The sequence below is a fragment of the Paucilactobacillus kaifaensis genome, assembly GCF_005405145.1.
In the GTDB taxonomy this organism is placed as follows: Bacteria; Bacillota; Bacilli; order Lactobacillales; family Lactobacillaceae; genus Paucilactobacillus; species Paucilactobacillus kaifaensis.
On the sequence record NZ_BJDM01000001.1, the window covers coordinates 115344 to 173014 of the forward strand.

Genomic DNA, 57671 nt, shown 5'->3' on the forward strand with positions numbered 1-57671 from the left:
TTTTGGTCATACATAACAGTTCAATAGCAGCGGTAGCCACATCAATCATTAGCGCCCAATATAAATTAAAGTTGGCTAAAATCAAACCACCAATCATCGGTGAAAGTAATGTCGATAATGACATTAAAGTTTGATTGATACCATTAATTCGGGTTAATTCGTTTTCTGGCACCAATTGCGGATAGGCTGAGCTCACCGCCGGTTGTTGAATTCCCTGACCAATTGAGCGTAATGCCGCAAATAGCATCAGCAACCACAATGAACGTAGCCCCACGCCCCACATAACCGCAAGACCCAAAGTTAGTAGTGCAATTGATCCGTCAGCTCCCATGATCAGCCATTTTCGCGAGTAGCGATCTGCCCACGTCCCACCAATTAAACTAATTAAAATCTGTGGCAACAATGTACTAACTGTAGCCATTGCTAGCCACAATCCCGAATTAGTTGTTAAACTAATATACCAAGTTATCGCATACCCAGTAACCATGGTACCAAATAGTGAAATATTTTGACTCGCTAAAAATAAATAACCTTGTTTTTGCCAATGTTGTTCCATAAGTAAAACTCCTTTTTACCTCAGCGGAGTCATTGACAGCGCTGGGAAATTAATTTTGGGGTTGCTTGGTGGTTTTAACAACAAAAATTTTTGCCATCATAATTCTCCTTTGCATGACTAACATTGAATTAGTCGTTTACTATCCAATACAATACATAATTTAGTTAAAGAGGGCAACTTTTAAATATTTTGAATGGTTAAAAAGATACTTTTCTTGACCTATATCCGGCTTATAGTAATATGAACAAGCGTATTAGATTGAGAGGAGTAACTAACAATGGATTTACAATTAAATAATAAGACAGCTCTCATAACAGGCTCAACCAAAGGGATTGGTAAAGCAATTGCCATACAAATGGCTCGTGAAGGGGCCAATATCATTATTAACGGTCGCAGCAAAGAGGCCGTTGATGCGGTTGTAGCGCAACTCAAAACTGAATTTCCAGATAATCAGTTTTGTTCCGCTGCCTATGATTTAGCTGCTGAAGATCAGGTCGATCAATTAACTAAACAATTTGCCGATATCGATATTTTGGTCAATAACATGGGGATTTTTCAGCCAATGGACTACTACCAAATTGATGATGCGACCTGGCATAAATTTTTCGACACTAACGTCTTAGCCGGCAACCGGCTCGCCAAATTTTACCTACCTAAAATGATTCACCATGGCTTTGGTCGCATTATCTTTATTGCTAGTGAAGAAGCATTAATGCCCTCGGGTGAAATGGCACAATACAGTATGACTAAAACAATGAATCTTTCATTAGCCAAAAGCTTATCAAAATTGACTAAGGGAACAAATGTGACTGTCAATACAGTCATGCCTGGATCCACTCTGACTGAAGGTGTTCAGTCAATGCTTGATGCCATGTATAAAGATAGTGGTTTTTCACAAGCACAAAGAGAGCAAGATTTCATGAGCAAGCATCGCCCGTTGTCACAAATCCAACGGCTGATTAAGCCAGATGAGATTGGTCGATTTGTCACATTCGTGGCTAGTCCGTTAGCTGGAGCTTTTTCTGGTGAAGCTTTACGTATGGATGGCGGGATGGTTCCGACTATTTTCTAATTTACCGGTTTACTGTTTATTATTAAGCAAAAAAGATGGATGACAAAAAATAAATTTTGTCATCCATCTTTTTGGGCTGTTATGATCTGTTAGCTAATCGTTTTATTTTTATTGACAAAATGTGCTCCGCAAAGCAGTCACCTATGGTATAAGTAAATAAATCCTGTATACGCTAATCGCGTATACAGGATTTATTTACTTATACCACGGTGACTAAACGCTTTGCTACGCACTCTAGATATATTGTACCAACGTCATTAAAATTGGTACCACAACTACGAACAATACTGTACTAGTGGTTACCACATTGGTTGCGTACTCAACATCACCATGCGATTGCCCCGCCAAAATTGGTAAAACTGCTAGACCTGGTGCTGCTGACTGAATAATCAACGTACTTGATTCTAGTGATGGCATGACACTTCCGACATGGCCACTGACTAAAATAACGGTGATCATAATTGCTGGTGCAATAATGAATCGACCCAATAATGCCCAAATTGTGTCTTTATCAAAGTGGATTGATTTCAATCCTGCATCTGATAACACAATTCCAATATAGATCAAAGACATTGGTGTAACAATTCCACCAACCATGCTCAAGGTGGAATCAATCCAGCCTGGTACCGGAATTGCGAGGAGTAAAAATACTAATGCAACTAAGAAACCAAGTAGTGGTGCTGGTAGCAGCTTACGCCAATTGAAAGATTGATCTGAACTTTTTTCTTTAGTGGGATCATCATTTGAAATAAAGAATACCCCGATCGCCCATGTCGAAACAGTGTTCATAACATAGTAAATCAAGAAATACGGCATACTCTTAACACCAAATAATGCAGTGTTCAATGGTAACCCAATAAAAATTGTGTTGGCATTGACGAACATATTAATAAATGTTCCCCGACGGCCAGGTCGAACCCGTAGTAATTTACTCAACAGCCACGCAATTAAATACCCTACCGCGAAACTAATTAATGCGTATAACAAACCGCCAGACAACTCAACTAGTTTGTCACGCGTTAAATACTTCAACACTGAAACAAAAATTGAAGCTGGTAATGCAATGTTCATAATCAAAAACGAAATACTACCCTTAAAATTGTCATCAAACTTATTTTTCTGGCGCAAATAATACCCCAGCGCAATTACCAAAATAATCTCAACAACACTCTCCACCGAAGTGATGAAAGCAGTCATGATAACACTCCTTATCTAACCTTTATTTAATTAATTCATCTGATAATGATGAATATTTTGGTTCCCATTTAATATCAGCAACGGCCTTAGCTGCATCATTTGTTTCAACTCGACTAATTTCTTGCTCAATTGCACTAGCAGCAACTGCCTGAGCTACTGTTTGTGAAAAGTCAGCCAGCTTAGTGACAGGTGGCAATACTGCAGCCCCTGGTTGACTTGCATCGACAATTCCGCCAAGTGAATGTGCAGCCTTTGAAATCATTTCATCATTTAACACAGTTGCTTTAGCAGCTAACGTACCCAAACCAAGACCAGGATAAACCAAAGCATTATTGGCTTGGCCAATTTGGTAGGTTACACCATTATAGTTAACGTCTGGTGCTGGAATTCCCGTTGCTACTAATGCATGACCATCAGTCCATTTAATTAAATCCTCTGCCTTCGCTTCAGCTAACTTAGTTGGATTAGATAGTGGGAAGATAATTGGACGATCCGTATGTGCAGCCATTTCCTTAACAATATCTTCAGTAAACGTTCCTGGTTGAGTTGAGGTTCCCACTAAAATAGTTGGGTGAATGGCCTTAACCACAGCTGCCAAGCTCGTTAATTCATCAGGATGGTCAAATTCTGAACGCTTCCGAGCGAATGGTTTTTGTTCAGGAGTCAATGTTTCATCGTCATCAAATAACATCCCTTGCTTATCAATCATATAAAAATGAGTTCTTGCTTCTGCTTCGCTCATTCCTTGTTCAACCATTTCAGCCATGATTCGTTCCGTAATCCCAGCACCTGCAGTTCCAGCACCAAAACTTAGGTAACGTTGCTCACTTAACTTTTGCTTTGAAATTTGTAAAGCACCTAAAATACCGGCTAAGACAATAATTCCAGTACCTTGTATGTCATCGTTAAATGTAACAATGTCTTTTTGATATTTCTGCAAAATTTTAGCGGCATTATCACGGCCAAAATCCTCAAAGTGTAAGTACATTGCAGGAAATAGTGCTTCAGCATTTTGTACGAATTGATCAACAAACTCAAAGTACTGATCTCCACGAACTCGCTCATGACGATTACCTAAGTATAATGGATCGTCTAACAATGTTTGGTTATTGGTACCAACGTCCAATACAACTGGTAAAACATGACTTGGATCAATCCCAGCGGCAGCAGTATAAACCATTAACTTACCAACCGCAATATCAACTCCATTAGTCCCCCAGTCACCGATACCTAAAATACCTTCAGCATCAGTAACTACGATTAGTTGAATATCACGACCATCAGCTGCATTGATTAATGTTTCTTTCATTGAATCTGGATCATCAATCGACAAAAAGGCAGCAGACTGTGGATCAACGAATAGTTCCGACTAGTTTTCAATCGTATCAGCAATCGTTGGATCATATACGATTGGCATAAATTCAGCTACATGTTGGCTGAACAATTTGTAATACAACACACGGTTAGTATTGAAAATTTCCATCAAAAAAAGGCGTTTTTCAAGATTACTTGGCTTTGTTTGATACTGACCATAAGTTTGTGCAACTTGTTGGTCGAGTGTTTGAATCATCGGTGGAACTAGACCTGCCAAATGAAGGCTCTGTCGTTCTGCCTTTGAAAAAGCTGTTCCTTTATTTAAAAATGGATCGTTTAAAATTTGTGTTGGTTTCATAGATTATTCCTCACTTTCTGAATACAGTGAGCAGTCTAAGCCTTGCGAAAAACTATAGTCAAATCAGTTTGTTATGATAAAATATATTTATATGATAAATTTGAATGGGTTGGTTCGTTCGAGGAACCTAGACGTACGAACTAGCATTATTTATTGTGCTGAAACGTGTTAATTCAACCAGCCTTCTAGGGCTACCCGGTTGAATTAACACTCTAAGATTGGAGTTGCCATGAATTTTCGTGATTTGGAATATTTTGTTCAACTAGTTAAAGACCGGAATTATACTAAGACTGCTCAAGCCTTTAATATCAGTCAGCCAACCATTACATATGCTATTAAACGACTGGAAAACGAGCTCAAAGTCCAGCTATTTATTCGTGACCAATCTCATCATCAACTTGACTTAACGCTTGCTGGCCAAGAATTTAATGACCATGCTCAAAACATTTTACAAGAATTGACAACCGCAAAGGCCGATCTACTAGCGTTAAGCCAACAAAAAATTCGGTTTGGCTTACCACCAATAATTGGCACATATTATTTTCCCCAATTAGCAAAAGTTCTTATTAAGGAAAACATCATGTCCCATCTCCAAACCATAGAAGGTGGTTCCGCTACGCTGCAAGAAAAACTGTCAACCGGCGAACTAGACGTGGCTTTACTGGGTGCAATTTCACCACTAAAACTCAAAAATATTAAAACATTACCACTTGTCAGAACCGACTTTAAAGTGATTGTCAGTCCGGATCACCCTTTAAAAAACAAACAGTCCATTAATTTTGCTGCACTAAAAAACGAATCCTTCATTGCATTAAAAGAAGGATTCGTTCATCCAGCTGCATTTCGACAACTAACTACGGCTAATCATTTTCAACCGCAAATTGTCTATACAACTCCAGATATAAATGTATTAAAAGGCATGGTCCATGAAAATGTTGGTATCAGTCTTCTTAGCGAACTGGCCTTAAACAATGAACAAGAAGTTCATGCTATCGATTTAGCAGATCAAGATCAACCACATTTTGAGATTGTGCTAGCCTACCGGCCCCAGGTTAACCCCTTAATCGACAAACTGATCAATGCTTTGAGTCAGCCTGTAGATCAATTTCCATTTCCTGGGAAATAAAATTTATGCATAGTTCAATTGAAAATTAGTTGCATCATAGAAATGCCATTTATGTGCAAACAAATAGTGGCTGAGTAAGCCCATTATAATTGGTAGCACCAAAAACAACACCGTGATTAAACTAACCGAACCAAAAGTCGGTGCCCCCATGGCATCTAATGCTGCCAACGGGCCAATTAAACCAGAAAAACCAAATCCTGCACTCATTGCAGTTCCTTGAATATTGAATAACGCACCGATGCCACCCAGAATGCCGGCATTGATACTGATTGGAATCATTAATTTTGGCCGCGACATGATATTAGCCATCTGCATCTTAGGAGAACCCAGAAAATGAGCCAACGATGTTCCTACCGAATTAACTTTCCAACCATAGATAGCTAGTGCAAAGCTGGCAGCAACAATCCCTAAATTAGCTGATCCTGCTGCAACGCCATGAATATTAATAGCTGCTGCAATTCCAACAGAAGAAATTGGAGAAATAATCAACAATGCAAAGATAATTCCAAGTAAAATCCCCATAATTATCGGTTGTAAATTAGTCAACTGCATAATTCCAATCCCAAGGATTTGGGTGATTTTACTAACTGGACTCAGTGTCAAACTACCAATTCCACCTGCAATCACCAGCACTAGCATCGGAATCAACAAAATGGTGTAAGCTTTCAACCGTTCACCCAATAATAGAATTAACAAGTACCCAATTAAAATTGTAATCGCAATATTAATCACATCACCTGTGCCGCTAACAACAAATCCATTGGCACCTGGTTTGAAATTCCCCGCTCCCATGACAGCAGCCAGAGAAAGTGATGTTGTTTGAATTGGTGAAAAATGTGCTAGCATTCCGACACAAACGGCACTCACCGCTGGTAACAAAACCATCGCTGCATTTGTCAGCGCCATAACTGAACTGGCAGCTGGAAAAATCGGCACAATCGCCTTCAAAATCTTATTTAGTAACGCACTAGGCACAAGTGCAACAATAATTCCAATCGACAATCCATTTAGGACATTCATAATTACTTCACGACTAGTTGGTTTGGTTGATTTTATGGGTACATTTTGTGTCATTAAGAGTTCTCCTTGCATTTAATAGTTTATGCTGTTTTTTGCTGAACATAGGCTTGAATTCGGCTAACTGCTTTATTTAAATCTTCAGTGCTAGCTGCATAACTAAGTCTAACGTACCCTTCACCTCCAGGTCCAAAAGAAGCCCCTGGAATGACCGCAACTTTTGCTTCTTTAGCTAGTTCATAGCAGAATTTCCAACTATCCTGGGTTAAAGTTGCTGGAATTTTAGCGAACAGATAAAAGGCACCATTAGGACTAGCACATGTAAAACCAGCTTTTGCTAACCCGTCTAATAATAAATCACGTCGTTTACGATATGTTTCGCGCATTTTAGCACCATCATCCATTCCATGTTCAAATGCTTCTTGTGCTGCTACTTGAGCATTTGTGGTAGCCGATGTGATTGCAAATTGGTGCACCTTACCGATTTGAGTAATCACGTCCGCCGGCCCGCACAACAATCCAATTCTCCAGCCAGTCATTGCGTGCGACTTTGATACTCCATTCAACACTAATGTCTGCTCAGGTAGAATTGTTCCCATTGAAGCATGAGTCCCATCATATGTTAGCTCGCTGTAAATTTCATCACTGATGCAAAAAATATCATGTTGGGCAATGACTGCAGCTAGCTTTTCTAAATCTGCCTTTTTGTAGGTAACTCCGGTTGGATTTGTGGGGAAATTAAGAATAACTGCTTTAACAGTATCTTTATTTTCCTCAATTGCAGCGGCCAATTTTTCTGGCGAAAGGATGAACCCATCATCTGAAGTATCGACAAAGATTGGTTTCGCGCCATTCAACATGGTAACTGGAATATAAAGCGGAAAAATTGGCGTAGGAATAATAACTGTGTCGCCAGCGTTTAAAATTGCGGTTAAGGAAGAGTAAATTGCCTCTGTCGCTCCTGTAGTAACTAAAATTTGAGATTCAGGATCATAGTCTAATGCATATTTTTGTTTTAAAAAATTGGCAGCTGCTGTACGTAATCCTAAAATACCACGAGAGTTAGTATAGTGGCTTTCGTTATTTTCAATACTCTTAATTGCTGCCTGTTTCACGTGGTCTGGCGTGTTAAAATCAGGCTCCCCAAGCGTTAATTTGACGATATCTGGAATTTCAGCAATTTCTTGATTAAATTTCAAAATATCAGATGGAGTTAAAGCAGCAACTTCTTTTTTCATACGACCAATCAAACGACTCATTTCTATTCCTCCTAAAATCAGAGTGTTCATTCAACCGGGTAAATGTCGAAAGCTAAGTTAATTAATCATTGTTTGCGAATTTGGCGAATAATGGTTAATTAATTTAGCTCTAGCCATTTGGTTGAATTGACACGTTTCAGCAACAAAGCACTAATCAAACTATATTGATGTTCAACCCAAGTAATACAAGATAAACCGCGATTGAACTTCATACATCCGTGATCAATTAGCACCTAACAACAAAAACCCCTCACAGTCACTTAACATGACTGCAAGGGGTTCATTGGTACTACTTTCCCAGCCCACACAGTCAATTACCGTGATCTGTGCAGCCGGTTTATTTCAACCTAAAAGACTTTCGGCTCCCACAAATCACACATGGAAAAACCGGAAGTAATATCGGCAATTATTCAATTGAGTTTGTGATACTTGAACCATAATTAAAAACTCCTTTGAAATAAATATGCTTTTATCATACCATTTTAATTTTTATAATCAATCCTTAATTTTAAGTTCATTAGCAAAGACGACTATTAATCTATTTACTCCATTTCATGTGGAGCTCCTGCTCACCAGTTTCAGCATCAAATGATTTTGCAATAATCGTAAAATTATTAGCTTGATAAAATTTAATAGCAGCTATATTTTTGACGAATACTCCTAAGTCTAATTCAGAGTGATCCTCTTTTAATGCCATAACAATTGCCTTACCGATGCCACTACACCGATATTTATGCGCAACAAATATCCCCGCAATATAATTACCAACAAGCCCTGTGAATCCAACAATCGCATTGTCTTTTTTAACTATATAAACATTAGCTGATGCAATTTGCGTTCTAACATCATCGACAGCATTTGACCAATATGACGGCTCAATAAAGTCATGGGCTTCCAAATTACTTGTCAGCCAAATCTGCATAATTTGGTTTAATTCTAACTTATTAATGTATTTTAAACGCTTTACTTCCATCATTACTCCTAATTGTCACGATGTTGTTTCACATGAAACAGTGCAATTCATCCCACAATTATTTAATGTTCAGTTACCTTCACAACATAATTATGTTATACTATCTCCCGAAGGTGCCAAATCTTAGCGAACGGAAGACGTTCGTTGCGTGTTTACACGCCGCGCTCTAATACTGAGCGTTTTAACAGCCACTACCGACTACTTAGGTGGCTGTTTTTTTTGTGCCATTAAATCAAACTTTTAAAAATTTGATCCACAATCGCATCCCCTGACCGAAACGTAACATCATTAATATATGGTCGTGGACTAGCAGTCGTAAACCACTGTTTACCCTCCGTTGGAATTCCCCAAACATACAAATGTTGATTAGCTTCACCATCTACAATCAACTGTTGCGTTACAGTATCAACATTCAAAGCACCAGTCTTAAATTCTGTACCATCAGCTAAAACCAATTCGTGTGGTTGTGCTAATTTATCAGCAAGTAAATGCTGCATTAACTGATTTTGACTCTGTTCGACCTTAATAGATGGCAACCGTGCCTCCAATAAATAGTCAGCTGTGTATCGTTGCTCTGGTTTTAACTTTGACCAAGTAACAAATTTAGCTACGTGCTCATCTGTATCAACCATCATTTCTGGTCCTAGTATTTTAACAATTCCAGCTAAAACTAATGCTCGTAGCTCTTCAATTCTAATTTCTGGTGGTCCAACCGCTAAATGTGAGTTTTCATAATTAAATTGACCTAAAAAGTCCTTGCGATAATCATCTGGACTCAAAAGCTGATAATTAACAATTTGCCGTAACACGTCGCGAATATCACGAAAAACTTCTAGTGCTGAGGTTAAAGGACCTGTTTTTGTTCCTTCATTAGCAGCATCTGCATCTCGTTGTAAATAGTCAGCCATTACTTCAGGGTCCGAACTATCACCAATAAACTTAGTGGGATTCATTAATTTTTCCCAATTAAAATAATCGTCACTATCAATCTCAGATTGCAAAACTACCTGGGTTGGATCTGTTGCCAAAGCAAATTGTGTTAAAAATTTCTCAACATTCATTTGTGAATATTTTTGCTGAATTAGTTTTTCGTAATAAACATATTCAACCTCATGATGGGCCATTGTTAAAAAATCTTCTCCAGCAATCCCACCTTTTAATTGAACATCATGAAACCATTTTGGCGTAAAAAAGTGAGCCGTTGCTCGTTCATCATTCTTTTTTTCATTACGTCCTTTGGCTCGCAGTGGCACCCCTAGGCGTGAACCTGCTACAATTTTTGGTTCTCGACCAGAAGCATGATAAACCAATTGACCGGCACTAGCACGTGTAAACTTACCACCACGACCGGTGGTTAACATAGCGACTGCATCAAAAAAGCTTAGTCCGAGTCCTCGAGCAATCATCGTTTGACCCGCTGCCAAGTTTTCAAAATCGTACTCTTGTGGCTGTGTTGGATAAATGTAATTAATCCCAACTTGATTAGCAAACTGGCGTAGTTTAACTTGCTCTGGAGTAGGTTTGTTTTCACAATGTCCTAGCGCCATCACAACATAGTCCGCATGCAGCTCATGATTACTAGTTTGAACTAGGTATTCATTTTCATTCACTCCAGATTGAACCTTAATTGCTTCTTCATACACCATTGATAAAGTGATTTCAGCAATTAAACGGGTTTGTAAATATTCATAAAACCAATTCAAATAAACACCGAATAGTCCCCGTGAGGCATACCCATTGCTCTTCAGATCTGTGATTTCGTTTAGTAACTCTTTTTTTTGTGCAATATTATTTTCTTGAATATATTGCGCTGCTTTGGTTTTGATCCAATCATACAAATTCAATCCAGGTACAATTGGACCGTTGATTTCACTTGTTTGATCAGTGAACATCGTAATTTGGTCCGGGTTAGTATTCATAATTAAGTCGTGTGACTGATTGGGTTGCCACACACGACCGCCCACACCAAATGGATCAACCAGCGTGATGGTTAATTGACCAAATTGATCTGTCTTTTTTTGCCGTTCAATTATTCTTTCCGCTGCCACTAATCCACGTGGCCCCGCTCCGATTAACACAATATCCATAAATATCCTCCAGAAAGTAAATCAATAAGTTCAGTATATTTCTATCAATATGTTTTTGCACGTTTTTAGTTAAAAATGATAGCTATTACTCGTATATTTCGATGAATTTTGATCTCTAAGTAAAGATTTCAGTGTAATCTAAAAATAAGCACACCGTGATTCAAAATACGAATCATGGTGTGCTTATTTTCACGTTACATTTCAACTCCTAAACGGGGGTGATCACAATCTCTTTTATTGATAACTAATCCCACGCTTAAATCTTTTCCAGAAACTTGTATCATCCGTTTGCAACATCAGTCCCTCATAAATTCGACTGATGTACTGAACCATCAAGATAATACTACCAATTAAAATTAACAGTGAAATTGCTACTTCCCAACCATTCACACTTTGATCAATGATCCGTAACGGCATGAAATATGATGAAAAGAATGGAACGTATGACATAATTTTAACGATCATTACATCGGCGTTATTTTGAAATGGAAAAGTCGCAAAAAAGGCAATCATTCCCAAGTAAGTCGCTGGTTGTGCTGCTTTAGTAGCATCCTCTGCCTTAGCAACTAGTGCGCCACTAAAGGCGGATAAGATAGTATATAAAATAACTCCTAAAAATAAAAAGACCAAGTTAATGCTGAGTAAATTAGATAATACTTGGCTAATTAAATCCTGATTACTATTCACAAAACCTTTGGTAAAGGACATATGTTGAGCCACAAGATAGCTACTCCAACCTCCAACTACATAAGCCACTAATTGAGTCAAAATAACCAACAATACTCCTAAAATTTTACCGACAAAATATTTTCCCGCAGTGGTGCTCGAAAATATTATTTTCATAATTTTGGTGCCTTTTTCGGAAGCAATTTCAGTAGCTGTAATTGACGAATACGTAATCAAGATCATATATACCATCACGACCATTATCCAAAACGAAATCAGTCGTGCGATTTTTGCTCGCCCAGTTTTTTTATGAACGATTTCATTGTATTGTGGCTGCTGTTGCAGTGCTTTCGCTTGGTCAGGGCTCAACTTAGCATTGGCGAGATTAAGTTGCTGCTGTTGTTGCACGATAAATGAATTAACTTGATTCTTAATCTGAACTTCAGGTGTTTGCCCACCACGAAAAGTTGCTGATACCCTTGTTGCTGTGGTGTCAAAGATAACATACCCTGTAATTTGATTTTCTGCAACTGCCTTTTTAGCTTCTTTTACCGAATCGACTGATGCTTTTACTTCATCTTTATTTTGCTGAATAAACTGCTTTCTAAGCGCAGAATGTTCTGAAATAACAGCGATTTTATTACTGCTTTCGCCAGAACTATAGTTAATATAGCCTAATCCAAATGACAATACCAAAATCAAAAACGGTGCGATTACAAGTGCCAAGAAACTCCAGGATTTGATTTGCCGCAGAAAAGTTTCTACCGTGATAATCCAAAGTTTACGCATTTGGTTCACCTGCCTTCAACTTAAAAATTTCATCCAATGTAGGTGCTTGTTGACTGAACTCTTCAACATATTTTCCGTTGGTTAACTGTTGAAATAAATCTGGACCAACAGCCGGGTCATCCAGCTTCAGTAAATATCGATGATCAGCCAGTCGTTCAACTGCAGTTACGTGCGCTAATTTAATCAACCGGTCGTAATCCCAACTATTTGTAGTAACAAATAAATGATTCTTACCAAACTGGCTCCGAACATCTTCTATTCGACCACTTAATACCACTCGACCTGCTTTAAGCATAATTAATTGATCACATAATGTTTCAACATTCCCCATATCATGACTAGAAAAAATAATTGCCGTTCCTTGTTTTTTGGCCTCAAAAATCGCTTGTTCTAACAAATCTACGTTAACTGGATCAAGTCCGCTAAATGGTTCGTCCAAAATTAATAGTTTCGGTTGATGAATTAGTGTACATATTAGCTGTATTTTTTGTTGATTTCCTTTCGATAAATCCTTAATCTTGTCAGTCCGTTTCCCCTTAACGGCAAATTTATCCAGCCAGACATCAATTTTTGGCCTGATCTCTTTGGCCGCTTTACCTTTTAGTCGCGCTAAATAAATGATCTGCTGTTCAACAGTCAATTTAGGCATTAAACTACGTTCTTCAGGTAAGTAGCCAATTTCATTAAAAACGGTTTCCGTAATTGGAGCATCATTCCAACTAATCTGACCATCATATTTCAAAAAATTCAAAATGCTATGAAATGAAGTCGACTTCCCAGCACCGTTTTGTCCAATTAGTCCCATAATTTGCCCAGACTGAACACTAAAGCTAACATCATTTAACGCTTGTAAATCCCCAAATTGTTTTGACAAGTGCTTAATTTCTAACATCGTTTTCCTCCCATCCATTGATAACTTCAATGCTTATACTTCCTAATTCTAATCATATCAAATTTAGCCACTAAAAAAAGCTTTCTCGTTAATTGTCAGCGGGTAAGCTTAATCTAAGTTATTTAATTTAGACATCAACATGGTGTTTCAATTGTGGAAAAATATGTTTATCAGACCAGCTCATCATTGCACCTTGCGCAACTAACGCTAAAACTGTTCCATAACCAATTGCCTTTAATTGCCTAGTTGCCATTACTGATACCACGGTAATTAAAATCGGTGGGACATAACTGACCCATTGTCCTAAAATAGCTGAACCACGTAAAAATTTAAACCGAAGAATATATGATAAGTCATCATTAGGGTGCATCAAAATATTTGATCGTTGATAAATTGACACAGCCATCGAGATCACTAAAATCCCAACTGTATCAAGAAAAATTTTAGTTATCAAGCTATAGTGGGGTACGCCCACCCAATTCCAAAATAACGTAATGAAAGAAACAAGGTAACTAAACGGAAATGCATACAGTAGATTGGAAAAAAAACGGCGCCGATCAAAATGACCCAGAATAATTTGATTAGTTATCGTAATGACAATTCCATAAATAAAAAGCGTTGTTCCTAGTGGAATGTGAATCCAATTTGACAGATTAACTGATGAGCCAGTCCAAACAGCACTTCCTAAGTCAGTCGAAATCGTAAGTGCATTCCCAGCAGCATTCATTAAAATCGACAATCCTAAAAAATCCATTCGTTGTTTAAAGTCTTGCATCTTGGCCAAACTGTCATCACTTCCTTTTCTCTGTAAATTTTAGCACTTATAACGAAAAACGTAACGGACAACCTAACCAATCTTTGCTTCAAAGATTCTCGTCTGTGCCGAGATGAGGTGCTGAATCAACTGAAATAGTAGTAAAATCCACCCAAACGCTAAAATAAAACCGATTAATTCAAAGGCAGTTAATGATAGGTATCCCACAAATTGAAATAAAATATCGGTTAATACCAACACCCCGCCAATAATATATGATGTGATTAAAAAATCCCGATTAGCTTGGGGCAATAACCACTTGATTCCCACGATCAGAATAATAATAAAATAAATTAACATTCGGGCAAGCTGATCGTGAAAAATATGAAAAGCGGTATTGTTCGGAAAGGCTCCCACTCCACCAAGATCGACAGCGGCCAACGTTAAAATTACCCGCAAAGTTGTTAACTGCCATGTTCGTGGGTATGCTTCTTGCAGTGAAACAAACAAATAATCAATTAAAGCAATCATAATTAACGCCGAAAAAATCAGTGTTAAGTTAAAACTCCAACTATTGCTGGCTAAGTCAGTACCAAGATAGCTAAGATTATGTTGCCACCACCTTCGTTGACTGTTGGAAGCCATTGAGATGACAACACCACTACTGATAATCGCCATGAATAATGACGTCAACATCAATGGTGAAATCGATTGAGCAGCTAAAATCATTAAATAATTAATTACACTACTAAAAATAAAAAAGATAAATGTAGAGGTTAACTGATCAAAACTAGCTCCAGTAAAAATAAGGCCGAAAACCCAAAAAATACCAAGAAGTGCCAATAACAAAATCAACGCAAATGAAAGTACAATGGTTGGAAAATTTCGCCAGTAAATATTGCGTGAAGTCGAATTAGTGGTACTTTTTCTACTTTTGACAAAGAAAATAATGAACAAGATAGTCCCCGTAATTACCCCTAAAATGATTAATGCGGTCGCAATCGAAGTAGTGCCGACTAGTGGAATTTGAGTTTGTTTTTGATTTAAAAAAAACAAATAAAAACCGATACTTGTAATAAAAGTTGGCACTAGCGACCACCACAAAGATACTCGTTGTGTTATTTCCTCTAGTGGTTGTAACATCACCCCATTATTTCTCACTGTAAATCGAACAGTATCACCATCGTCTAAATGTAATTTATCAACTACCTCTGTTGGTAATTCAACTTTGAGGTTTTTATTCATATTCAGTACGCTCCCAATTAAACTTAATTTACTTCATCCTTATATCTTTGTTGCAGCTTTTTTTCGCTATAGTTGAGTAAGTCTGCAGCTTTAATGTCATAATGCGATCCCAAAACGAGTAATTGATCTAGCGCATCAGCTAATTCTTCCATCAAATTATCGCGCAATTCAGCTTCCGTTAAAGATTGCTCCCCAGGGTGGTCACGACCAATTTCAAGCGATCGTACTGCCCGCGACAACTCACCTATTTCTTCGCTAATAAAGTTAAGTCGAATGAATGGTGATAATTGATACCACCCACGATGACGATAAAAATCAGTTAACCATTGTTGATGTTCGTTGATCTGCATTTGTATCCTCCGAAAATAAGTAATGCGTTTATTATATCGCACTTAACACCGTAAAATTAGGGACAAAAAAACGGCTGGAATTTTCCAACCGTTTTTAGACTTGCTGATTCTTAGATTACGCCTTGCGCCATCATTGCATCAGCTACACGCTTAAATCCTGCAATATTAGCACCAGCTAAGTAATCCTTACCGAGACCATATTCTGCAGCAGCTGTTGCAGATTCTGTAAAAATATTTTGCATAATTGTTTTTAATCGTTGATCAACTTCTTCGAACGTCCAAGACAGTCGTTCGTCGTTTTGACTCATTTCTAGTGCTGAAACAGCAACGCCACCAGCATTCGCTGCCTTAGCAGGTCCTAATAACACATTCGCTTTTTTAAAGACTTCCACCGCTTCTGGTGTACTTGGCATATTTGCACCTGAAGCAACCACTTTAGCACCATTTTGTACCAATCGAGCTGCTCTACCGCCATCGATTTCATTTTGTGTTGCACTTGGAAGAGCAACATCATAATCCACATCAAAGTCCCAAACTGACCCTTCATGATATTCAGCAGTTTCCACTCGCTGTGCATACAATTTAATGCGACCACGCTCAACTTCTTTAATTTGTTGCACAAGTTGGTAATCAATTCCATTGGGATCATAAACGAATCCATCCGAGTCAGAGACTGTTAGGACAGTGGCACCTAATTCAGTTGCTTTTTGAACTGCATAAATAGCAACGTTTCCAGAACCAGATATCTTAACTTTTTTACCCGCTAATTGTTCACCCTGAGCGGCTAACAGTGCCTCGGTATAATATAGTAATCCAAATCCAGTTGCCTGAGTTCTTGCTAAACTACCACCATAGCTGAGTCCTTTACCGGTTAAAACTCCTGCTTGATAACCGTTTAAACGGCGATACTGACCATACATAAACCCAATTTCACGCGCACCCACTCCGATATCACCAGCAGGAACATCCAGATCTGGACCAATGTGTTTTTGCAGTTCGGTCATAAAGCTTTGAGTGAAACGCATAACTTCACCATCGGATTTGCCCTTCGGATCAAAGTCACTACCACCTTTACCACCACCAATTGGTAAACCGGTTAAACTATTTTTGAAAATTTGCTCAAAGCCTAAAAATTTAACGATTGAAAGGTTAACACTTGGATGGAATCGTAAACCACCTTTGTAAGGCCCAATGGCACCATTAAACTGAACCCGAAACCCACGATTTACTTGAACATTGCCAGCATCATCAACCCATGACACTCGAAACTGAAAAGCACGTTCTGGCTCCGTTAATCGTTCAATTAAATTTGCTTTAATATACTCTGGGTGTTTTTCCAACACTGGGGTTAATGTATGGAAAAAATTGTCGACAGCTTCTAAAAATTCTGGTTGTGCGCCATCACGCTCAACAATTTTGGCGCGGACTGTTGCTAAATAAGTTGTTGCTTCTGACATCGGTTCATCAACCTTTCTATGACAAGCATCAAAAAACATTCTTCAAATTATAGCATATTGAAAATAGCAATCGTTCGGTAAACACTAATTACTTTGATTACTAAGTTTAATTTAGTAAATAGTTAATTATATTAAGAAAAGAACACGTTAAATTAGAAAATATCTCATTTAAATTTATGGTTAATATTCATTACTTTAAAAGCACTTTGAGTAAAAATAAAGCAATAAAATTAACCAAATTTTAATTTTAGTGTTTACAAATTAGTTAAACTAAGATATGCTATGAAAATCAAATTATTAGAGGAGTAAATAAATATGACAGTCAACGTTCGAGTCGAAATTATTATTATTTAGCGTGAGTGACAATTTAATTTGTTGCTCGCGCTGATTCGCGAGCAGCGTTGGCTAAAGCCAAGGGTGTTCATCGCTCTTGGCTTTTTATTTATTTTTCGGCAAGGAGGAATAGGATTTCTAAGATTTTTAGTTCGATCAAATACATAGAACAGGAAGTGAATATACCATGGAAACAACTACAGAAGCTTTACAAACGAACAAATCACAATCAATTGAACGTGACCCTATCAAAACAGTCATTTTTGCATCAATGATCGGAACTGCGGTTGAATTTTTTGACTTCTACGCTTATGGAACTGCTGCGGCTACATATTTCCCGAAAGTGTTTTTCCCATCTCTAACCCCAACAATTGCCATTTTACTTAGTTTACTTACATTTGGGGTTGCCTTTGTTGCCCGCCCACTAGGATCATTTATTTTTGGGCACTTTGGTGACAAAATTGGCCGTAAAAAAACATTGGTGGTCTCACTAATTTTAATGGGTGGTTCTACTGTTTTAATTGGATTTCTACCTAGCTTCGAAACAATTGGAATGGCCTCAATTTTACTCTTATGTCTTTGTCGCTTCGTTCAAGGAATTGGTCTTGGTGGCGAATGGTCAGGTGCCGTGTTGGTTGCAACTGAAAATGCACCTGAAAACAAACGTGCACTTTACGGTTCATTCCCAGAGCTGGGTGCACCACTCGGGTTCTTTTTATGTAATGGATTATTTTTCGTCCTAGAATCCTTTTTGACGCCTGCACAAATGGTGAGCTTTGGCTGGAGAATTCCGTTCTTGGCTTCAGCTGTGATGGTTTTCATTGGTTTATGGGTTCGTAAGAGATTACAAGAAACACCATTATTCAGAATGGCCCAAACCGAGGAAAACGTGACTAAGTCACCACTTAAAGAAGTCTTCAAAACTAGCTGGAGACAAATTCTAAAAGGTACGTTCATCGTGGCCGTTTCATACACATTTTTCTTTACACTATCTACTTGGTCACTGACCTTTGCGACAACTAATTTAGGCTTTAGTAATCGTGAATTCTTGCTCCTCTTAATGTCCGCCATCGTGATGTTTGCCGCTGTTATCTTGGGTTCATCCTATCTAGCTGATCGTTGGGGTCGCAAGAAATTACTAATGAGTTCAACTGCTGCTATCGCTGTTTTTTCAGTTGTTTTCCCTTACTTTTTAATGGGGCAACACAATGTTCCTGGGGCCTGTGCGTTCCTATTCATCGGCTTTTTCTTGATGGGATTGGTTTACGGCCCAATCGGAGCCGTATTGCCTGAACTGTTCTCTACTAAAGTACGCTACTCGGGTTCAGCTTTAGCCTATAATTTATCAGCAATCGTTGGGGCCGCATTTGCTCCAACAATCGCCACTTGGTTAGCTGCTAACTGGGGATTGAAGACAGTGGGTCTTTACCTCGGTATTATGGCTGTAGTTTCATTTATTGCCCTTGCGGTAACTCCTGAAACAAAACACATTGATTATACAAAATAATTCCCTCTAAAAAACTGCTTAAAATAAAATTATTTTAAGCAGTTTTTTAGTTTCGCGTGAAACAAAAAAAGCAGGTGCCCACAATTTACTTGCGTAAATTTACCCGCTTGTTTGTTATTCAAATTTTAGATTAAATAATACTATTTATTCTTCGTCGTCATCGTCTTCTTCGGTCAATCCATCCCACGCTTGCTTGCCAAGTACGGCTTGCAAAGTTTGAATTGTATGATTGTTATGCCCACGTAATGCAGTTAAGAATGCTGCCATTGCTGGCCGAGTTTCTTTTTGTGCTAATACGATTGCTCGGTCGATAAACATGTTTTGAGTCGCAAAGTCGTGAACAGTAATATCAACTAATTCTTCAGTTGTTAAATACTTGTTCCGACCGTTTTCTTCTAACATCGAATACTTAACGTATTCCGCCACAGTCGAAGGTGGTAATTCATTCTCATCTAACAATACTCCAGCTAACTGGTCAAATTCATTACGGCCTTGCTCAATCAATTTATCATATACAGGCTTTAATTGTAGTGACTGAATGCCTTTTAAATACCAACGTGTTTGGTGTAGCTTAACGTTATTAATAAGTAAGTTGGATAAAATATGGCCGGTCATCGCTCCTGCAGTTGGTTTGTGATGATCTAAATCTGCCTGTTTTAATTCTGCCTCGTATTGTGTGTCTACATTAGTCATTAATTAAGCCTCCTTAGCTAGTTCTTTTTCTTTAACTTTGTCTACTGAATAACCCAGCTTTTCCACTACGTCTGCTAATTCTTGTGCACTAGTTTTAGTATCATCAAACTCTGCCTTAACCTTGCTAGCATTAAACAGTACCTTAACTTTCTCAACACCATCTTGATGAGCAACCGCATGTTCAATTTTAGTCATACATGATGGGCAAGTAAGTGCTTCTAGTTGTAAAATTGCTCGTTTTGTCATAATTAGTTCCTCCTTTGTGAAACTATCTTTCTTTGATTGTCTTTATTCTACTGAGAATCATGTTTTAAAAACTTGATTCAAATCAAGTTTTACCATCTTTTTTATAATCTTTTTTCATCTCTTAATACTGTTATATTTTTGACAACCATAATACGACAAAAGCCGTAAATACAATGGATGCGCATACCGGTGCACCCCTCAATCAGAAAAAGTTCAAGAACATCTAACTATTAAGTGCGGAAAACCCCACCATAAAACCCGAAATTAATTCTGCTTACTTCATCGCAGGTGTTACCTGTTGTGGTTTTGCTACTTGTGGTGCCTTACCGTATCGAATCAGTCGCATTGCATTAAAGATAACTACCAAGATACTTGCTTCATGGACAAACATCCCACTGGCCATGTAAATAAACCCAGCAATTAATCCAATCAATAAGAAGGCTACCACCCCAATCGCAATGGTGATGTTTTCTTTTGTGTTCAAAACTGTCTTCTTAGCTAAACCATAGGCATGAACCAGCGCTTCAAAACTCGATTGCATTAAAACAACATCAGATGTTTCAATAGCAACATCTGTTCCACTTCCCATTGCAATTCCGATATTGGCAGTGGCAATGGATGGACTATCGTTAATTCCGTCACCAACAAATGCAACGTTACGCCCATCTTGTTGGAATTTTTTAACAAACTCGACCTTTTGTTCCGGCATTAATTCAGCATGAACTTCATCAATTCCAACTTGCTGAGCAACATAGTCTGCTGTCGCTTTATTGTCACCTGTTAACATAACTAAATGTTTGGCACCTTTGTCACGTAATGACTGTAATTGTTCGGCTACTTCTGGGCGAATAATATCAGAAATAGCCACAATCAAATCAACCTTGCCATCAACTGCAATAACCACAACTGAACTGCCAGTAGCTTGTAATTCATCTAAGTCTTTAATTTGTTGATCAGTCATTTTAACTTCATGTGCGCGCATCAACTTATGGTTACCAGCCAAGATTTCATGATTATCGATCTGTGCAATCATTCCTTGACCCTTAACTGTTTGATTATCTTCTACAGCCAAGTTTTTAAACTCGTAAGCTTTAGTATCTGCATAATCAACAATTGCCCGTCCTAATGGATGATCTGATAGACTTTCAACTTTAGCAGTTAGTGCAAAAGTCTTAGCTAGATCTCCACCATAGTTCTTAACAGCTGAAACGGATGTATTTCCCTTAGTTAAAGTTCCCGTTTTATCAAAGACAAAAGTATCAATTTTAGAGAAGGTGTCCATTGCTTCGCCACCCTTAACTAAAATTCCGCGCTTAGCACCGTTACCAATTCCAGCCACATTTGATACAGGAGCACCGATAACCAAAGCACCAGGGCAACCAAGTACTAAGACTGTGATCGCTAACTTAAAATCACGCGAAAAGATAAATACTAGTAATGCAATGATGAGGACAGCTGGTGTGTAGTACTGTGAAAACCGATCGATAAATTTCTCGGCATGCGATTTTGTATCCTGGGCGTCTTCGACTAATTCAATGATCTTAGCAAATGTTGTATCATCACCAACCTTAGTAGCTTCAATCTTTAAATACCCATCACTAAGCATTGTGCCAGAGAAAACATCATCTTTAACCTGCTTACCAACTTCACGTGATTCACCAGTCACAACTGATTCATCTGTGTAACCGTGACCTTCAATAACTTTGCCATCAACCGGAATGGAACCTCCTGTTTTAACTAAGACAATGTCGCCTTCATCAACATCGTCAACATCCACTTCTTCGGTTGTCCCATCATCTTGCACAATCGTGGCAGTTGTTGGCGCCATTTCAGTTAGTGACTTAATTGATTGACGAGTCTTGGCCAATGTCCGCTCTTCAAGATAACTACCAAATAAGAATAGAAAAGTAACAATTGCAGATTCGTTATATTCACCAATGATGAATGCACCGATAACGGCAATGCTGACTAATAATTCAATACTAACGACTTTAACCTTCAACGCCTGATATGCGTGCATCATAATTGGTACAGCTGCGATAACAGAAGCTATTGCTAAAATAATATCGTAGCCCACCACATTTCCCAGGAAATATTTACTGAAGAACCCTGCTACAATTAAAATCGCTGTAATTAATGTAATTTGAGTATTATGATCCTGAATAAATTTTTGAAATTTCATTTTTTTCACTCCTTGTATTATTGTTTGCTTAAACTAACAAAACCAGTTAACAACTTTGATCAGGAGTTGCAGGTTTCTGATTAACTGTCACTATCATAATAGCGATGCTGATATTTGAACTTGATTCAAATCAAGTTTTGCAAATTAATTTATGTAAAAAAAACACCTTCGAGTTTTTTCGAAAGTGTTTTATATCAAAGCTTATTTATTAATCCGTCGATATTGGTCGTCAAAGTAACGACCATTGCGAATATCATCTGGCATCCCTTCATAAGGTGCTTCACTAATGACATCTTCATTATTTCGACCAGCAGCGCCCATATAAGTAATGTTGGCAAACTCCGGCACTACCAATTTAGGATATGTTTCGTACTTCTCACGCGATTCTTCCATGAGAGCAATGTGCTCATTTTGATATGTCACCGTGATTTCTGGATGTTCCTCAACCCACTTAGGGAAAAAGATTGTGCCGTGAAGCTTCTTTTCGTTTGGTAAAAAGTCCAATGCAACATCTGTGCCAGTTGGTTCTGTCCATGAAATCTTGTAAACACCAGCTGTTAACATCACAATGTCTGCCTCTTGATCTGTCACCCAACGACCAGCAACCATTCCACCATGAATTCGATAATCAACCGTATGACCGTTTTTAGCATACCATTCGTATTCCCAACCATTATCATAAGTGTAAATAAAATGAGTTCCCAAAAAGTCATCAAGTGTTGCGAAAGTTTTTTCTGTCATTGTTTAACGTCTCCTTTAATTTTATACATGTATTTATTTACATGTTTTATAATACTTGATCATGTTATACTGGTCTCATCAAATTGTCAAGGAGTTCAGCAATGGCACAACGAAATAAACTAAAATTTATTATTCTCGGACTATTAAGTGAAAAGGAACTAACCGGCTATGACATCACAAAAGCTTTCGATTCTGATATTGGTGAGTTCTGGTCAGCCAACCACAGCCAAATTTATCCTTTACTAAAACGACTTGAAGACGATCAACTAATCAGTCATCGACTTACTATTACGGGAGAAAAACTCGAAAAAAAAGTCTATTCAATTACTGATCAAGGGGCCAAAGAACTCAACCAATGGATTGGTGAACCAACTCCTGCTTTGTCTGCCACCAAGGATGAATTCATTTTGAAATTGTATTTCATCCGTAAAAACAACGATCCACGCTTAGCACCAATGTTGACAGAGCAACTTAACTTACATAAAAATAAGTTAATTCATTTACAGCAGCAAATGGAGAAAAAATTTCACAACCAAAGTGATAAAAATAATTTTGGTCATTTTTTAATTTTGCAGCATGCGATTCAGCGTGAGAATGGTTATACAAACTGGTTAATAGAAACCATTCAAGGACTGAAATCAAAATGAGATGACTGATTTTTGTATTTAAGACTATGTTCACAGCTGTAACAGTTCCATAAATAAAAAAAATGACAAGACCAGATGCAAAAACTGGTTTTGTCATTTTTCACGTTATATACCCACTTTTAACCACGTCTATTCGCTCTCTTTTTGATTTGCAACCATTCGGTGCTCCCCTTTTCATTGCTCCCTGTCTATACTAAAATCGAATAGGAGGAGATTAGGATGAAAATTGGGTATCAGATTCAAACTTATCGTGAACAACATGGTTTATCTCAAACTGAACTTGCTGCAAAACTGCATATTTCACGACAATCAATATCAAAATGGGAGAGTGGTGCCGCGTTGCCAACTTTTGCAAATGTTGTTGCCATCAGTAATTTATTCGATATTTCCATTGATGACTTAGTTCGCGGTGATCTGTCATTAATGAGTAGTCTTACCGCTGGCAACAAGGAACCTCTTAGTCGTATTTTTAAAATCTTCTTTGGTGGTTTAGCTCTTGGAATCATAATATACATTATGGTACTTGCCTTTAATATCAACATTGAAACTTACAATTACTGGGCAGACTTACCGAAATTTATTTTATTTATTTTAATATTATTTACCATTAATTGGCGGCAGTTCAACCGGTCACTCTCGTCAAAGACAGTAGTCTTAGGGGTTATTTTGTTCGCCATCATCCTTGCACCAACAATTTTTGAAAATGTTTCTGCAGCTATTCATAGTACAACTTGGATTCAAAAAGGTTACAGTTCTTTCAAATAACTAATAATAAGCATAATACTTTCGTTAGTATTTTTAGATTGGTATAGTTGTTATTACAGATAGAACTTTATTACCACTAGCTTTTTATAATCACACCGACGAAGCAGTCAAGGAGGATACAAGAATGGCATGGAACATGAAGGACTACCCAGTATCAATGAAAAATATGGACCAATTAGAACGAAAAAAGGCAATCGATATTGCGAATGCATTATTGGCAGATGGTTACCCAGACGATCGGGCAATTCCGATTGCAATGAGTCAAGCTGAAAAATGGTATGAAAATGCACGTGAACAAGAAAAACGTGCTTTTATTAAAGAAGACAATCCTAGCAAAAATGATCAACATGACATCAATGAGCGTAATGCAGAATTAATTGATGCCAATGAAGTCGTTAAATATACCGACAACGGTTGGGCGGTAATGGCACAAGGAGCTAAAAAAGCTAGTGCCATTTTTGACACAAAAAAAGAGGCCGTTGCTGCTGCTAAAAGTATTGCCCGAAATAAACGATCAAACGTCAAGGAGTATCGCAAAGACGGTAGCCTTATTGATTAATTAATCACATCAGCAAAAGAGGAGTTGTCTGCACAACTCCTTTTTTACTGAATCTAAACAGCTCCCACTAATCATCAATAATGAATTTCACTTTTCGCTGCAATTCAGGAATCACATCTGTTGTAAACCATTCATTACGTTTCATCCAGCCATAGTTAAGTGGCGATGGGTGTACTAGCGGAAAATAGTCAGGTAGGTAGTCTTGAAAATGGCGCACCGTTTGCGTCAGTGTTTTCTGCCGGTTAGTCAAATAATACTTTTGCGCGTACTGGCCAATTAATAATGTGAGTTTTATTTGAGGCATTAGTTCCAATAATGGCTCATGCCACTTTTCAGCAAAGCCCTTACGTGGTGGTAAATCACCGTGTAGCCCCTTACCAGGATAATAAAAATCGAGTGGCATAACCGCAATCTTACCAGAGTGATAAAACTCATCGTTTGAAACGCCCATCCAAGACCGGAGTCGGTCTCCACTTGGATCATTCCAAAACGTCATCGATGCCTGTGCCTTGTTGCTGGGAGCTTGACTAATAATCATAATTTCAGCATTCGGCTCAATGTGGTAGAGTGGCTGGATTCCCTGCTCCGTGAATGATTTATTTGCTGGATCTTTTTGAATTGCTGCAAAAATTTCATCAGCTGTTTGCATAACTAATTTCACCTTCGTAAATAACTTATTTCACTCATATCAGGGCTTGACAAGTGATTCAATTTGAACTAAATTTTCATTAAACAGTATACATTAAATATTGATGAGAAGAGTAACTGATTTTACCTTTTAGAGAGTGTTTGTCCGCTGAAAATAACACAGTGTACTAATTAGTGAAGATGAACTCGGAGTATTGGGCAGGTTAACGCTATGCCCACGAACGACACCCGTTAGCATGTTGAACTCATTTGAGTTTTAAGGCAATCAGCTTGATTGTGAAAATAGGTGGCACCACGGTCTAATCGTAATCGTCCTTGTACAAATAATAAATATTTGTATAGGACGATTTTTTATTTGGTTAGATGTGTTACTAGTCAGATGTCTGGGGCTAAGTCGACTCTTTTAAATTTGAAAGAAGGAAAATATCGTGAAAATTAGTGCTGCAACAGAACAAACATTTTTGGAACAAGTTTTTACCGCTCATGGATTTTCTAGTGAAGATAGTAATTTATTGGCAGATACTTTAGTCGATGCCGATTTACGCGGAATTTCTTCTCATGGTATTCAGCGGTTAGCTTGGTATCTTAACATGATCAAAGAACACATTATTGTACCAACTAACAAGCCCATTATTTTAAAGGAGACTCCCACCAGTTTATTGATTGATGCAAATCAAAATATGGGACATATTGCATCAGCATTAGCCATGCGTAAATTAATCGAAAAAACAAAAAAATCTGTCGTTTCAATTGCGGTTATCCGCAACTCAAACCATTTTGGTACTGCAGGTTATTACTCACGAATGGCTGCCAAAGCCGGACTAATTGGTGTTTCGAACACTAACACACGCCCACTCGTTGTTCCAACTAATGCTAAGGATGCCTTTTTGGGTTCAAACGCCTTTGCCTTCACCTTCCCTGCCGCACCACATCCATTTGTTTTTGATGGTGCTACTTCAGTTGTTTCTGGCGGAAAAATTCAAGTGCTCGCAAAAAAAGGAGAACAGATTCCTGGTGAATGGGCTATTGATGGTCAACGCAACGTTGTGAAAGATGCTAACGCAGCTGAAGATATTCTCTCCAAGGTTGCCTTTACCAAAGAACAACCCGGTGGTGGCGTCTTAACTCTTGGTGGTAATTCAGAAGAAAACTCCAATTACAAGGGGTTTGGTAACTCACTAGTTGTAGAACTATTAACTGGTATTTTAGCTCAGGGATCAATTTCAGCTGATACTAATACAGGTAAACATGACTTTAGTCAATTTTTCTTGACCATTGACCCGGACTTCTTTGGAGATTTAGACGTCTTAAAAAGCAACGTTGAAAGCATGTTTGATCGCATTCGTAAGTTAGATCATACGCCAGGTACACAAATTATGATCCCCGGTGATCGCGAATATAAGCGGTATGATGAAAATAAAATTCATGGAGTCACAATTGATGACGCCAGTGCTGACCAAATTAGAAATATTGCGGCTGAGCTTAACATTCCTGCTCCAGAGGAACTTTAGCATCAATAAATATTTTTTACAGCAAAAATTACAGATAGTAATGTTTCACATGAAACACCGCAAAATATGTTCCTGATTTGACCCGTTATGCGTAGAATTATTTCCTAAATTTACTAAATAGTACTTTTGTGTTAAACTTCACATATAATAAATGGGAGGTCTTTGCAGATGAGTAATCGTTTAAATGGAAAAGTTGCAATCGTAACTGGAGGAACTCTTGGAATTGGCTTTGCTGTGGCCCAAAAGTTCGTTGAAGAAGGCGCCAAAGTGGTTATTACCGGTCGTCATGCTGATGTGGGCGAAAAAGCCGCAAAAGAAATTGGCGGACCAGATGTTGTTACTTTTGTGAAGCACGATGCTTCTGATGAAGATGGATGGACAGAACTTTTTGATACAACCGAAAAGTTATATGGTCCCGTTTCTACTTTGGTAAACAACGCTGGTGTTGGTTTAACTGGTTCTATTGAAGAAACTTCAACCGAAACCTGGCGTAAACTGATGTCAATTAACCTAGACGGTGTCTTTTTTGGAACCCGACTTGCAATTCAACGCATGAAAAACAAGAACCTCGGTGCTTCAATTATTAATATGTCATCAATTGAAGGTTTTGTTGGTGATCCAAACTTAGGAGCATATAACGCTTCTAAGGGCGCCGTTCGAATTATGTCTAAGTCAGCAGCTATTGATTGTGCCCTCAAGGACTACGGTGTTAGAATTAACACTGTTCACCCTGGCTATATCAAAACTCCATTAGTTGATAATATCCCTGGTGCCGAAGCAGCTATGTCAGATCGAACAAAAACACCAATGGGTCATCTCGGTGAACCAAATGATATTGCTTATATTTGTATCTATTTAGCTTCAGATGAGTCCAAATTCGCAACTGGCTCTGAGTTCGTTGTTGATGGTGGATACACAGCACAATAAAATAGTTCAACCACAACTTAAAAAACTTATGATAAAGAGGTCAGGCAAAAAATAATTTTGTCTAACCTCTTTTAATATTTATCGCATAGTATTCTTAATAAACACGGCTGTTCAACGTCAGGCCCTGAATGAATTTGATCTGATAGTAATCATAGAAAAAATTTTTTTATAATATATATAACTTACAATACTATATCATTGTTCCATTTAATCTTATCTGCTAATATGGAGGAACGGTCTAAAACATGCAACTATGAGTAATTAAATTAAAGTGAGGTAAGAGTTTGTTAACTGTTAATAACGTGTCAATGTCGTTTTCTGATCGTAAACTATATGAAGACGTCAATTTGAAGTTTACGCCCGGTAACTGTTATGGCATCATTGGTGCTAACGGCGCTGGCAAATCAACATTTTTAAAGATCTTAGAGGGTAAGCTTACACCCACATCTGGGACCGTATCGATGGGACCAAACGAACGTATGAGTAGCTTAAAGCAAGACCACTTTGCCTTTGATGATCAAACTGTGCTCAACACAGTCTTACAAGGCTACACGAAACTATATCAAGTTATGACGCAAAAAGACGCTCTCTATGCTAAACCAGACTTCTCTGATGAAGACGGGATGAAAGCTGCGGAACTAGAAGGTGAATTTGCTGAAATGGACGGCTGGAATGCCGAAAGTGACGCAAGTCAACTACTACAATCACTAGGAATTGCAGAAGCTCAACACCAAAGCCTGATGAAAGATTTATCTGAAAATGAAAAAATTAAGGTCTTATTAGCCCAAGCACTATTTGGTAAGCCCGATGTCTTATTACTAGACGAACCAACCAATGGTTTGGATCCGCAAACCATCAGTTGGCTAGAAGATTTCTTGGCTGATTATGAAAACACCGTCTTAGTTGTCAGTCATGACCGTCACTTTCTAAACTCTGTTTGTACTCACATCTGTGATGTGGACTTCGGTAAGATTGAACTATTTGTCGGTAACTACGACTTTTGGATTCAAAGTTCACAACTGGCACAACAGTTACGATCACAATCAAATGCAAAAAAAGAAGAACAAATCAAGCAATTACAAGAATTCGTAGCTCGTTTTTCAGCTAACGCCTCTAAATCAAAACAAGCTACTTCTCGTAAAAAACAATTAGAAAAAATTGAATTAGATGACATTAAACCTAGCTCACGTAAATACCCGTTCATTAAGTTTACGCCAGAACGCGAGCTAGGCAATGACCTGTTACGCGTCGAAAATGTCAGCAAAACCATTGATGGTGAAAAAGTACTAGACAACGTTAGCTTTATTTTACAACCAGGCGATAAAACGGCGCTGATTTCTCGTTCGGATGCAACTACTAGCATTTTAATGCAAATTATTGCCGGAACAATGGAGCCGGACACTGGCACGATTACCTGGGGAGTGACCACAAACCGTTCATACATGCCTAAGGATTTGAATCCTGAATTTAGTGATGATCGTTTGAACATCTTAGAATGGTTGCGTCAATTTGCCAGCAAAGAAGAAAGCGACAACACATTTTTGCGCGGTTTCTTAGGTAAAATGTTGTTCAGCGGTGAAGAAGTTTTGAAACAGGTTAACGTTTTGTCCGGTGGTGAAAAAGTTCGAAGCTACTTATCAAAACTAATGCTGATTAAAGCCAATGTCCTATTATTAGACGACCCTACTAATCACTTAGATCTAGAAAGCATTACTAGTTTGAATGACGCTCTAGTTGATTTCGCGGGATCATTAGTGTTTACTAGTCATGATCATCAGTTTATTCAAACAATTGCTAACCACATTGTTGAGGTTGGTCCTAAAGGTATTGTTGACCGTGCTGATACTAGTTACGATGAATTCATGGCTCACGAAGCAGTACAATCACAGATTGCTGACATCTACTAATTTTACACATTAAACAGGAGGAATCCATTTGGAAGTAAGTTTGGGTTATTGGATTGGTTTTTTTGCGTTTATTATTGTAATGCTAGCACTTGATTTAGGTGTGTTTCACCGGACCAACGAAGCGCCAACTATCAAGTCATCCCTACTTTGGAGCGCATTTTGGATTGGATTAGCATTCACCTTTGCCGGTGGCATTTGGTTAATAGCCGATGGGCATCAGGCACTCGATTTTATCACTGCTTATTTACTGGAAAAATCGTTAAGTATCGATAATATCTTCATCTTCATTTTGGTATTTAACTTTTTCAAAATTGATCTTAAGTACCAGCACCGATTACTATTTTGGGGCGTTTTTGGTGCCTTAGTTATGCGAGTAATCTTCATTTTTGCCGGAGTCGTGCTACTTGATAAGTTTAAGTGGTTGATGATTGTCTTTGGTTTGTTCCTGATCATTACCGGTGTTCGGATGCTGTTTGAAAAAGACGAATCCGGCGACTTAAATAACAACATCATCATTAAGACTCTTCGACGCCTGTTTCCATTCAAGGAAAATGCAACTGTCGCAAAATTTTTTGTTAAAGTGGACGGTAAAACCTTTGCCACACAGTTTTTCATTTCGCTACTATTCATTGAGGCATCGGATTTGATCTTCGCAGTTGATTCCATCCCCGCTGTATTGTCAGTCTCCCAAAATAGCTTTATCGTGGTTACTTCTAATATTTTTGCAATTATGGGATTACGATCATTGTACTTTGCGATCGGCGGAATTTTACCATTGTTCCGTTACATCAAATATGCGTTGTCACTAATTTTGGCGTTTATTGGTTTCAAAATGTTACTAAATGAAGCCGATCATTACTTTCACTTTGGCTTTCACATCTCCAACATTGCTTCCTTGATTGTCATTGTTAGTTTGATTACCGTTTCAATTGTCGCTTCGATGATTGTCGACCGAGCAGTTAAACGAAAAAGACTATAACATCTTACACTACCACATCTTTAAGTTGTGGTAGTTTTTTGTTGCAGTTGATTTTGTTGGTTCACTAGTGTTTACTAGTTAAAAATACAATCTTTAAAGGAGTGCCCGGCATGAAAGCTTTGTCCATTAAAAACCCTTACGCAGAACAAATTTTACTTGGTAATAAAACGATCGAGTACCGATCATGGACACCACCGCAGCAAATCAAACAATTCTTGCTAGTTTCTTCTGGAACACCATCAGATACCGAGTTTGGCTTATACTTTGCGCATGGTTATGCCCTTGCCATCGTGAATATCGATAGAGTATCTGCTAAACAAAATAGCGATGGCAATTACCAGTGGCATGTGAGCACTGCCGTTCCAGTCGAACCATTTCAAGTAAAAGGTAAACTTCACTTTTATGATGTTGACGATGATTTAATCAAACCGCGAACTGATTTACTCGAATCAATGACTGCCTTTGCTGCTGGCGAAGAAGCAACCGCTGGTGATTTATTTGTGGACGAATATTATAAGCCATTGGTTGAAATTGCTGCCAAGCAGCTGCCTAAAAAGTATTCAAAAATATTAAATGATAACCATGGTGACTGGTCACCGGTTATCGATGCTTGGATGGACGACTGATATTAATTTTATGAATACAAAAAACTACTCTATAGCACCTGCAATAGAGTAGTTTTTTTATCATTATGATTTTATTTATAGCTAAGTTATCGATGATTCAATAAATTTATTAGCGATAAAACATCAAACCACCAAAAACAATTAACAACACGTAAATATATTTAACTAGTGTTTCACGTGAAACATGATTACCAAGCCAGTTACCAAACGGGATCACTATCAGTAGTAAAGGGACAATTATTAACAACAAATAAACTACTTTACTAGTCCAAAAACCTGAAACAAGTTGACTTGCAACCACAATTACACCCACGCAAACAAAATGAGCTTGTAAAATACCACGTAACTGCTCTACCGACCACTGCTTAAGCGTGCCATAAATCACAACCGGAACACCATGACTGTTATAAGCACTTCCTAAAGCGCCAGAAATCAACCCGGCCAAGTAGTCCCAGCCATTTGATCGTAGCCACGCTTTTCCTGATTGTTGTCGAAAAGTTTTAAATAGATTATATAAACCATACCCAATCAAAAACAAACCCAATAGGTGTAAAACCATACTTGTATCAATCACTTTAATTAATAGTATACCGACAGGGACACCAAATAATGATCCAATAACCAACCGACACACAATAGCAAAATCGATATGGGCACGAAATTTGATTGTAGCCGGCATTGCTACCAACAACCCTAACGCTCCAATTAAAGCAGTAGACTCCTGCAAATTGAACCCAACTAGAGCCAACAGTGGCATCGTTACTAATGCTTCGCCGAAGCCAAAAACTGTTCGCACTAAAGCACCAAACAGGGCAATTAAAATAATTAAGATTAGCGACATCATTTTCTCTACCTATTAGGTTACCAACTGTCTCCAATAACCCCTTTAAATAATTTAATATTGAGCCAATAACTGTTGTAGTTCGCCCTTAGCAGCTTGATCATTAGAAACTAAAAAAGTTCCATTAGGTTTTAGATCATCTCGTCCAGTAGTTCCATCTTTGGCAGTATAAAAAAATAGCCCACCTACCGCATGAATTTTAAAGCCACTCTTGCCTGGGTTTTCCTCATTTTGCACCTGAATTTCACCATCAGTGTTATTAGCATACCAATCACCGGCTCCAGCTGCTCCGTGATCGAAATAAAAGTCACTAACTGTCATATTTCCTATTTTAGCGCGACTATCAGCCCAACTTAGCATCTGATTTTCAACTTCACTTTGCTGCTCCTCAGTTAAGTCGCCCGATTTTGATGCGCTAACTGTACTACTCTCGTTTTTGGATGATTTACTACTTGAGGATGTGGGTCTTCTTGAAGATGACGAAGAACTGGTAGAATCAGCGACCTCTGCGCTAGAATCGGCATTAGGTAACTTCATGAAAATAAAAATACCTACCGCAAATACAACTATTGTTCCAACCGTAATCCAATTATATCATTAGTAACTGGCGCAGAATTTATATAAGTTAACTGTTTGCTAAAGATGCTGAGCATAATATTGATATTATTGATTAAATTCAAAACGCCAACATCAATTTCGATGCTGGCTCTTTCAAGTCCTAATCAAAAGCACTAGTCGTTTGCCGCTAACCAGTGATCGAGAACATCAATAAATTCATCATGCTGATCCAATAAGGCCAAATGACGGCTATTAGCAAACAAGTGCCATTTGGCAACTGGAATATGATCATAAACCGACTTAGCGATTAATGGCGTACATAAATCATCAGTCCCATTAGTCACAAGAACAGGAACATGAATATTTTTAAGCTGATCTGTCACCTCAAAATCACTAATCGTTCCATTTTCGGTAAACTCATTGGGTCCCTCAGCAATCAAACTTGCACGTTTCCCATTGGTTGGTCGTCGTAGTGGTTCTGGCGAATTTTCATCTGGATCATCCCAACAATAGCGCTCCATATACCGATCATTAGCCGCTAAATACTTTGGTCCCGTGAAATCACCAGTCCGTTCAGCTTCAGCAATCGCTTGTCGATCTTCATAGCTTAAATATGAGATTAACCGATGTTGTTCTTGCGTCCATAGCTTGATAGAAGCTGGCGAGCCATCAATCATCACACTTTTAACGCCCTGGGGATCAAAACTAGTTAAATAGTACATTTCTAGCATTCCACCCCATGATTGGCCTAACATATGTACTTCGTCTAAGTGAAGATAATTTCGTAAAGCAATTAGCTCTTCTGCCCACGTTTCTTTCACATACACTGCTGGATCATCTGGTAGTGATGATTTACCACAACCAACTTGATCATACATAATTAGTTGACGGCCAGTATCGGCATAGTCATCCATTAACTCGAAGTAATTGTGCGACGAACCCGGTCCCCCGTGAATCAATAATAACGGAGCTTTTTCCGCGCTTGATTCACCAACAATACGATAGTAAGTTTTATAGCCACGAAATGGCATGTATCCTTCTTCAATTTTCATAATCAACGCCTACCCCTTTATTCCAAATATTATTACTAAGCATTATTGTACTACTCACATGTAATTTTTATTTCAAGTAATATAAGCCCTTACAAAAATGACACATAAACGTAACTTATGAAACTCCCACAATCCCTGTATACTAACCAATGTTGCTCAAAAAAAGAGGGAGAAATAAAATGCCAAGAAATTTAAAAGAAGAAGTTGTTTTTACTGCTATCATGGCCGGCTTAATGGTTTTCGTGATGGTTTGCTATAATGTTATGTTGGTTCAAGGATTTACTAAGGGATTCATCATAAATTCACTTTCAGAATACCCTGGTGGTTTGCTCGTTGCGATTATTTTAGATCTGCTGATCGTCGGTCCAATTGCTAAAGGCCTCGCCTTCAAGTACATCATCAATGATTACATGAAGAAAAACGTTGTCTTAATTGGAATTACTATTTCAGTAATGATGGTTCTCGGAATGGTAACCTGCATGTCACTTTTTGGTATCATTATGGCGCATAATGTAAGTTTAGCCAGCTATCTACATGCCTGGGGGTTTAATTTTATCGTTGCACTACCACTGCAATTGATCGTTGTTGGCCCAATTGCTCGTTCTGTCTTAGGAAAAATGCAATCAGTCACAGATACAAAAACAGAAACACAAAAATCAGCTGGCCAAGAAATCGAATAGTAAAACATGTGAGGGCGGGAAAATAATTAAATTTTCCCGCCCTCAATCTATATGCATATAAAACTCATTTTTAAAATTTTCAAAGGTGTTTCGTTGCTTCCCTCACAGCTAAATTACTTAGCTGATGTTCGTTTAAAAACGTAATCACCCAGTCAGGATTTGTCTTGGCATACTGACGCAGAGACCAGCCAATTGCTTTTTGAATAAAAAATTCATCCGTGGTCTGATCAAATAAAATCGATTCCGATAACATTTTCGTATCAGTATTTTCTTTTTCCATCAACTGTAGATTAATGGAAGTACGCCGTTCCCACATATTGTCACTTTTATAAAATAACGCAAAAACTGTCGCTTTATCATTTGGATGCAATTTAATGTATTTACCAAAGACCGCCCGTAGCGAATCAACACTATCCCACCAGCTTTTTTTGGTGACAAACTGCCGCAAAAAAATTATGTCAGCCAATTGAAATTTTTTGATATTTTTATCTGCCAATTCAATGGCAATATACTGATATTCGCGAGCATCACGGGCATATAGTTCCGCGATCCATTGGCGAATTGTGGTAATATCGCGAGACTTACTCGTCTGAAGTAACGGCTTACTCTGTTTTTTTCTCTCGGGTGTTTTCAGGCCTAGAAAAGAAAACCGATTTCGCATATAGCGCTCCATCGCAGTGGCATTGTCTGGATTACCAGTAAAATTAAAGTTTAATTTTTCCATTTATGACCTCATATGATTGGTTAAGTATTCAATATCTCATTAACTGAAAATTGTTCTTTATTGCGACATTTTCACTAAATCATCTGGTGAATACCCATATTCACAATGCGCTGCACTTGGAACATCATTCCACTGCACAGGATAGCCTGCACCATGGGCACAAAAGACTGATCCTGGTGTGTTATCTAAATCAGCAACTGGATCATATTTTATTCTTTCAATCACTTCTGCAGCATTGTGGCAAGCTTGATAACCGTCTATAATACATTCCAAAAATCCTTGACCATGCGTATATGCACGGACCTCTTGTGCATAGCTTTGCATTTGTGAAACTGGAGCAACGCCAGTGATAGTTACCATGTCATCAGTAGCATTCACTTGGGGAGCATTAAACCTACCATGCATCCGTTGAATATCATTAATGGCCCGCCCAACCTGTTCAGATCCAACTTCTAATCGAAACTGATACCAAGGTTCCAGCAATTGGCAGTGTTTAGTTTTCTTAAGCATCATTAGTCCTTGCCTAACTGCCCGCCAAGTTGCCTCTTTAAAGTCGCCACCAACTGAATGGACAATACTTGCTTTACCACCAATAAGCGTGATACGCATATCAGTGATTGGTACACCCGCGAGAACACCAAGATGCTCCTTTGCATTCAAATTGACCAAAACTTGATGTTGCCAATTACTACCCAATACATCGACACTACAATCAGATTCAAACGTTAATCCACTCCCACGCGGTGCGGGCTGAAGAAGTAAGTGAACCTCTGCATAGTGTCGTAGTGGCTCAAAATGGCCCACTCCTTCAATGGCCTGCGTAATTGTTTCTTTATATAGAATACTTCCTTTACCAAAACTAACAGTTAGTTTAAAGCGTTCTAACATAATCTGCTGAATAATTTCTAATTGAACTTCACCCATGATCTGAACACGAATTTCCTGAAGATGACTTGACCAAGAAATATGTAACTGAGGATCTTCATCTTCAAGTTGTTGAAGTGCTGTTAAACAAGCATGAATATCGTTACCCTTAGGATCAAGCGCATAATTAATGACTGGACGGATTTCTGGCGTAACAGCATCAAGTTCACTACCCAGTCCTTGACCAGGATAAGTGTCAGTAAGGCCTGTAATCGCACAAATCTCACCGGCCTTAATTTCCTGGGAAATAACAAATTTGGCACCATTATAGACTCGTAATTGATTCGCTTTCTGATCATCTACTAAAACATCTTTAGAATGCAATGCATCACCAGTCACTCGGACCCAAGTTAACCGTTCGCCCTTATCATCATGTGATATTTTAAATACCCGAGCGCCAAACTCTGGTTGTTTTTTTGCCTCATTCGTCCATCGTTCCAATCCATTCATCAACGAGTCAATCCCAGTCAGTTTTAGTGCTGCACCAAAGAAACACGGGAAAACTTCACGTTGGCCAATCATTTGTCGAATTGTATCATCGGTAATGCTACCAGTGTTCATAAATTGCTCTAACACATCGTCATTTCGCAATGCAATTTCTTCATACGTTTCTGTTGGAATATCATCATTGCTGGTCTCTTCAGTTTTAAATACAATACACCCTGGGGAGAGAACACTTTGTAATTGATCAATAATCTGTTTTTTATCAACACCATTGGCATCCACCTTATTCACAAAAATAAAAGTAGGCACATGATACCGTTCCAATAAGCGCCATAAAGTTCTGGTATATCCTTGAACTCCATCGGTGCCAGAAATTACTAAAATAGCATAATCCAGCACACTCAAAACTTGTTCCGTTTGAGTTGCAAAATCCACGTGTCCCGGTGTATCAAGCAACGTCAACTCAATATCATTATATTGGAGCTTAGCTTGATGCGAAAAAATCGTAATCCCACGTTTTTTCTCCAGTTTATCTGTGTCTAAAAATGCGTCTCCATTATCAACCCGTCCCAATTGGCGTAATTCACCAGATCGATAGAGTAATGCTTCTGATAGCGTCGTTTTACCAGCATCAACATGGGCAACAACTCCTGTTACAATGTGTTTCATTATTTCCCTACTCCTTTTACTACAGTTATATCTTTAGACCCAAAAGTTTCATGTGAAACATTATTTCTCCTTGAAACTCACATGTTATTGCCCCGATAAATTACAACAGCTGAATCATTCTTCCTGACATTGAGATCATATCCTCTTGAATTAATTTAGTAAACTGCCGACTTAATGTTTCTGGTGTGATACTCAACCAATTAGCCAAATCACGCTTGCTCAGAGGCAGTCTAAAATATCGACTACCGACTCTACCGGCAGTATCTTCCAGATACTGCGCTAATCGATCATGAGCTGTAAGAGTACCATATCGCGCACTACGATTCTCTAGATCAGTCAATCGGTCACCAAACGCGTTGATAATGCTAACGGCTAATGAAGGTGTTTTACTTAGCAATTCATGAAAATCAGATTTGCGAATGGAACAAACTAATGAATCTTCCACCGTCTCAGCAAAGTTTTGGTGCGTTGAATCGGTAAATAACGCAGCTTCACTATCAACGGCGTGTTTGTCCAAGAAATAAAGGATTTGTTCTTGGCCATCTTCATCTAAGCGATAAATTTTTATGCGTCCCTGATCGACTACCAGCAACCGATCCACATCAGACCCAGCGGAATAAAGGGTAGTTCCAGCAGGAATATTTTCTTGATGTGTTGAAATTGTCGTCAACTTATTAATTGTTTCATCATCCAACCCGACAAATATTGGTGCAGAGCGAACACATTCAAATGCAGAATGATTTTCCATTACTAATCTCCCAAAAATTGACATATATCAATTTACTTAATTTTATTTAAGTATACACTAAGTGTAATTAATTGAAGGAGGAATTTTCATTTTGACTAAATATAAAGCAGATATTGTTCCATTAAACGATAACAAGATCGGTACAAGCGCCCATGGTACAGCCACCTTTGAGGAGGACAGTGATCAATTAACCATCACAATCGAAATGTTTGATACACCAGCCAATACTGAACATTGGGAACATTTTCATGGTTTTCCAGATGACAAACCTGCTGATATCGCCACAGCCGCAGAAGATGTCAATCACGATGGCTTTGTTGACTTGATGGAAACTGAACCCGTCTCTGGCACCACCATGGTTCCATTTGATGATGCACCTGAAAATATGGATATCCCTCATGATCGTTATCCAGTATCAGACGGTAACGGACACTTCTTCTACACCAAAGTCGTCCCATTGAAAACATTACAGGCAAACTTTGAATCAGCTTTTGGCAGTAAAGAGCTTCAATTAGACAAACGTGTGATTTACATTCATGGTGTGCCACAAAGCCTAAAACTGCCAGACACAGTTGCCGGAATGGTAGCTGACTTTGATGCTCATGTTACCCTGCCAATTGCTGTTGGTAAAATCGAACGCGTTGATTAGAGGCAAACTATGCGAATAATTCACTTAATTGAATTACTAATCTATCTTATTGGTCTGGTTGGTATGCTCAATATGCATATGGACTTTGCAATGTATATGATGTTTACAGGAATGATTCTTCATAGTGCAAGTTGTTTACTTTGGCCGAATAAGAATAAACGATAATTATATAATAAGATATTAAAATGAACACCTGGTTATTTTTCCAGGTGTTTATTTTATTTGCGTATTTATCACTTTTATCAAATAAATAATAGGTGATTATTCTCAGTTACACCTAAAAATATCCTATTATTTCAGATTGCTCCATCTCCCAATAAGCATAACCGAAATAAATTTTTAAAATTTATTCACAAACCAATCACACCATTCCATTAAACTATCATCATTAGGAGCATTCTCGATTGCTAATTTCATAGCATCATACTTCTTTTTACCCTCATCTAAGCTAGAGGCAAAAGTAGTATTTACCAATGTACCAAATATTCCACAAGTAATTGAGACTACAGATCCTTGTTCTAAAGTTATTCGTGCAGTATTAGGTAATATTTCATCATAAATAATCTCATCACCTTCAGAACCAGTTTGGCCAATCGTAGTTCCATTTTCAAAGCTTACCCACTTCATATTTTGTACCCTCTTTCATTGAACTTAGTAATATAGTTATGTATAGAACATAGCACATCAACTGTGATATGCTAGAATGACTAATAAATTAGAGGTTATAACAATGAACGAAATTTTAAAAGAACAATTTTTTGTCGATGATCTTTCCAATGAACAAAAAAGCGTGATTACAGATATTAATACTTACATTAAACAAGGTCTCAACAGTGATCAACATTCAGTTGCTATCATTCAAGGGGCAGCAGGAACTGGAAAATCAGTTGTTTTGATGGAGCTAGTCCGTCAATATATGACCGACAAACGTTACAAAACATCTTTAGTGGTCAACCATCCAGAATTGTATAAAGCTTATCAAGATCTTGCAGAATCAATTCCGAATATGAAAGTCAATTCGATTCGTCGGCCAACCTCGTTGATTAACTATGCGCAAAAAAACCATAAGAACTATGATGTAATTTTTGTAGATGAAGCGCATCTATTATATTCTAAATCAGAACCTTATGCTCATTATCGTGGCCAAAATCAATTAACGGACTTAATGAATTTGGCCAAAGTCGTGGTAGTTGTGTACGATTTTGACCAAGTTTTCCAGTCAAAAATGTATTGGGACAAAGACTTACTCACTAAAACAATCGGTAAGCACCCGCACAAATCTTTTGATATGAATTTTCAATACCGAATGGCTGCAAGCGATGAACAAGCTGCATGGATGGATGATCTAACTGCCCAAAAACCCATGAAACATTTTCCAGATAACAGCGATTTTGTTTTTAAAGTGTTTGATACCGCTGGTGAATTATTCGAAAATATCAAAAAACGGAACAAAGAAGTTGGCATGAGTCGCGTTGTCGCAACTTCTGGTTTTCCACGAATTGATGGCCGCCACAATGTCGAAATGGATACGTTTAGCTTACCCTGGGATGAGTGGGATCCTCAACGTACTCACTGGGCTAAACGTGAAGGTTCAATTACCCAAGTGGGAACTATTTATACATTACAAGGCTTTGATTTAAATTATGTGGGAATGATTATCGGACCATCGTTTGGCTATGATGAAAAGACAGACACCATGACCATTATTCCCGAAAAATATTCCCACAAAGAAATTTTCAAAAAACGTAAAGATATTCAATTTACTCAAGACGAGTATAAGGAGTTCATTGCTAACGTGTTGAATGTGTTAATGAAGCGTGGTAAGTACGGTTTATATTTAACCGCTTATGACGATGCTTTACGAGAACGGCTAGTTAGTTTATATAAAAATAGAAAATAATATTGTTTATAACGGGCACTGAGATGAAACTATCATTATCTCAGTGCCCATTCTTTATTGTAGATAAACCTGCTTTACTTATGATACGGACTGCCCTCATTAATCATAAATGCTCGATAAATTTGCTCTGTCAGCACTAATCGCATCAATTGATGTGGCAACGTAAACCTGCCAAATGATATCTGGGCATCAGAACGTCGTATTACGTCTTGTGACAGCCCCAGAGAGCCGCCAATCACGAATGTAATATCAGAATGGCCATAAGTCGTTAACTGCTGTATTTCGGCCGCAAATTCCTCTGATGAACGCTCCTTTCCCTTGATCGCTAGTGCAAATACGTACTCGCGGTCTTTTATCTTACTCAAAATCCGCTGGCCTTCTTTACCCATCACATCATCCATTTCAGCCTGACTCAGTGACTCCGGGGCTTTTTCGTCGGGAACCTCGATAATTTCGAATTTACAAAATCGACCTAATCGTTTTGCATATTCTGCAATTCCTGCTTTGAAATACTTTTCTTTTAGTTTTCCCACACCAATTATTTTTATGTTCATAACTAGGCACCTTTCAACAAGTTTTCCACAAAGTTATCCACAGGTAAAACTTTTTATTCGTCAAACTTTCTTCAAAAAGTTTTTAAAGCCTATTGACTTCGTTTTATTTTAAAAATATTTATCCACAGTTTTACACAGAAACATTCGTTCGTAGTAGCTACTTTAGAACGTTGCTAAATCAACGCTCAGCGTTGTTACATTAATACGAACATCAAGTTATCAACAAGTAAACCTCCGTCCTGTGGATAACTTTTGAAACTGTTATAACAGTTATTATACTGGGCTTTATAATTTCTTAATAATTATACCAGAAAGTTTCCACATAGTTTTCCACAGATTATTTTCTAAAAAATTTTACTTGCAAACTGGCTACTGAACTACTTCATTTTTTTTAGTTTGTTTTGTTCGGTAAATTTAATGACTTTTAACCAGTTTTCGCGTATTTTACTCCAATAAATATATTTGTCGTTCGTCTTTTTCATTTATCACCTAATTTATATGTCTAAAAGTTGATTAAATCAGATAATTACGAACTTTAACCCAAAAAAAGAATGCGACAATCATCACTGCCGCATCCCCAAACAATCAAATATTAGTTATTCATTCCAATCTTTATTCACTACTACTTTCACTATTCAATGAGGACGTATTTTCTGTCAACTTAATCGTCGCTGACTTAAGTTTTCCATCACGGTAATATTTAACTGAAACCGAATCCCCAATTTTGTGTTTATATAAGACCTCTTTTAGCTTCGCTTCATCAGTAACCTTAGTGCCATCAAGCTCTGTAATGACATCGTATTTCTTCAATCCGGCATTACCAGCAGCTGACGGAGATAATGTCTTCATCACCACAATTCCCTTTGTAATGTTAGCAGGTAACTTCAGAATTGACTTTTGTTGTGCGGCCGAAACATTCTCTAATGAAACAAGCTCAATACCTAACGCCGGACGAGTGATCTTGCCGTTTTTGACCAGCTGATTAATAACACTCACAACCTCATTACTTGGAATCGAGAATCCCATTCCTTCAACGCTAGTCCCCTCATCATCTGAAGACAACTTCATTGAATTAATCCCAACAACCTGGCCAGCTAAATTAATTAATGGACCACCCGAGTTACCAGGGTTAATCGCAGCATCCGTTTGGATAACACTAGCATTCGCCGTTGTGTTACCAGAATTATCTTGCACCTGTACTGTTCGTTTCTTAGCTGAAATAATTCCCTCAGTAACGGACGTCGCATAGTCGGATCCTAGTGGAGATCCAATTGCTAATACACTTTGACCAGCTTCAATTTGATTAGAATTTCCAAAACTTGCCACTGTAGTAACATCAGCTGAGTTAATTTTCAAAACTGCTAGATCGGTAGTCGCATCTGTTCCCACAATTTTGGCATCTAACTTTTTCCCGCTGCTCAAAATCACTTCTAGTTTAGAAGAACCTGACACCACGTGATTGTTAGTAACGATATAAGCAGTATTGCCATCCTTCTTATAAATAACCCCTGATCCTTCACTAGCAGCTTCTAACGAGCTGTCAGATGACGAACTGGAGCTACTACTACTTTGCCCGAAAATTCCAGTGATTGAATCACTACTGCTAGACTGGGCTTGCAGATTAATTACTGAGACAACCGAAGCTTTGACTTGTTTAAAAGCTTTAGTTGATTGGCTAGTACCTTTAACATTACTCTGATTAACTTTTGTCCCGCCCGATTTACTTGATCCCGTCGGTACTGAAGAAGTAGTAGTGCTAAACCCGTTACTGATTAGATCGCCAGCACCGTATGCAACGCCACCGCCAATTAACCCAGCTACCAGCGCAATGACAGCAACTTTCCACCACGAATTTAATTTTTTCTTTGGTTTTGGATCAACCTGCTGATTATTGTTATTATCCATTTTATCGGCTAAAAGCCATCCCCCCTTAACAGTGTTTCACATGGAACAGCATACAAATTAAGTGTGAATAATGTGTGAAGTAAATTGCATAAATTATTTAAACAATTATAGGATCGATAATTTTGTGGGCGCATCCGGCTCTGTGTCATGTAAGTGAAAATCATGTTCCACGCCTAAATCATGCTCTTTCAGCATTGTGGCAACTGTCAGGTGTGCTAGTGAGCGCATATTATTTTCCTGACTTCGGTGACCTAAATAGATTTCCTTTGTTTTTCGACCAATCACAGCCATCATTGCATTGGCGCCATCCTCATTTGATAAATGACCCTCGTCGCCTAAAATTCGTTGTTTTAGTGGCCATGAATATGATCCCATTCGTAGCATTTCCATATCGTGGTTACATTCCATTAGGTAGGCATCAGCATCACCAATCGTTTTTGCCACTCGTTCTGACACATAACCTGTATCAGTCAAAACACAAAATACCTTACCATCGTGATGTACTTGATAGAATTGTGGCTGAGCAGCATCGTGTGAAACCGAAAAGCTCTCAACATCCATATCACCTAAGTCAAGAATCTTACCTGGCGCAAATAGATGCTTTTGTTCCACAGGGACCTTACCAATTTTATTGGCCATTGCATCCCAGGTTCCCTCATTAGCATACACATCTAGTCCGTACTTACGAGCTAGCACACCGACACCTCGGATATGATCACTATGTTCATGCGTTACGAACAATGAATCAACATCACTTAAATCGCGATTAATTTGATGCATCAAATCATTAATTTTTTTGCCACTTAATCCAGCATCAATTAATATCTTATGCTCTGGTGTCTCTAAATATGTAACATTGCCAGTACTGCCACTGGCTAAAACACTATATTTAAGCTGATCATTTTCTAACAAATTTTTTACTCCTCATTACTGACTACTTGAGCCATCGCTGGTCAGGTTCGTATTTGACTTGATTAATGTTCCGGTAAAGGCATTGATTCGTTTCGTTTGACTGCCACCAGTATTTTTTGTCTGGATATTAATGACCCATGTTGGGATATAGACAGTATTCCCTTTTAGTGACAATAACTTAGTATAGCCCAGTTTAGCCCACTTAATCTTGGAATTATTCGAAATTTCATTGTGTTGATACAACCAAATTACAGCCTTTTTCTGACTAATCGTGGCCTCTTTTTCACGTAATGTTTTAATCGCATGTAAATAGGTTTGCGTGTATCCCGTTACCTGATTCTTGGCGTTAACTCGAAACCGAATTTCACCATCAGTTGAGAGGACCTTTTCGCCAGGACCTTTTTGGACATATACAATTGCGTCATCATCTTGTTTAGTTAACTGCTCATCATAAACATAATGACTGCCGAATAACACTCGGTTTTGATTGGCTACCACTTTATTCAACACTTTTTGGGGAGCGTCGCGATCAATTGCAATCTGATTTTCAAACGAACTTGTTAGTTCATTATCAGTATAACGCACATTTTGATTACGTAACTGACCTGTTTTAGTCCCCAAAATACCACTACCATCGCTAGAAATATAATACCCAGCACCACGAGATGACGACAAGTCATCAACAGTGATAGAATCATCTTTCATTTCCTTCAAAATCGTTGCCTCACGACTACTATTTTTACTCGTAACCGTAAACTGATTATTCGATGCAAACGAAACAAACAAAAAGATATCAATCGCAATAAATGCAACTAAAAAAATCCATTGAATTCGCCGAAAATCCACGCGTTAGCGCCTCCCTCCTATTGATTAATCAAAGTTGCATAATTTTTCCATTTACCTTGGTAATAAACATAATATGTTGGTTTCAAATCAATTACCATACTTGAATCCTTATTTGTCTGCCATTCATAAGCCAAGCGAATATTTTTAATTTTATTTGTTTTAATCCCAGCTTGACCTAACTGATTCAACATTGATTTAGTTGATGGTAATTCTACTCGTTTAGCCCCATTGGGAACTGGCACTTGTAAACTATACAAAGAGAAAAAGAATTTTTGCTCGCCACTCTTTAAATATTTAATCTGAATCGCACCATACTCTGTCTGGTTAAAAATTGGAAAGCTTTCAACATAACCCCGATAAATTACTTTTCTCTGATTCAGGTTTGAGTGATCATACCGAATGTTCTCCAATGGGACGCCAATTCCACTTAATTGCTGAAAACTCTTTGTTAACAACCCATTGATCGTATTGGCACCCTTAGTTGAACTACCAAAATTTTCATAACTAACCGTGCCATTTTTGGTATTAACCAGCATGCGTTTATTAGAACCATTGGCATACGTAGTCACATGATCCTTTTTATGAACGGTCACAGCTGAAGAGCTCACAGAGTTAAGTAGTGTTGTCATAAAGCTGTTAGCACTTTGTTTATTCATCAAATAGCTATAGCTGGGCATAGAAATACTTTTAGGATAAGTCAGCATAAACCGGTTATTAATTAGTTGTTCTCGAACACTATATTGTTCAGTTTTACTATTAACTAACTGCTTAATTTTACTTATCTGCGGGTGTTTGGACACATGGACCCGATAAACTGCCATATTCTTGTCACTTAACAAATAAATATTGTTAGTATTCTTCAATGGAATGATAATCCGGTTAAATTGTTTTAACTGGTGTTTATTAATCGACTGACCAAAAGTTTTATTAAAAATCGTTGTTGACACCTGACTCGGGTAATTTAATGCAATTGTATTTTTTTGCATCAAATATTTTTTATACTGCCCCTGATCTTGGCTTGTTAATCTACTTATGTTACCCAGTTTCCAATTATTTAACTTTTGCTTTAACGAAAGTACTAAGTTGACTTTTTTTGCATGTAATAAATACTGTGAGCCTTTCTGATTTGTTTTAATCACCTGTGTTGGTAAAAAAATATCAGAAATCGACTTACTAGCCAATTGACTCTGACTACTAGTATCAGTTTCACGGCCACGTTCATATCTTGCGGGATTAGTCCAGATGAACCATGATAAAACTAAACTAATTAAAACCGCAATTGTCAGTAAAATTGGTAACCAGTTATCACGAATTCTCCGAATCATCTTCCCATTCATCCCCTTCATAAGGTACGTAAGGTAGCGAGATATAAAATGTGGATCCTTTACCTTCAACACTATCAACCCAAATTTGACCACCTAACAATCCAATCACTTCTTTCGAGATTGCTAGGCCTAGTCCAGTTCCACCTTGTTTGCGAGAACGTGCTTTATCAACTCGGTAGAAACGATCAAAGATATGGGGGAGATCTGCCCGCGGGATTCCCAATCCCTGGTCAGAAACACTCATAATAACATGGTTGTGGGTCTCTAGTAATCGAGCAGTGATTACACTTCCATCTGGCGAATACTTGACCGCGTTATTCATCAAATTATCGACTACTTGGGTAAACTTATCAGTGTCAATTTCAACCCAAAGATCCTTTTTGGTAAATAACCGATCGATCGTGTATTTTTTAGCCGGATGATCATCGTTTTTAAGAATCATATCAAACCGATTTAGAATATAGTTAAATAATTCATTCAAGTTCACATATTCTAAATTAAGTTTCGCCGTCCCTGAATCCATTCTTGAGAGGCTTAACAAATCATTAATCATCCGAATCATGCGTTCCGTTTCATCCTGAACCACCTTCAAAAAGCTAGGAGCAACTTCCGGATCTTGCCAAGCACCATCAGAAAGTGCCTCAACATAGCTACGAACACTAGTTAGCGGTGTCCGTAATTCATGTGACACATTCGAAACAAACTGTTTACGATCACGATCAACTTTTTGTTGTTCAGTAATATCATGCAACACACAAACCAATCCACTAATAAAACCAGATTCTCGCTGAATTAGAGAAAAGTAAGCATGCAAAATTAATTCATGATCACCATGCGAAAAATCAAGAATAATCTCATCTTGATTATCTAAAAGTTCACGAATCGTATAGTCTTTACGAATATCCAATACATCCAGAATAGATTTATTCTGAACATCTTCTTCAGTAGTAGACAGTAAATCTGCCGCAGTTTCATTAATAATTGTGACGTTACCACGACGATCTGTAGCAAGCACACCATCAGACATATGAGTCAGAACTCCATCAAGTCGTCGGCGTTCTGCTTCAGTTGAGTCTTGTGCTTCTTCCACCCGCACAGATAAATTATTAACAGCTCCGGCTAGTTGGCCCAGCTCATCATTACCATAAACATGCACCTGGCCGGTAAAATCACCGCGGGCTATTCGAATCGTCTGTTTTTTCATCTCATCAATCGGCCGAGTTATTGCCCGGGAAATAACAATCGCCATTAATAGTCCCAAGATAATAGCAATTAATGCTGCCGATAAGTAAATCAATGTAATATTGTTGATATTAGCGTACACACCTTCTAGGCTAGCACGCATGTAGAGTACACCCACAACATTATTGTTGCTACTTGATGAGTTTAATAATGGTACGACTGAAATATAGTAACGATTGTGATTACCGTTATCGTAAGTATTTTCACTGTATGAGCGATTATTATAAATGGCATTTTTTACATTTTCATCAGTCGTTTTTTGGCCAACAATTGACTGATCATTAGCATCACTACTACCGCGAACAACACCTTTGTTATCAATTACCCGAATTTCAGTAATATTGGCATTATTAACGTCCGACAAAATTTGGCGAATTTCTTTATTCGCTTTTTTAGTACTGGAGCGCGTTAATTGAGTTGATAATGAGTTATCAACATATGAAGGCAGCTCAATTTGTTGCTTAAAAGTGTTCAAATTTTGGTGTTCCAATTGACGCACAAAAACCGCCCCAACGACTTCGAGCGTGATTAATAGCATCAGCGCGAATACCAGAGCGATTTTAAAATGGATCGATTGAAAGAATTTAATCTTGCTATTCAAATGCTTGCGTACTCCTAATCATTTTCAGGATTGTTCAAATAATAACCAACGCCACGTCGAGTGATTAGCCACGATGGATGACTGGCATTATCTTCAATCTTTTCGCGTAACCGACGAACTGTCACATCAACCGTTCGAACATCGCCAAAATAATCGTATCCCCAAACTGTTTGTAACAAATGTTCTCGAGTCATTACTTGACCGATATGTTGTGCTAAATAATGTAGTAACTCAAATTCACGATGAGTTAAATCAATATTGTCGCCTCGTTTGGAGACGGTATAAGCATCTGGATGAATTGTTAAATCGCCGACTTCAATATCAGCATTTTCATCTGGCGCGGTTGTCTCCACTGTTTCTTGGCGGCGCAAGTTTGCTTTAACTCGCGCAACTAATTCACGATTTGAGAACGGCTTAGTTACATAGTCATCAGCACCCAGCTCCAGCCCCAAAACTTTATCTAATTCAGAATCTTTGGCAGTTACCATAATAATTGGTGTTGTACGGTTGGCACGAACTCGCTTGGCAACTTCTAAGCCGTCCACTTTAGGTAACATCAAATCTAAAATAATTAGATCTGGCTTCTCATCTTCAACTTTTTCAAGTGCTTCTTCACCATCGTAAGCGACAACGACTTCATAACCTTCTTTAGACAGGTTAAATTTGATAATATCTGAAATTGGTTTTTCATCATCAACAACTAAAACTTTTTTCATTAGCGAATTCCTCCTGCAACTGCAGTTTTATCTATTTAAATACTTAACTATTCTTATTTTTCTTTTAATTCAAACAGGTATATTATACCACATCACTATTATCGAATAAGATTGCCCTTTAAAGCAAGATTAAACTATTCTCATTTATCAATTTTTAATGCAAACAGTATTGACTAAGCTTTCGAATTTATGATAGTATACTTAAGTCGATTAATTATGGGCAGTTAGCTCAGCTGGCAGAGCAACGGACTCTTAATCCGTGGGTCCAGGGTTCGATCCCCTGACTGCCCATTAATCATAATTAACCCGTAATCACGCAGTGTAAATCCACCGTGGTTGCGGGTTTTTCATTTACCCAAAAAATACCATGTTAGAACATACATGATAGTCGTCAAAATATATCACATAACTATAAAAACATCCAATATAGTCAATTTTGATGTTTCACATGGAACATTATTAGCTGGTAATCACTAACCTAATTACATAAAAACCTCTTGTGGTGGTCAATAAAATCAAATTGACTTTGTTGACCACCACAAGAGGTTTATACCAAACAATTTATTTGCATATTACGTTTTTACTTAACTAACACTACTCTTCCTGGCGCATGGCGCTGTTCCAATAATTGATGACCCTCTACTACCCCAGTTAAAGTTAATGGTAGCTCTTTAAATACCTTAACAGTTAGTGAGCCATCTTCTAGCATTTCAGCCAGTTTTTGCAACGCAATCTGATCATGCTCAGCATCAATCGGCCGGATATGCTCAAATTTGACGTTTGGCTTATTCGATAAGTCGGTAGCATCGCCCACAGACGCCGCACTACCACCATCTTTTATCACATCACTTATCAAAGATGGATTCTTCCCATCCAAGGCCGCATTAATAACAATATCAGCCTGATTAGCAAATTTTTCATTAATGTTTTCTTGATCATAGAGCCCAACTTCATCAACGCCCAGTTCTTTCATCAGAGTTTCATTTTTAGAAGATCCTATTCCAATCACGTGAGCACCTAATTTTTTAGCAACTTGAACTACAATCGAACCCACACCACCAGTTGCACCATTTACTATGACAGTATCACCGGCCTGTACCTGGGTAAAATATGAAACTGCATTATATGCTGTAATTCCCGGGGTAATAATGGTTACAGCTTTTGAAACAGAAACACTATCTGGCTTTTTAACCAATCTTTTGGCCGTTGTTTTCACTTTAGTTGCATACGCTGGTCCAGCATGCGCAATTACAACCTCGCCAGGTGCAAAATTATCAACTGCTTTGCCAACCGCAATAATTTTGCCAACAACATCTCGTCCTGGAATAATTGGAAACTTATCACCACCAAATTCACCGGCCCGTTGGCTTCGTTCAAAATTATTCAAACCAACTGCCAATGTTTCTATGATGACCTGAGTGTCTTTTGTAATTTGTGGCTCTGCATTCGTAAATTCCTCAAAAACTTCCGGACCACCAAATGTTTGATAACCAAATGTTTTCATAATTGCACCTCACTCAACATTATATTGATGTAACAGCTGATTGATTGGGATTAATCCATCGGCCCGATATTGTTTAACAAATGCATCTACGTCAGCTTGAGAGTGCTGCTCATCTTTTTCCAGTACCAATTGTTCAACAGGTAATGGTCGGTCATTGGCAATTTTAACATCAATTACAACCGGCCCCGTCGCATTTTTAGCTTCATCAAAGGCGTGTTTTAACTCATCTAATGTCCTGACTTCAAAACCTTGCGCTCCTAACGCAGTAGCTGCATCACCAAATTGTGCATCAATCAAATCAACGCCAGAATGCGGTTGCTGCGTGTCATCTTGTTCAGCTTCGATAAAACCTAATGATTTATTGGTGAGCACAACATTAATAATTGGTTGCTGATACTTAACTTGCGTCAAAATATCGTGCATCACCATCGTATAACCACCATCACCACTAATTGAAAATACCTGCCGATTAGGGTATGAAACCTGTGCTCCAATGGCAGTTGGTAAGGCGTACCCCATCGTTGCATACCATCCAGATGTTGTAATCTTTTGGGTCGGTTTCATTCTCAACAAACGTACACCATCAATCGTAACGTTTCCTACATCTAATGCAAAAATTGCATCATCGCTTGCAATCCGATTAATTTGATCAAAAACTGAATCAACATTTAGTGGCTGTTTGTCTTCATCAACAAATTTGGCCAGCCACTCAATCCAATTCTTCTTATTGGCTAACATGGCATCATAAAACGGTCGCTTATCTGCGGCGGTTGTCTTTGCTACCATTGCCGCTAAAGTTGTCTTAGCATCAGCCAAGATTCCAACATCAACGTGATGACGCTTACCAATATTAGTCGGCTTAACATCAACTTGAATGAACTTGGCATCTGCACTAAAGAAATATGGCGCAAAAGGAAAATTACTACCGATAAATAGGATTGCATCAGCTGATCTTGCAGCTTCAACTCCTGGTTTAGTTGCTACTCGACCAGCACTCCCCATATAAGCGGGATCACTATCAGCGATAACTCCCTTTGCTAGTGCAGATGACATCAAAGGAATCTTTAATTGATCAGACAGCTGTTTAAGTTCCTTAGCGGCCATTTTAGCACCTAAACCAAAATAAATTAGTGGCTTTTTAGCATTTGCTAAGATATCGACAGCTCGTTTTACTGCGTCTTGATCTGGTAATTGATAGCTGTTGGTGACAGCATAGTTACCGGCATTCGAAACATAATTATCATCTATTTGTGCCCAACCAAGATCTTTAGGCAGTGTCACTACCGCTACGCCAGAGTGCTCATAGGCCTGTGAAATAGCTTGATCGACCACTGCTGGTAATTGATCTGCAGTCATCACTGTACGATTATATACAGCCACATCTGCAAAGATTGGGTTTTCATTAAGTTCTTGAAAATACTCGGTATTCATAAAATCTGTTCCAACTTGTCCCACTAGTGCTAAAACAGGAGCGTGATCATGCTTAGCATCATACAATCCATTTAATAGATGAACAGCTCCTGGACCCGCAGAACCAAATGTAACACCAATCTTACCGGTAAGTTTTGCTTCGCCCGATGCTGCGATAGCGCCCGTTTCTTCATGACGTACTTGAATATAGTTCATGGTATTCTGACGGTTAAATAATGCATTCATCGTTGAATCAAATGAACCACCAGGTAGACCAAAAATATGATCAATCTTCCAATCCTCTAAAACTTTGATCATCGCATCTGCGGCATTAATTTTTGTTGTCATATTGAAACATCCTCCTTAAATTAGCTGTTAAATTGAACACGTTTACAATAGTACACTTACTAAAAATAAGCAATTATCTTGTTCAATTATTTTTAGTAATTTTAGCTTGTTTGTATTCATACTTTCAGCATAATAAAAAAACCGCCCAAGGCATAATAAAATGCTTAGTAGCGATTTAAAGGACTGTTAAAATAATTAGATTATTGGTTAAAAATCATTGATCGAGAAATTTGAACGTGTGAATGCTTTGTCTTGCCAATCACACCTTCTTTATCTTGATTAACCAGAAATTCATCACATTTGCGACATTGTGGACACATTAGCACGATTTGATAACATGGTGAACCATCATTATTTGCAGCCATCACATTTCTTTCAGCGATTACCATGGAATTATTCTGACAATTTTGACACTCAACATTTAACTCCATATTCTCTTGAAAGGGATCAACTGATCTTCCTACCATGCCAAAACGGTCCTCGCCATACTCATGTTCATATTCATAAATAAACATCTCTAGTCGACACCTCTACACTAAACTATTTAAAATAATGAGCTTTATTGCCTTGCAAGCTAACAATTGTAACCACAATTATTCCAACTGCAACAATTGACAGCGAACAAACCACGAAAAGAATCCTGTATGAAAATCCTTCAATAATCATTCCACCAAAAAGGGGACCTAGCGCTTTTCCGGCAGAAGAAAAAGCATTCATTAACCCTTGATACTTTCCCTTAGCTTCTAGTGGCGATAAATCATTGACAATTGCCGGCATTGTTGGAAATGCAGTTGCTTCACCAATCGTTAACACCACCATTGCCGCAACAAATGCAGCATAATTATGGGCAAATAATAAAATCACAAAGGACAGGGCACAAAATAAAATCCCTAGATATACTTGCAAATAGATATTCTTTAGATAATGGGCTAACCAATTAATGATAATCTGCAAAACAACAATTAAACCAGCATTGATTGTCCATAATAAACTATATAGAGTCATCGGAATCCCCATATCAGTAACATAGACAGATAAATTACTAACCCATTGCTCATACATAATCCAAATTATTCCCAGGGAAATAAAAAAAGTCCACATAATTGTTGCGTTTGGTCGACTAAGTTTAATCGACTGCGCTTGTTTTCCCTTTTTCTTCATAATCTGGCTGGTATCAACATGGTAGAAACGGACTGCCACTACAAAATAAAAAGCATATAAAATGGTTGTTAAAGCAAACATTACCGAAACACTACCGTGATAAACAAACCCAACAATCGAAGTTCCCAAAACGATTCCTAAATTTGCCGCAAAGTACAGCATATTAAAAACATATCGCCCATCTCTACTGTGAATTAACGTTCCTAATGAATTAATTAGGGTTGTGAGCCAACCATTAAAAAAACCGACAATTCCCAACAAAATAGGATAAGCAGGCCAATGATTAATAAAAATCAACACAATCATCGCTGCCATATCCACTAATAAACCACCTATTATTAATAAACGGGGATTATAACGATCAAATAAACTACCACTCAAATAACTACCCACAACATTGGTACCTGAATATAACAGTAAAACAAAACCAATCACAGTTAACGACTGATGTAATTCGTTGTGTAAATAAATCGTTGTGAGCGGCCAAATAAAACTTGTTCCAACGCTACTCAAAAAGGAACCTGTCACCAGCCAACGTAACCTAATTTCTTGCCGCATGGGCCACCTCCACACTACCGCTCCATTAAAGGAACCCTGACTCAAAAAGAATCAGGGCACTTTTTTTTACTATTTAATTAATCATTTCCCGGGACATACGCAATTGACGAGAATTTATTATATGACTTCACAAATAACAACTTAACCGTTCCACGTGGACCGCTTCGGTTTTTTTCAATAATGACTTCAACCTCACCGACGTTTTCATCATTGTCACGCGGGTCTTGGGGGCTATCATCATCGTCATTATCACGTTCATAATAATCATCACGATACAAGAAACCAACAATATCAGCATCTTGTTCGATCGAACCAGACTCACGAATATCCGAAAGAACTGGACGTTTATCTTGTCGTTGTTCCACTCCTCTAGAGAGTTGCGACAAGGCAATGACAGGCACATTTAGTTCTTTTGCCAGCTTTTTTAATTGCCGTGAAATATCAGAAACTTCTTGTTGCCGATTTTCACGGTTCGTACCTTCAATTAATTGCAGATAATCAATCACAATTAAGCCTAAATTACCTTGTTCTTTCGCTAAACGACGACATTTAGCCCTAATCTCAGCGATCTTAATTCCTGCAGTATCATCAATGTAGATACTGGTCTTGGATAAACTACCCATTGCAACCACGAGATTACGCCATTCTTCTTCGCTTAATTGTCCAGTCCTTAAATGATTGGCATCGATACTACCTTCAGCACAAAGCATCCGGTTGACCAATGACTGCGCACTCATTTCCAGACTAAAAATAGCAACCGTTTTATCAGTTTGTGTTCCAACATTTTGCGCTATATTAAGTGCAAATGCTGTTTTACCAACTGCAGGTCGAGCAGCTAAAATAACTAATTCGTCTTCATGTAACCCGGTCGTCATCTTGTCCAGCTGCGGGTACCCAGTAGATAAGCCAGTCACATCTGAATCATTTTGCGATAAGCGATCAATTTCTTCAAAAGCTTCCTTTAAAACATCCTTAATTTCCTTGAAGCCATCTTGATTCCTAGTTTCTGCAACATTTAGAATTGATCGCTCTGCCTCGTCAAGCAGATCAGGAACTTCCTCTTCGCCCGTATAACTTCTAGTAACAATATCAGTTGCCGTAGAAATCAGCTTTCGAAGAACTGACTTTTCTTGCACAATTTTAGCATAGTAAATAACATTTGCTGCCGTGGGTACCGCTTCGGCCAGCTCAACAATGTAGCTAAACCCACCAATATCTTCCAATTGGTTTGTTTTATCCAGTTGTTCACGCATCGTTAATGCATCAATTGGTTTATCTTGGTCGTTTAAATCGACCATTTTTTGAAAAATAATTTGATGTGCCCGCCGATAAAAATCCTCGGGTTGTACATATTCCATGGCCTCCACCAACGCATCCCCGCTCAAAAAAGCAGCTCCTAAAACTGCTTTTTCAGCTTCGATGTTTTGGGGTGGTGTTTGGTCACTTAAAACATCATTATTCATGTTGGCTTCGTCCTTTTTTACTTATTTTTCAGCTACATGCACTCTGATGGTGGCTGTAACCTGTGGGAATAACTTAACTGGCACATTGCTATATCCTAGTGCCCGGATTGGTTCTGCTAGTTCAATTTTACGTTTATCTAATTTGATTTGATACTGAGCTGACAGTGCCTGCGCAATTTGCTTGCTTGGAATTGAACCAAACAAACGACCATCTGTCCCCGCTTTAGCCGTCAATTCAACCACTGTCTCATCTTTTTCCAGTCTTTCTTTAATTGCTTGAGCATCGGCCAATAATTCAGCTTCTTTTTTCTGTTCTGCGCGCTGCTGCCCCTTAAGCGCACTCATCGCAGAGTTGGTAGCAGCCTTGGCCTTACCCTTTTTAATTAAAAAATTTTGAGCATAACCATCAGGAACCTCTTTAACTTCACCGCGTTTACCACGACCTTTTACATCTTCTAAGAAAATAACCTTCATCCGTGATCACTCCTCATCTTGTTTTTCTTCGTTATTTGCATCACTTTCTAGTAATTCAATCAACTGTTCCTTAACTTCTGATACAGTTTTATCTTTAATTTGGGTAGCCGCATTCGATAAATGACCACCGCCACCTAACTGCTCCATAATTACCTGAACATTAAAATCACCAATTGATCGCGCGGAGATACCAACTGTACCATCATCACGCAGTGTAATGACAAACGAAGCATCAACACCAGCCATTTGCAACAAAGAATCAGCCGTTTGGGCTGTTGTTACAGAATCATATACCTGATCGTCTTCACCGGCGCATAATGCCATTTTATCATCAATGAAAGTAACTGTAGCAATTAGATGATTTCTTTGCAAGTAACTATCGACATTTTCTTTCATGAACTTCTGAATCAAAATACCATCAGCACCTGCAGAACGCAAGTAACTGGCTGCATCAAAAGTTCTTGTCCCCACGCGTAAGGTAAACGACTTCGTGTCTACTTGAATTCCAGTTAACATTGCTGTTGCTTCAATTTTATTAATCGGTTCACCTTCACGTGGTTGATACTCGAACATTTCAGTAATTAGCTCACATGTCGATGAAGCATAGGGTTCAATATAAACCAGAATTGGATTTTCTGGAAATTCCTCCCCGCGGCGGTGATGATCAATAATCATAACACGATTTTGTAATTTATTATATAGTTGTTCAGACATTGAAATAGTAGGCTTGGAGTGATCGACCATCACCAGTAAACTCTTCGTGGTAGCTTTTTCTTCTGCCTCTTCAACCGTGATGATATGATCTTTAATATCTTGGTAGCCATCAATTTCAGTTAATAAACGATTAATATCAGAATGTAAATGAGCTTGATCTAACACAATCCAGCAATCTTGCCCGTTCATTTTCGCAATCCGCCTAATTCCCAGACAAGCACCTAATGAATCCATATCTGGAATCCGATGTCCTTGCACAAATATTTGATCTGACTCATTCATTAATTCTTGAAGCGCCTGACTAATCATCCGCGCACGCACACGTGTCCGTTTTTCCATTGGATTGGTTTTACCACCATAGAAACGAGCTTGTTGACCATCAGCCTTCACCACAACCTGGTCACCACCCCGTCCTAGTGCCAAATCCAAATTACTTTGTGCTAAATCAGCTAACTTATTAAGGTCAGAATCGCCGTAGGCCACACCCACACTAAGCGTCACAGGTGAATTTTGCTTTGATGTATTTTCACGAATAACATCTAAAATACTAAACTTATTTTTTTCAATATTTTCTAGCGTTATTTGATGGCCTAAAATTAAGTAGTCATCATCATCGATAACTTTCATAAATAAGCCATACTTTTGGGCCCAATCACCAATTTCAGAAGTTACATAGTTATGGAGATTAGAAACTTCAGAATCAGACATTCCCTGTGTGATTTCAGCATAGTTATCTAAATAAATATTTCCTAAAATTACCTTCTCATTTTGATACCGCTCGTCAATCTTGGCGTAGTGCGTCACATCCATTAAATAAACCACACGAAAGTTTGGTTGGACTAATAATGAAAAACGGTGTTGCATCCATTCAACCGTAACTGGCTTTGTTGCATCTTGATTATCTTCAATCAATTTAGCAAGCTGTTCGTCAACATCTACTAATTTTTTACCGACGACTTCATTTTCAAAATATGTAACCATATATGGATTGATCCATTCAATCTCTTGCTTTTCATCAAACACAATCATTCCAACTGGCATTTGAATTAATGCCTCTTGTTCACCACGTTTTATCCGGTAAGATAAATCAGAAATATATTCGTTTGTATCAGAAACAATCCTTTTTAATAGATTTAAAACAAAATATAATCCTACGATGACTAAAACGAGCATTATAATGCCTAATACCCAACTAGTCATAAAAGTAAATATAATTCCTAGTGCAGATACAGCAAACATAAAGAGCGTTACCCAACGAATACTAGCATTTCGCAGAAAAAAGGGTAAATTTTCACGTTCAAAAAAACGATTCATAATAGTCTCCCATATTCTTTGTAGCGTCATAAATACCAATAGTTACATTTTA

The 57671-nt window shown here is 38.1% G+C and carries 52 protein-coding genes, 1 tRNA gene and 1 pseudogene (1 of these 54 only partly in view); 15 read left to right on the forward strand and 39 right to left on the reverse strand.

The window, feature by feature from the left end; genetic code table 11:
- Positions 1 to 556, reverse strand: partial view of an MFS transporter gene (locus FFM51_RS00500; RefSeq protein ID WP_137596708.1) — the beginning only. Its footprint begins 635 nt before the window's first position; only the first 556 of its 1191 coding nucleotides appear in the window; it begins with the start codon at positions 554 to 556; its stop codon lies off the left edge, out of view.
- Positions 557 to 833: 277 nt separating this feature from the next.
- Here FFM51_RS00500 and FFM51_RS00505 point away from each other — a divergent pair, with 277 nt between their 5' ends.
- Positions 834 to 1628 carry an SDR family NAD(P)-dependent oxidoreductase gene (locus FFM51_RS00505; protein WP_137596709.1) on the forward strand — a complete coding sequence of 265 codons (795 nt, stop codon included), beginning with the start codon at positions 834 to 836 and terminating at the stop codon, positions 1626 to 1628.
- A 234-nt stretch (positions 1629 to 1862) separates the two neighbouring features.
- On the opposite strand, the gene FFM51_RS00510 is transcribed toward FFM51_RS00505, so the two are convergent.
- Both FFM51_RS00510 and FFM51_RS00515 read right to left on the reverse strand, forming a co-directional pair.
- Positions 1863 to 2825 (reverse strand): AEC family transporter, encoded by a 963-nt coding sequence (locus tag FFM51_RS00510; RefSeq protein ID WP_137596710.1) that lies wholly within the window; start codon positions 2823 to 2825, stop codon positions 1863 to 1865.
- Between the two features lie 22 nt (positions 2826 to 2847).
- A pseudogene (locus tag FFM51_RS00515) lies at positions 2848 to 4497 on the reverse strand (malolactic enzyme).
- A 229-nt stretch (positions 4498 to 4726) separates the two neighbouring features.
- Between FFM51_RS00515 and FFM51_RS00520 the strand changes: the two are divergent.
- Positions 4727 to 5623: a LysR family transcriptional regulator gene (locus FFM51_RS00520; protein ID WP_137596711.1), complete on the forward strand. Its 897-nt coding sequence runs from the start codon at positions 4727 to 4729 to the stop codon at positions 5621 to 5623.
- 3 nt (positions 5624 to 5626) lie between these two features.
- Here the strand turns inward: FFM51_RS00520 and FFM51_RS00525 are convergent, their stop codons facing one another.
- The 10 genes from FFM51_RS00525 to gdhA all read right to left on the reverse strand — a co-directional run bounded on the left by FFM51_RS00525 (position 5627) and on the right by gdhA (position 17112).
- Positions 5627 to 6697, reverse strand: a complete 1071-nt coding sequence (locus FFM51_RS00525) for a PTS sugar transporter subunit IIC (protein WP_137596712.1) — start codon at positions 6695 to 6697, stop codon at positions 5627 to 5629.
- 26 nt (positions 6698 to 6723) lie between these two features.
- Entirely contained in the window at positions 6724 to 7899 is a 1176-nt protein-coding gene (locus tag FFM51_RS00530; RefSeq protein WP_170999527.1) for an aminotransferase class I/II-fold pyridoxal phosphate-dependent enzyme, read from the reverse strand.
- 538 nt (positions 7900 to 8437) lie between these two features.
- A complete protein-coding gene (locus FFM51_RS00535) occupies positions 8438 to 8875 on the reverse strand; it encodes a GNAT family N-acetyltransferase (protein ID WP_137596713.1) in 438 nt (145 codons plus the stop codon).
- 224 nt (positions 8876 to 9099) lie between these two features.
- Positions 9100 to 10959 (reverse strand): FAD/NAD(P)-binding protein, encoded by a 1860-nt coding sequence (locus FFM51_RS00540; RefSeq protein WP_137596714.1) that lies wholly within the window; start codon positions 10957 to 10959, stop codon positions 9100 to 9102.
- Positions 10960 to 11193: 234 nt separating this feature from the next.
- On the reverse strand, positions 11194 to 12414 hold the full coding sequence (locus FFM51_RS00545) for an ABC transporter permease (RefSeq protein WP_137596715.1): 1221 nt from the start codon (positions 12412 to 12414) through the stop codon (positions 11194 to 11196).
- Positions 12407 to 13306 (reverse strand): ABC transporter ATP-binding protein, encoded by a 900-nt coding sequence (locus FFM51_RS00550; protein ID WP_137596716.1) that lies wholly within the window; start codon positions 13304 to 13306, stop codon positions 12407 to 12409. The genes FFM51_RS00545 and FFM51_RS00550 overlap by 8 nt, the downstream gene beginning before the upstream one ends.
- A gap of 127 nt (positions 13307 to 13433) precedes the next feature.
- The gene (locus FFM51_RS00555; RefSeq protein ID WP_137596717.1) at positions 13434 to 14090 is read right to left on the reverse strand and encodes a DUF6198 family protein; all 657 of its coding nucleotides are present in this window, start codon (positions 14088 to 14090) and stop codon (positions 13434 to 13436) included.
- 63 nt (positions 14091 to 14153) lie between these two features.
- Positions 14154 to 15305: an AbrB/MazE/SpoVT family DNA-binding domain-containing protein gene (locus tag FFM51_RS00560; RefSeq protein WP_137596718.1), complete on the reverse strand. Its 1152-nt coding sequence runs from the start codon at positions 15303 to 15305 to the stop codon at positions 14154 to 14156.
- A 23-nt stretch (positions 15306 to 15328) separates the two neighbouring features.
- A complete protein-coding gene (locus FFM51_RS00565; protein ID WP_137596719.1) occupies positions 15329 to 15655 on the reverse strand; it encodes a MazG nucleotide pyrophosphohydrolase domain-containing protein in 327 nt (108 codons plus the stop codon).
- A gap of 110 nt (positions 15656 to 15765) precedes the next feature.
- A complete protein-coding gene (gene gdhA / locus FFM51_RS00570; protein ID WP_137596720.1) occupies positions 15766 to 17112 on the reverse strand; it encodes an NADP-specific glutamate dehydrogenase in 1347 nt (448 codons plus the stop codon).
- A 520-nt stretch (positions 17113 to 17632) separates the two neighbouring features.
- On the opposite strand from gdhA, the gene FFM51_RS00575 reads away from it, so the two are divergent.
- Positions 17633 to 18952 (forward strand): MFS transporter, encoded by a 1320-nt coding sequence (locus FFM51_RS00575; protein ID WP_137596721.1) that lies wholly within the window; start codon positions 17633 to 17635, stop codon positions 18950 to 18952.
- Positions 18953 to 19096: 144 nt separating this feature from the next.
- Here the strand turns inward: FFM51_RS00575 and FFM51_RS00580 are convergent, their stop codons facing one another.
- From FFM51_RS00580 to FFM51_RS00595, 4 genes are all read right to left on the reverse strand, one after another.
- Entirely contained in the window at positions 19097 to 19645 is a 549-nt protein-coding gene (locus FFM51_RS00580) for a ferritin-like domain-containing protein (RefSeq protein WP_137596722.1), read from the reverse strand.
- A 3-nt stretch (positions 19646 to 19648) separates the two neighbouring features.
- A complete protein-coding gene (locus FFM51_RS00585) occupies positions 19649 to 19891 on the reverse strand; it encodes a cation transporter (RefSeq protein ID WP_137596723.1) in 243 nt (80 codons plus the stop codon).
- Between the two features lie 274 nt (positions 19892 to 20165).
- A complete protein-coding gene (locus tag FFM51_RS00590) occupies positions 20166 to 22073 on the reverse strand; it encodes a heavy metal translocating P-type ATPase (RefSeq protein ID WP_137596724.1) in 1908 nt (635 codons plus the stop codon).
- A gap of 201 nt (positions 22074 to 22274) precedes the next feature.
- Positions 22275 to 22814: a phenolic acid decarboxylase gene (locus FFM51_RS00595; RefSeq protein ID WP_137596725.1), complete on the reverse strand. Its 540-nt coding sequence runs from the start codon at positions 22812 to 22814 to the stop codon at positions 22275 to 22277.
- Positions 22815 to 22915: 101 nt separating this feature from the next.
- Here FFM51_RS00595 and FFM51_RS00600 point away from each other — a divergent pair, with 101 nt between their 5' ends.
- The 3 genes from FFM51_RS00600 to FFM51_RS00610 all read left to right on the forward strand — a co-directional run bounded on the left by FFM51_RS00600 (position 22916) and on the right by FFM51_RS00610 (position 24785).
- Complete coding sequence (locus tag FFM51_RS00600; protein WP_137596726.1) at positions 22916 to 23461, forward strand: PadR family transcriptional regulator; 546 nt, start codon at positions 22916 to 22918, stop codon at positions 23459 to 23461.
- Between the two features lie 219 nt (positions 23462 to 23680).
- Positions 23681 to 24226 carry a helix-turn-helix domain-containing protein gene (locus FFM51_RS00605; protein ID WP_137596727.1) on the forward strand — a complete coding sequence of 182 codons (546 nt, stop codon included), beginning with the start codon at positions 23681 to 23683 and terminating at the stop codon, positions 24224 to 24226.
- 124 nt (positions 24227 to 24350) lie between these two features.
- Entirely contained in the window at positions 24351 to 24785 is a 435-nt protein-coding gene (locus tag FFM51_RS00610; RefSeq protein WP_137596728.1) for a DUF2188 domain-containing protein, read from the forward strand.
- 67 nt (positions 24786 to 24852) lie between these two features.
- Here FFM51_RS00610 and FFM51_RS00615 read toward each other — a convergent pair whose 3' ends face one another.
- A complete protein-coding gene (locus FFM51_RS00615; protein WP_137596729.1) occupies positions 24853 to 25434 on the reverse strand; it encodes a uracil-DNA glycosylase family protein in 582 nt (193 codons plus the stop codon).
- A gap of 427 nt (positions 25435 to 25861) precedes the next feature.
- On the opposite strand from FFM51_RS00615, the gene FFM51_RS00620 reads away from it, so the two are divergent.
- From FFM51_RS00620 to FFM51_RS00640, 5 genes are all read left to right on the forward strand, one after another.
- Positions 25862 to 26944 (forward strand): Ldh family oxidoreductase, encoded by a 1083-nt coding sequence (locus tag FFM51_RS00620; protein ID WP_137596730.1) that lies wholly within the window; start codon positions 25862 to 25864, stop codon positions 26942 to 26944.
- A gap of 168 nt (positions 26945 to 27112) precedes the next feature.
- Positions 27113 to 27871, forward strand: a complete 759-nt coding sequence (locus FFM51_RS00625; RefSeq protein WP_137596731.1) for an NADP-dependent (R)-specific alcohol dehydrogenase — start codon at positions 27113 to 27115, stop codon at positions 27869 to 27871.
- Between the two features lie 284 nt (positions 27872 to 28155).
- Positions 28156 to 29778 (forward strand): ABC-F family ATP-binding cassette domain-containing protein, encoded by a 1623-nt coding sequence (locus FFM51_RS00630; protein WP_137596732.1) that lies wholly within the window; start codon positions 28156 to 28158, stop codon positions 29776 to 29778.
- 28 nt (positions 29779 to 29806) lie between these two features.
- Positions 29807 to 30757 carry a TerC/Alx family metal homeostasis membrane protein gene (locus tag FFM51_RS00635; RefSeq protein WP_137596733.1) on the forward strand — a complete coding sequence of 317 codons (951 nt, stop codon included), beginning with the start codon at positions 29807 to 29809 and terminating at the stop codon, positions 30755 to 30757.
- Positions 30758 to 30867: 110 nt separating this feature from the next.
- On the forward strand, positions 30868 to 31383 hold the full coding sequence (locus FFM51_RS00640; protein ID WP_137596734.1) for an ASCH domain-containing protein: 516 nt from the start codon (positions 30868 to 30870) through the stop codon (positions 31381 to 31383).
- Positions 31384 to 31492: 109 nt separating this feature from the next.
- Here FFM51_RS00640 and FFM51_RS00645 read toward each other — a convergent pair whose 3' ends face one another.
- From FFM51_RS00645 to pepI, 3 genes are all read right to left on the reverse strand, one after another.
- Complete coding sequence (locus tag FFM51_RS00645; protein WP_137596735.1) at positions 31493 to 32224, reverse strand: sulfite exporter TauE/SafE family protein; 732 nt, start codon at positions 32222 to 32224, stop codon at positions 31493 to 31495.
- Between the two features lie 54 nt (positions 32225 to 32278).
- On the reverse strand, positions 32279 to 32761 hold the full coding sequence (locus tag FFM51_RS00650; RefSeq protein ID WP_137596736.1) for a hypothetical protein: 483 nt from the start codon (positions 32759 to 32761) through the stop codon (positions 32279 to 32281).
- Positions 32762 to 32955: 194 nt separating this feature from the next.
- Complete coding sequence (gene pepI / locus FFM51_RS00655) at positions 32956 to 33834, reverse strand: proline iminopeptidase (protein WP_137596737.1); 879 nt, start codon at positions 33832 to 33834, stop codon at positions 32956 to 32958.
- A 179-nt stretch (positions 33835 to 34013) separates the two neighbouring features.
- Here pepI and FFM51_RS00660 point away from each other — a divergent pair, with 179 nt between their 5' ends.
- Positions 34014 to 34514, forward strand: a complete 501-nt coding sequence (locus tag FFM51_RS00660; protein WP_137596738.1) for a DUF2798 domain-containing protein — start codon at positions 34014 to 34016, stop codon at positions 34512 to 34514.
- A 79-nt stretch (positions 34515 to 34593) separates the two neighbouring features.
- Here FFM51_RS00660 and FFM51_RS00665 read toward each other — a convergent pair whose 3' ends face one another.
- The 3 genes from FFM51_RS00665 to FFM51_RS00675 form a co-directional block, all read right to left on the reverse strand.
- Positions 34594 to 35238, reverse strand: a complete 645-nt coding sequence (locus FFM51_RS00665) for a DNA alkylation repair protein (protein WP_137596739.1) — start codon at positions 35236 to 35238, stop codon at positions 34594 to 34596.
- A 57-nt stretch (positions 35239 to 35295) separates the two neighbouring features.
- The gene (locus FFM51_RS00670) at positions 35296 to 37275 is read right to left on the reverse strand and encodes an elongation factor G (RefSeq protein ID WP_137596740.1); all 1980 of its coding nucleotides are present in this window, start codon (positions 37273 to 37275) and stop codon (positions 35296 to 35298) included.
- 100 nt (positions 37276 to 37375) lie between these two features.
- A complete protein-coding gene (locus FFM51_RS00675; RefSeq protein ID WP_170999528.1) occupies positions 37376 to 38023 on the reverse strand; it encodes a Crp/Fnr family transcriptional regulator in 648 nt (215 codons plus the stop codon).
- A gap of 88 nt (positions 38024 to 38111) precedes the next feature.
- Here FFM51_RS00675 and FFM51_RS00680 point away from each other — a divergent pair, with 88 nt between their 5' ends.
- Positions 38112 to 38672, forward strand: a complete 561-nt coding sequence (locus FFM51_RS00680; protein WP_137596742.1) for a hypothetical protein — start codon at positions 38112 to 38114, stop codon at positions 38670 to 38672.
- A 339-nt stretch (positions 38673 to 39011) separates the two neighbouring features.
- On the opposite strand, the gene FFM51_RS00685 is transcribed toward FFM51_RS00680, so the two are convergent.
- Positions 39012 to 39299 (reverse strand): hypothetical protein, encoded by a 288-nt coding sequence (locus tag FFM51_RS00685; RefSeq protein WP_137596743.1) that lies wholly within the window; start codon positions 39297 to 39299, stop codon positions 39012 to 39014.
- A gap of 103 nt (positions 39300 to 39402) precedes the next feature.
- On the opposite strand from FFM51_RS00685, the gene FFM51_RS00690 reads away from it, so the two are divergent.
- Entirely contained in the window at positions 39403 to 40572 is a 1170-nt protein-coding gene (locus tag FFM51_RS00690) for a DUF2075 domain-containing protein (protein ID WP_137596744.1), read from the forward strand.
- A gap of 74 nt (positions 40573 to 40646) precedes the next feature.
- On the opposite strand, the gene rlmH is transcribed toward FFM51_RS00690, so the two are convergent.
- The 7 genes from rlmH to yycF all read right to left on the reverse strand — a co-directional run bounded on the left by rlmH (position 40647) and on the right by yycF (position 48673).
- Positions 40647 to 41126: a 23S rRNA (pseudouridine(1915)-N(3))-methyltransferase RlmH gene (gene rlmH / locus FFM51_RS00695; protein WP_137596745.1), complete on the reverse strand. Its 480-nt coding sequence runs from the start codon at positions 41124 to 41126 to the stop codon at positions 40647 to 40649.
- A gap of 612 nt (positions 41127 to 41738) precedes the next feature.
- Entirely contained in the window at positions 41739 to 43031 is a 1293-nt protein-coding gene (locus tag FFM51_RS00700; protein WP_137596746.1) for a S1C family serine protease, read from the reverse strand.
- A 105-nt stretch (positions 43032 to 43136) separates the two neighbouring features.
- Entirely contained in the window at positions 43137 to 43943 is an 807-nt protein-coding gene (locus FFM51_RS00705; protein ID WP_137596747.1) for an MBL fold metallo-hydrolase, read from the reverse strand.
- A gap of 15 nt (positions 43944 to 43958) precedes the next feature.
- A complete protein-coding gene (locus tag FFM51_RS00710; RefSeq protein WP_137596748.1) occupies positions 43959 to 44789 on the reverse strand; it encodes a two-component system regulatory protein YycI in 831 nt (276 codons plus the stop codon).
- A gap of 17 nt (positions 44790 to 44806) precedes the next feature.
- Positions 44807 to 46114, reverse strand: a complete 1308-nt coding sequence (locus FFM51_RS00715; RefSeq protein WP_170999529.1) for a YycH family regulatory protein — start codon at positions 46112 to 46114, stop codon at positions 44807 to 44809.
- Positions 46095 to 47957 carry a cell wall metabolism sensor histidine kinase WalK gene (gene walK / locus FFM51_RS00720; RefSeq protein ID WP_137596750.1) on the reverse strand — a complete coding sequence of 621 codons (1863 nt, stop codon included), beginning with the start codon at positions 47955 to 47957 and terminating at the stop codon, positions 46095 to 46097. The genes FFM51_RS00715 and walK overlap by 20 nt, the downstream gene beginning before the upstream one ends.
- Before the next feature lie 14 nt (positions 47958 to 47971).
- Positions 47972 to 48673 (reverse strand): response regulator YycF, encoded by a 702-nt coding sequence (yycF, locus tag FFM51_RS00725; RefSeq protein ID WP_137596751.1) that lies wholly within the window; start codon positions 48671 to 48673, stop codon positions 47972 to 47974.
- Between the two features lie 218 nt (positions 48674 to 48891).
- On the opposite strand from yycF, the gene FFM51_RS00730 reads away from it, so the two are divergent.
- Positions 48892 to 48964, forward strand: a tRNA-Lys gene (locus FFM51_RS00730).
- A gap of 289 nt (positions 48965 to 49253) precedes the next feature.
- Here the strand turns inward: FFM51_RS00730 and FFM51_RS00735 are convergent.
- The 7 genes from FFM51_RS00735 to FFM51_RS00765 all read right to left on the reverse strand — a co-directional run bounded on the left by FFM51_RS00735 (position 49254) and on the right by FFM51_RS00765 (position 57619).
- Complete coding sequence (locus FFM51_RS00735; protein ID WP_137596752.1) at positions 49254 to 50177, reverse strand: NADP-dependent oxidoreductase; 924 nt, start codon at positions 50175 to 50177, stop codon at positions 49254 to 49256.
- A gap of 9 nt (positions 50178 to 50186) precedes the next feature.
- Positions 50187 to 51935, reverse strand: a complete 1749-nt coding sequence (gene spxB / locus FFM51_RS00740; protein ID WP_137596753.1) for a pyruvate oxidase — start codon at positions 51933 to 51935, stop codon at positions 50187 to 50189.
- Between the two features lie 200 nt (positions 51936 to 52135).
- Positions 52136 to 52450 (reverse strand): hypothetical protein, encoded by a 315-nt coding sequence (locus FFM51_RS00745; protein ID WP_137596754.1) that lies wholly within the window; start codon positions 52448 to 52450, stop codon positions 52136 to 52138.
- 25 nt (positions 52451 to 52475) lie between these two features.
- Positions 52476 to 53654: an MDR family MFS transporter gene (locus tag FFM51_RS00750; RefSeq protein ID WP_137596755.1), complete on the reverse strand. Its 1179-nt coding sequence runs from the start codon at positions 53652 to 53654 to the stop codon at positions 52476 to 52478.
- A gap of 77 nt (positions 53655 to 53731) precedes the next feature.
- Positions 53732 to 55117 (reverse strand): replicative DNA helicase, encoded by a 1386-nt coding sequence (dnaB, locus tag FFM51_RS00755; protein WP_137596756.1) that lies wholly within the window; start codon positions 55115 to 55117, stop codon positions 53732 to 53734.
- A gap of 21 nt (positions 55118 to 55138) precedes the next feature.
- Complete coding sequence (gene rplI, locus FFM51_RS00760; RefSeq protein WP_137596757.1) at positions 55139 to 55591, reverse strand: 50S ribosomal protein L9; 453 nt, start codon at positions 55589 to 55591, stop codon at positions 55139 to 55141.
- 6 nt (positions 55592 to 55597) lie between these two features.
- The gene (locus FFM51_RS00765; protein WP_137596758.1) at positions 55598 to 57619 is read right to left on the reverse strand and encodes a DHH family phosphoesterase; all 2022 of its coding nucleotides are present in this window, start codon (positions 57617 to 57619) and stop codon (positions 55598 to 55600) included.
- Between the last annotated feature and the right edge of the window lie 52 nt (positions 57620 to 57671).

What these genes read in the sequence shown, in the direction of transcription:
- FFM51_RS00505 (WP_137596709.1), top strand. Translation starts at nt 834, where the DNA reads ATGGATTTACAATTAAATAATAAGACAGCTCTCATAACAGGCTCAACC.
- FFM51_RS00510 (WP_137596710.1), bottom strand. Translation starts at nt 2,825, where the DNA reads ATGACTGCTTTCATCACTTCGGTGGAGAGTGTTGTTGAGATTATTTTG.
- FFM51_RS00520 (WP_137596711.1), top strand. Translation starts at nt 4,727, where the DNA reads ATGAATTTTCGTGATTTGGAATATTTTGTTCAACTAGTTAAAGACCGG.
- FFM51_RS00525 (WP_137596712.1), bottom strand. Translation starts at nt 6,697, where the DNA reads ATGACACAAAATGTACCCATAAAATCAACCAAACCAACTAGTCGTGAA.
- FFM51_RS00530 (WP_170999527.1), bottom strand. Translation starts at nt 7,899, where the DNA reads ATGAGTCGTTTGATTGGTCGTATGAAAAAAGAAGTTGCTGCTTTAACT.
- FFM51_RS00535 (WP_137596713.1), bottom strand. Translation starts at nt 8,875, where the DNA reads ATGATGGAAGTAAAGCGTTTAAAATACATTAATAAGTTAGAATTAAAC.
- FFM51_RS00540 (WP_137596714.1), bottom strand. Translation starts at nt 10,959, where the DNA reads ATGGATATTGTGTTAATCGGAGCGGGGCCACGTGGATTAGTGGCAGCG.
- FFM51_RS00545 (WP_137596715.1), bottom strand. Translation starts at nt 12,414, where the DNA reads ATGCGTAAACTTTGGATTATCACGGTAGAAACTTTTCTGCGGCAAATC.
- FFM51_RS00550 (WP_137596716.1), bottom strand. Translation starts at nt 13,306, where the DNA reads ATGTTAGAAATTAAGCACTTGTCAAAACAATTTGGGGATTTACAAGCG.
- FFM51_RS00560 (WP_137596718.1), bottom strand. Translation starts at nt 15,305, where the DNA reads ATGAATAAAAACCTCAAAGTTGAATTACCAACAGAGGTAGTTGATAAA.
- FFM51_RS00565 (WP_137596719.1), bottom strand. Translation starts at nt 15,655, where the DNA reads ATGCAGATCAACGAACATCAACAATGGTTAACTGATTTTTATCGTCAT.
- gdhA (WP_137596720.1), bottom strand. Translation starts at nt 17,112, where the DNA reads ATGTCAGAAGCAACAACTTATTTAGCAACAGTCCGCGCCAAAATTGTT.
- FFM51_RS00575 (WP_137596721.1), top strand. Translation starts at nt 17,633, where the DNA reads ATGGAAACAACTACAGAAGCTTTACAAACGAACAAATCACAATCAATT.
- FFM51_RS00580 (WP_137596722.1), bottom strand. Translation starts at nt 19,645, where the DNA reads ATGACTAATGTAGACACACAATACGAGGCAGAATTAAAACAGGCAGAT.
- FFM51_RS00585 (WP_137596723.1), bottom strand. Translation starts at nt 19,891, where the DNA reads ATGACAAAACGAGCAATTTTACAACTAGAAGCACTTACTTGCCCATCA.
- FFM51_RS00590 (WP_137596724.1), bottom strand. Translation starts at nt 22,073, where the DNA reads ATGAAATTTCAAAAATTTATTCAGGATCATAATACTCAAATTACATTA.
- FFM51_RS00595 (WP_137596725.1), bottom strand. Translation starts at nt 22,814, where the DNA reads ATGACAGAAAAAACTTTCGCAACACTTGATGACTTTTTGGGAACTCAT.
- FFM51_RS00600 (WP_137596726.1), top strand. Translation starts at nt 22,916, where the DNA reads ATGGCACAACGAAATAAACTAAAATTTATTATTCTCGGACTATTAAGT.
- FFM51_RS00605 (WP_137596727.1), top strand. Translation starts at nt 23,681, where the DNA reads ATGAAAATTGGGTATCAGATTCAAACTTATCGTGAACAACATGGTTTA.
- FFM51_RS00610 (WP_137596728.1), top strand. Translation starts at nt 24,351, where the DNA reads ATGGCATGGAACATGAAGGACTACCCAGTATCAATGAAAAATATGGAC.
- FFM51_RS00615 (WP_137596729.1), bottom strand. Translation starts at nt 25,434, where the DNA reads ATGCAAACAGCTGATGAAATTTTTGCAGCAATTCAAAAAGATCCAGCA.
- FFM51_RS00625 (WP_137596731.1), top strand. Translation starts at nt 27,113, where the DNA reads ATGAGTAATCGTTTAAATGGAAAAGTTGCAATCGTAACTGGAGGAACT.
- FFM51_RS00640 (WP_137596734.1), top strand. Translation starts at nt 30,868, where the DNA reads ATGAAAGCTTTGTCCATTAAAAACCCTTACGCAGAACAAATTTTACTT.
- FFM51_RS00645 (WP_137596735.1), bottom strand. Translation starts at nt 32,224, where the DNA reads ATGTCGCTAATCTTAATTATTTTAATTGCCCTGTTTGGTGCTTTAGTG.
- FFM51_RS00650 (WP_137596736.1), bottom strand. Translation starts at nt 32,761, where the DNA reads ATGAAGTTACCTAATGCCGATTCTAGCGCAGAGGTCGCTGATTCTACC.
- pepI (WP_137596737.1), bottom strand. Translation starts at nt 33,834, where the DNA reads ATGAAAATTGAAGAAGGATACATGCCATTTCGTGGCTATAAAACTTAC.
- FFM51_RS00660 (WP_137596738.1), top strand. Translation starts at nt 34,014, where the DNA reads ATGCCAAGAAATTTAAAAGAAGAAGTTGTTTTTACTGCTATCATGGCC.
- FFM51_RS00665 (WP_137596739.1), bottom strand. Translation starts at nt 35,238, where the DNA reads ATGGAAAAATTAAACTTTAATTTTACTGGTAATCCAGACAATGCCACT.
- FFM51_RS00670 (WP_137596740.1), bottom strand. Translation starts at nt 37,275, where the DNA reads ATGAAACACATTGTAACAGGAGTTGTTGCCCATGTTGATGCTGGTAAA.
- FFM51_RS00675 (WP_170999528.1), bottom strand. Translation starts at nt 38,023, where the DNA reads ATGGAAAATCATTCTGCATTTGAATGTGTTCGCTCTGCACCAATATTT.
- FFM51_RS00685 (WP_137596743.1), bottom strand. Translation starts at nt 39,299, where the DNA reads ATGAAGTGGGTAAGCTTTGAAAATGGAACTACGATTGGCCAAACTGGT.
- FFM51_RS00690 (WP_137596744.1), top strand. Translation starts at nt 39,403, where the DNA reads ATGAACGAAATTTTAAAAGAACAATTTTTTGTCGATGATCTTTCCAAT.
- rlmH (WP_137596745.1), bottom strand. Translation starts at nt 41,126, where the DNA reads ATGAACATAAAAATAATTGGTGTGGGAAAACTAAAAGAAAAGTATTTC.
- FFM51_RS00700 (WP_137596746.1), bottom strand. Translation starts at nt 43,031, where the DNA reads ATGGATAATAACAATAATCAGCAGGTTGATCCAAAACCAAAGAAAAAA.
- FFM51_RS00715 (WP_170999529.1), bottom strand. Translation starts at nt 46,114, where the DNA reads ATGATTCGGAGAATTCGTGATAACTGGTTACCAATTTTACTGACAATT.
- yycF (WP_137596751.1), bottom strand. Translation starts at nt 48,673, where the DNA reads ATGAAAAAAGTTTTAGTTGTTGATGATGAAAAACCAATTTCAGATATT.
- FFM51_RS00735 (WP_137596752.1), bottom strand. Translation starts at nt 50,177, where the DNA reads ATGAAAACATTTGGTTATCAAACATTTGGTGGTCCGGAAGTTTTTGAG.
- spxB (WP_137596753.1), bottom strand. Translation starts at nt 51,935, where the DNA reads ATGACAACAAAAATTAATGCCGCAGATGCGATGATCAAAGTTTTAGAG.
- FFM51_RS00745 (WP_137596754.1), bottom strand. Translation starts at nt 52,450, where the DNA reads ATGTTTATTTATGAATATGAACATGAGTATGGCGAGGACCGTTTTGGC.
- FFM51_RS00750 (WP_137596755.1), bottom strand. Translation starts at nt 53,654, where the DNA reads ATGCGGCAAGAAATTAGGTTACGTTGGCTGGTGACAGGTTCCTTTTTG.
- dnaB (WP_137596756.1), bottom strand. Translation starts at nt 55,117, where the DNA reads ATGAATAATGATGTTTTAAGTGACCAAACACCACCCCAAAACATCGAA.
- rplI (WP_137596757.1), bottom strand. Translation starts at nt 55,591, where the DNA reads ATGAAGGTTATTTTCTTAGAAGATGTAAAAGGTCGTGGTAAACGCGGT.
- FFM51_RS00765 (WP_137596758.1), bottom strand. Translation starts at nt 57,619, where the DNA reads ATGAATCGTTTTTTTGAACGTGAAAATTTACCCTTTTTTCTGCGAAAT.